We start from the raw sequence: 57,671 nt of genomic DNA, 5'->3' as shown, positions 1-57,671 counted from the left end.
GCTGCGCGATGACCCCCATCAGCGACGACGCGACGAGAAACGGCGCGATGCCCATGTCGGTCAGGCGGACGGCCGCACTCGGCGCGTCGTTCGTGTGGAGCGTCGACAGAACGAGGTGCCCCGTCAAAGCGGCGCGGATGGCAAGCTGCGCCGTTTCCCTGTCCCGGACTTCTCCGATCATGATCTTGTCGGGATCCTGCCGGAGGATCGAGCGGAGCGTCGATTCGAAGGTCAGGCCGGCCTTTTCGTTGACCTGGACCTGATTGATGCCGAGAATCGTGTATTCGACCGGATCTTCGACGGTGATGACGTTGACTTCCGGTTTGTTGATCTGTTCGAGCATGGAATAAAGCGTCGTCGACTTTCCGCTCCCGGTCGGGCCCGTCAGCAGGATAACGCCGTACGGAGACGCTATGAGCATCTCGATAAGCTCGCGGTCGTCTTCCTCGAAACCGAGCTTCTGCAGACCGACCATCGCGTTGCTCTGATCGAGAATCCGAAGGACGATCTTTTCCCCATAGATCGACGGCAGCGACGAAACGCGGAGATCGATGCGCCGCCCCAGAGCGTTGACGAGGATCCTGCCGTCCTGCGGCCTGCGTTTTTCGGAGATATCCATTCCGGACATGATCTTGACCCGCGACGAGACGGCAGGATGGAGCCCCGGCGGAAAATCAAAGGCGTTGAATAACTGTCCGTCGACGCGATAGCGAACATGCGATACCTTTTCGAATGGCTCGATGTGGATGTCGGACGCCTCTTCGCGAACGGCCTGTTCGATAACGCTGTTGACGAGCTGGATGACGGGTGCGTCATCGGGTGAAGCCTCCGAAACCGATCGGGCGAGGTCGAACTCTCTCGCTCTCTGCCCTCCCTCGACTACCTCGATCATCGCTTCCTTCAGCGAATCCTGGATCGTATACAGCCGGTCGATGTTTCGCTTGATGTCGGACGATGTCGCTATAGAGGGACGAATCTCCATTCCGGTGAGCATCCGGAGTTCGTCGAGCGCCATGATGTCGAGCGGATCGGATGTCGCGACGTGCAGGATCGTGCTATCCTCGATGCTGAGAGGAATGGCCTGGAGCCGTACCGCGACGTTCTGCGGTATTTTCCGGAGGGCCTCCGGCATCGGCCGGTACCGGGAGAGTGAAACAAGCGGGAGTTTCAATTGGCGGCTCAGGGTTTCCATGAGTCTGTTCTCGGTGATCAGCCCCTTGGAAACAAGAAACGTTCCGAGGCGTTCCCCCGATTTTTTCTGTTCGGCCAGCGCATGCGTCAGTTGCTCCGGAGTGATTGCCCCCGCTTCCACGAGGAGATCGCCAAGTCGTTGCAGTTGTGCCATCGTTGCGCCTCCCGATAGAGTTCTTGTCTTTCCCGAGTATGAATCATAACGAATAGTTCAGAGGAATACAACGCGACACTGCGGATTTTGCGGAGAGACGCTCTTGACCGCTACGGAGAGCAGTGGTATAAGCTGCGTAACTTTCAGAAAGGAAGTCGGACGAATGTGTCGATTTGATGTGTCGGTTTCCGGATCGCGCGGCAGTCTCTCATCGTCATCGCGTTCGCGCATGACGACGGAACTTTCTGTGCCCGGCCCGACACAGGACGCCCCCTGATTCCGGATGAAAAACGCCATCCGCAATAATGCAAAAAGAACCGGGCCGCACAGGGTCCGGTTCTTTTTTATGAGAAAGGAGAATATCGACATCATGCACACAATCCTCGTAACGGAACACATTCACGAAAGCGGAATGAATCTCCTCTCCCAGGCACGGGATGTCTCCGTCTCGTTGCGCATCGGTCTCGATCGCACAGCGCTTCTCGAAGCCGTTTCGAACGTCGACGCAATGCTTACGAGAAGCGGAACTCCGCTCGATCGCGAAATCTTCGATCGCGCCCCACGGCTCAGGGTCGTCGCACGCGCGGGGGTCGGAGTCGACAATATCGATATCGCGGAAGCAAGCAGACGCGGCATCGTCATCATCAACGCGCCGACAGGAAATACGCTCGCGGCGACGGAACACACGATGGCAATGATGCTCTCCGCCGTCAGACGACTCCCGCATGCTCACGCTTCCGTCATGAACGGGGAATGGCGCAGAAAAGACTTCATGGGAAATCAGCTTCACGGACGGAAACTCCTGATCGTTGGGCTCGGAAGAATCGGTTCCCAGGTTGCGATCAGGGCGAGAGGGTTCGGGATGGAAGTGTTCGCCTTCGATCCGTACGTCTCCGAAGCGCATGCCGAGCGAATCGGCGCAAAACTCCTCGAAAACCTCGACGGAGCTCTCGCCCTTGCCGATATCGTGACGCTCCACGTGCCTCTCACGTCCGAAACGCGCGGAATGATCGGTGAGAGGGAACTGAAGTCACTCAAGTGCGGAGCGTTTCTCGTGAACTGCGCCCGGGGGAATCTCGTCGATGAAGACGCGCTTGCGCGGGAGTTGCGGAATGGACGCATCGCGGGCGTCGCCTTCGATGTCTTCGGAGAGGAGCCGATCCGCAAGGATCATCCGCTGCTCGCCGAAGATGTACGCGACAAGGTCGTCGTGACACCGCATATCGGCGCGAATACGCACGAAGCGCAATCAGCGGTCGCGCGGATCGCGGTCGAGAACATGCTCTCCGCTCTCCGCGGCGAGGCGTACGAACACGCCGTCAATCTGCCGTTCATGGCGCACGGGCTTCCTGAGCATCAGCGACAATATCTCTCCCTCGCACGAAGGATGGGAATCATCGCCGCGCGGCTTCTTTCGGGAGCGCCGCAGCGATTGAACATCCGACTCTTCGGAAGGCTCTTCACCGAAGACGCGGGGCGTATACATTTCGAACTTCCGTATCGCCACTCTTCGTATGCCGTCAGCATCCTGAAAGGGTTTCTCGAAGTCCATCTCGGCCCGGAAGTGAATTACATGTCGGCCCCGCTTCTCGCGCAGGACAGGTCCCTTCGCGTGGAAGAAAGCCGCGGAACCGCAAGCACGTATAACAATATCGTCGAAGTTTCCGCGAAGAGCGACAGAGACGTCGTCACGATCTCGGCGACCGTGACCGAGGAAAACAAGCTTCGCATCGTAGGGATAAACGGCTACTGGATCGACTTCGTTCCGGAAGGGACGCTCCTTCTTTTCAGCAATCACGATCGTCCGGGAGTTATCGGAAGAATCGGCACGCTTCTCGGAAACGCCGGGGTGAATATCGCGAACTTCGCGCTCGGACGAAAAAACGGGAACGGACTCGCTCTCGGCGTTCTGCAGGTCGACTCCGCGATTCCGGATGATCTTCTCCAGAAACTCCGCTCGGACAGCGATTTCGTCTGGGCGACGACCGTCACTCTGACAAAGGATGCGATGTAGTCATGAAGACTCTCTTTCTCGTCCGTCACGGACAAACCGATTGGAACATACAGGGCCGTTTCCAAGGGCGCTGCGACGTTCCGCTGAACCCGACAGGGATCCGCCAGACCGAACGCGCCGCGCAGGCTTTGGCACGCATTCATATCGACGCGGTCTGGAGCAGCCCTCTTTCGAGGGCGACACAGACCGCACGGATCATCGCAGAACCGCACAGACTTTCCGTCGACGTTCTCGAAGATCTCACGGAAATCTGCCACGGGACGTGGGAGGGGCTCAAGAGCGACGCGGTAGCGTCACGATGGCCTGAGTTGCTCGACAGATGGCACAGGAAGCCGGAGGGGGTGAAAATGCCCGGACCTGGAGGAGAGTCACTCGGCGACGTGAAGGAGCGTTCCGTCAGAGCGCTCGCGCAAATTACGGATCAAACGTCCGAAGCGGCCATCGTCGTTGCGCACGATGCCGTTCTGAAAACGATGTTGTGCCATCTGCTCGACATGCCACTTTCGTCTTTCTGGCGGTTCCGGCTCGAGAACGGGAGCATTTCGGTTTTCGATTTTTCGGGTGGAGATCCCGTTCTTTGCGTCTGCGGGGACGGTTGTCATCTCGGGAACGGGTACGTGGGGAGCGTCCAGCTGGGGTTATAGAGTGTTACGGGTTACGGGGTATGAGTTTTGGTTTGGTTTTGGTTTGGTTTTGGTTTGGTTTGGTTTGGTTTGGTTTTGGTTTGGTTTGGGTTTGGTTTGGTTTGGTTTGGTTTGGTTTGGTTTGGGTTTGGTTTGGGTATGGGGTAAGGGTTATGGGGGAATGAGGAGTATTCGGAAACGCCGTACGGAGATCCGGGGGAAGGAGGGGGGGAGAGCAAAAAAAGGTATCAGGCGACGACCTACTCTCCCGCGGATACCCTCCGCAGTACCATCGGCGCTGGAGGGCTTAACTTCCGGGTTCGGCATGGAACCGGGTGTGTCCCCTCCGCCAGGGTCACCTGATACCTCTTTTCTTCTTTCCTCATGCACTTGCGACAGAAGACGATATCTCTCGATATCGGAAAAAGTCGGACTGTAACGAGGGCAAGGCCTCGGCGTATTAGTACCGGTCAGCTCCACGCCTCTCAGCGCTTCCACCTCCGGCCTATCTCCCCCGTGTTCTCCGGGACGCCTTACTTCCCTCTCGGGAATGGGGTATCTCATCTTGAAGGCGGCTTCCCGCTTAGATGCCTTCAGCGGTTATCCGTTCCGAACATAGCTACTCGGCGTATGCACTTGGCAGCACAACCGATACACCAGCGGTTCGTCCACTCCGGTCCTCTCGTACTAGGAGCAGCTCTCCTCAAATACCCTACGCCCGTGGTGGATAGGGACCGAACTGTCTCACGACGTTCTAAACCCAGCTCACGTACCGCTTTAATGGGCGAACAGACCAACCCTTGGGACCTGCTACAGCCCCAGGATGCGATGAGCCGACATCGAGGTGCCAAACCCTGCCGTCGATAGGAACTCTCGGGCAGGATCAGCCTGTTATCCCCAGGGTAGCTTTTATCCGTTGAGCGACGGCCCTTCCATTCGGAACCGCCGGATCACTAGTACCGACTTTCGTCCCTGCTCGACTTGTCAGTCTCACAGTCAGGCCACCTTATACACTTGCGCTCGCACGGGCGATTTCCATCCGCCCAGAGGTGACCTTTGCGCGCCTCCGTTACTCTTTAGGAGGCGACCGCCCCAGTCAAACTGCCCGCCTGACAGTGTCCCGCTCGTCGATTCAGACGCTGCGGTTAGAATTCCGGCATCTCAAGGGTGGTATCCCAACGTCGACTCCACCACAACCAAAGTCATGGCTTCAATGTCTCCCACCTATCCTGTGCATGACATGCCAAAATCCAGTATCAGGTTACAGTAAAGCTCCATGGGGTCTTTCCGTCCCACCACAGGTATCTGGTGTCTTTACCAGAACCACAAATTCACCGGGTCTCCCGTCGAGACAGCGCTCAGATCGTTACACCATTCGTGCAGGTCGGAACTTACCCGACAAGGAATTTCGCTACCTTAGGACCGTTATAGTTACGGCCGCCGTTTACTGGGGCTTCATTTCAGAGCTTCGCCTCTCCCTTGCGGTCGCGGCTAACCCCTCCATTTAACCTTCCAGCACCGGGCAGGTGTCAGACCCTATACTTCGGCTTGCGCCTTATGCAGAGTCCTGTGTTTTTAGTAAACAGTCGCCTGAGCCTGGTTTCTGCGACCACTCGCGGCTCCGCCAGCATTGACTTCACCGCAGTGGCACCCCTTCTCCCTAAGTTACGGGGTCAACTTGCAGAGTTCCTTAACGAGAGTTATCCCGCTCACCTTAGCCTTCTCAGCCAGCCCACCTGCGTCGGTCTCGGGTACGGGCAACACTGTTCCTCCCTAGAGGCTTTTCTCGGCAGCAGAGCGTCAGCGGCTTCGCCCCTTACGGAGCTCCCCATCAGGTCTCAGCATTTGGGCTCACGGCTTTTCCTGCGAACCCTGCCTACCCCCTTGAACCGGGTCTTCCATCCCCCGGCTCCGCCTAGCTTTCTGCGTCACCCCTTCGGTCCATGCGTCACAGTGTCGGGACAGGAATGTCTACCTGTTGTCCATCAGCTACGCCTTTCAGCCTCGCCTTAGGTCCCGCCTAACCCTGGGTGGATGAGCCTTCCCCAGGAACCCTTGGGCTTCCGGTGAGTATGTTTCTCACATACTTTGCGCTACTTATGCCGGCATTCTCACTTCCATGCAGTCCACCAAACCTTCCGGTTCGACTTCTCCCCGCATGGAACGCTCCCCTACCGATTTCCACTTACGTGCAAATCCCGCAGCTTCGGTGCAATGCTTAGCCCCCTACATTGTCGGCGCAGAGATCCTCGACCAGTGAGCTGTTACGCACTCTTTAAAGGATGGCTGCTTCTAAGCCAACCTCCTGGCTGTCCAGGCATCTCCACATCCTTGCCACACTCAGCATTGCTTTGGGACCTTAGCTGGCGGTCTGGGCTGTTTCCCTCACGACCACGAACCTTCTCACCCGTAGTCTCACTCCCATGCTAAAGTCATGGTATTCGCAGTTTGGTTGAAGTCAGCAGGACTCCTGTCCCCATCGTCCATCCAGCGCTCTACCCCCATGACTCATCGCATGAGGCTGCACCTCAATGCATATCGGGGAGAACCAGCTATTACCGTACTCGATTAGCTTTTCACTCCTAACCACAGGTCATCCGAGACTTTTTCAACAGGCACCGGTTCGGTCCTCCACCCCGTTTCACCGGGGCTTCAACCTGCCCATGGCTAGATCGTACGGCTTCGGGTTTATCGCATGAAACTTCCGCCCTTTTCAGACTCGGTTTCCCTTCGGCTCCAGTGCTCTCTCGCACCTTAACCTCGCTACATACGATAACTCGCCGGCTCATTTTACAAAAGGCATACCGTCACCCTCACCGTCTCGCGACGGCTCAGGCTCCGATTGCTTGTAGGCACACGGTTTCAGGTCTCTTTCACTCCCCGCCAGGGGTGCTTTTCACCTTTCCCTCTCGGTACTGCTTCACTATCGGTCGCTGGTAGTATTTAGCCTTGGACCATGGTCGGCCCTGATTCAACCGGAATTCCACGTGCTCCGGCCTACTCGGGTTCTATGCCCAGAGAGAGACGCGCCTTTCACCTACGGGACTTTCACCCTCTTCGGTCCGCTTTCCCAACACGGTTCGGTTAGATGCGCCCTTTATAACTCCCCGAGAAGTCTGCGGACTCCTCCGGCATAGACCCACAACCCCCACGCAACAACGACCGCAGTCTTGGCATTGCGTGAGTTTAGGCTCTTCCCCTTTCGCTCACCACTACTCAGGGAATCTCTTCGATTTCTCTTCCTCCGGCTACTGAGATGTTTCACTTCGCCGGGTTCCTTCGCCCTTACGGCGATTCCCGGATTTCTCCGGGCAGGTTCCCCCATTCGGATATCCGCGGATCAACGGATGCTTGCTCCTCCCCGCGGCTTCTCGCAGCTTGCTGCGTCCTTCCTCGGCTACCAGCGCCAAGGCATCCCCCGTGTGCCCTTACTACCTTTCCCTCGTTTCAGTCCAACTTCCTCTTTCTTCTGTCAAGGTGCATGAGGCAAGACACGCAAATGGTGGAGATGAACGGATTCGAACCGTCGACTTCCTGCGTGCAAGGCAGGCGCTCTCCCACTGAGCTACATCCCCAGAGCTTGCCAAAAAAATGGTGGGCCGAAGAGGATTCGAACCTCTGACCTCGCGGTTATCAGCCGCGTGCTCTAACCAACTGAGCTATCGGCCCTGAAGACAGTGCGCAAAACAAGCGTCAGATTCGTTGCTGAAGAGCTTTCGCTCTTCTCCTTAGAAAGGAGGTGATCCAGCCGCACCTTCCAGTACGGCTACCTTGTTACGACTTCACCCCCCTCACCAAGCACACCTTCGACGGCTCTGTCCCTTACGGGTTCAGCCACCGGCTTCGGGTGCACCCAACTCGGGTGGTGTGACGGGCGGTGTGTACAAGGCCCGGGAACGTATTCACCGCGGCTTGGCTGATCCGCGATTACTAGCGATTCCGGCTTCATGAAGTCGGGTTGCAGACTTCAATCTGAACTGGGGCCGGCTTTCTGGGATCCGCTTGCCTTCGCAGGCTCGCTTCCCTCTGTACCGACCATTGTAGCACGTGTGTCGCCCTGGACATAAGGGCCATGATGACTTGACGTCATCCCCACCTTCCTCCAGCTTGTCGCCGGCGGTCCCGCCAGAGTGCCCGGCTTTACCCGATGGCAACTGGCAGCAGGGGTTGCGCTCGTTGCGGGACTTAACCCAACATCTCACGACACGAGCTGACGACAGCCATGCAGCACCTGTGTACGCTCTCCGGACGAATCCTTCGTCGCTCGCCTTTCAGCTCACTACTACGTACATGTCAAACCCAGGTAAGGTTCTTCGGTTTGCATCGAATTAAACCACGTGCTCCACCGCTTGTGCGGGCCCCCGTCAATTCCTTTGAGTTTCAATCTTGCGATCGTACTCCCCAGGCGGAATGCTTATCGCGTTAGCTCCGGCACGGACACCTCTCGATGCCCACACCTAGCATTCATCGTTTACGGCCAGGACTACCGGGGTATCTAATCCCGTTTGCTCCCCTGGCTTTCGCGCCTCAGCGTCAGTTGCTGGCCAGCAAGTCGCCTTCGCCACCGGTGTTCTTCCCAATATCTACGCATTTCACCGCTACACTGGGAATTCCACTTGCCTCTCCAGCACTCCAGTCATCCAGTTTCAACCGCATGATCCGGTTGAGCCGGACCATTTCACAGCTGACTTAAATGACCGCCTACGCGCCCTTTACGCCCAGTAATTCCGGACAACGCTCGTCCCCTACGTATTACCGCGGCTGCTGGCACGTAGTTAGCCGGGACTTCCTCGTGTGGTACCGTCACTTCCTTCTTCCCACACAACAGAGGTTTACGACCCTAAGGCCTTCTTCCCTCACGCGGCGTCGCTGGGTCAGGGTTGCCCCCATTGCCCAATATTCCCCACTGCTGCCTCCCGTAGGAGTCTGGACCGTCTCTCAGTTCCAGTGTGGCCGGTCACCCTCTCAGGCCGGCTACCCGTCTTCGCCTTGGTGAGCCGTTACCTCACCAACTAGCTGATAGGACATGAGCCGCTCCTCAAGCGGATCGCTCCCTTTTACCTCTCGGCTTATGGGGTATTAGCATCGGTTTCCCAATGTTGTCCCCCTCTCGAGGATACGTCCTCATGTATTACTCACCCGTTCGCCACTAGCCATATATTCCGGTTACCCTTCACATATGACCCGTTCAACTTGCATGTGTTAAGCACGCCGCCAGCGTTCGTCCTGAGCCAGGATCAAACTCTCCATGAATTTCAGGTCCACGCTTGATATTACGCACTGTATTCGGCTTTCAAGGATCTGCCGCTCTGAGCGGCAACGGCGAGAAATATACCACGGGGTCGAACGCTTTGCAAGTCCCCCCGTCAAAGTCCGATTATTTTCGTTTTCTCTGCGGCACTGCGGTGCGTAGCAGTCTCCTGTTTCAAGCGACCTCTCGCGACATAATGCTATAATGATGTCCGCTTTTGTCCATGTCCTCTCAAGGAGGCTCGTCCATGCCCCAAAAACCCGGAAGTATTCCACCCTCGCCCGAGGGCAAACCACGAAAGAAGCAACGAAGCCTGTTCTCCCGGATTATCCGGGCGTTCGTCGCAACCGTTTGTCTCCTTCTTCTGACGATAACGGCTGTCGTGAGCGTTGGAGGCACGTTGCTGTTGCGGAATCTCTCCGCGGAACTCCCGCCTGTCGACGCGATACTCGCGTATAAGAACAGTATCGCGTCGGTTGTCTACGACAGAAACAAGGAGATTATCGCGAAGCTTTTTATGGAGAACAGGAATCCTCTCGAACTTCGCGACATTTCCCCCTGGATGGTCAAGGCTACCCTGGCCGCGGAAGATTCGTCGTTTTACCAGCACAGCGGGATTCAGATAAGCGGAATCATACGCGCGCTCTGGGTCGACATAATGCACCAGAGGGTACGCCAGGGCGGAAGCACGATTACCCAGCAGCTTGCGAGGAATCTTTTCCTGACGCATGAGCGGACTTTCAGGAGAAAGATCAAGGAACTCATGCTCGCCATTCGACTCGAAAAAATCTTCTCGAAGGATACGATCCTCGAAAAGTATCTCAATACGATTTATTTCGGCCACGGTGCCTGGGGAATCGATACCGCGGCCCACACTTACTTCGGCAAGGATGCGCGGGACCTGACACTTCCGGAAGCGGCGATGCTCGCCGGAATTCTGCCAGGACCCGGAAAGTACAGCCCTCTTCTTCATTTCAAGGCCGCAAAGCAGCGACAGGAATACGTCCTCGACCGGTTCGTGGCCCTCGGATGGATTACCGAGGAGGAGCGCGCCAAAGCCGTCGACGAGAAACTTATCATCAACCATACACCAAACAAGGTCGCCGAGTATAACAAGGCCCCTTATTTTCTTTCTCAAATCCTCTTCAACGATCTCCTTCCCAAATACGGGACGGAAACGGTCTATAACGGCGGCCTCGAGATTTATACCACTCTCGACCTCCGACTCCAGGAGGAGGCGGACAAAGCGGTTCAGACGCTGAAAACCCAGGGGGCCCTTGTCGCAATGGACCCCGCAACCGGAGAGATTCTGGCGCTGAGCGGTGGAAAGGACTTCAAGGAGAGCAAGTTCAACCGTGCGACACAGGCGCTTCGGCAGCCAGGATCAGGTTTCAAACCCATTATTTATGCGGCGGCACTCGAACAGGGAGTGTTGCCGACGGACCACTTTCTCGACGCTCCGCTCTCCTTCGACAAGAAAGGGCCGAATCAGACTGTGTGGTCTCCGGGAAACTACGATGGGAAGTACCGCGGAGAGGTCACCGTTCACGACGCGCTCATTCATTCCATCAACACCGTTGCCGTAAGGACGGCCGAATACATCGGCGTCGAACCGGTCGTGGCGATGGCACGCAGTCTCGGAATCACGAGTCCGCACGTTCCCGCCGACCTTTCTATCGCCCTTGGAAGCGCCAGTGTGACACCCCTCGAAATGTCGATCGCGTTTTCCTGTTTCGCAAACAATGGGAAAATCGTCGCGCCTCTCTTTATCCGAGAAATACGTTCCGCGGAAGGCGACATTCTCGAAACGCGCGATCCTGTGTCGACACAGAGCGTAGCGCCCGGCACCGCAGCTGTCATCCGCTCGATGATGATGGATGTGATCCGGGCGGGAACGGGAACCAGGGCTCAGATCCCGAAGACGGAGAGCTTCGGCAAGACGGGGACGACGAACGATTTCAGCGATGCGTGGTTTCTCGGAGGTGTGCCCGGACTTGTGGCGATCGTTTACGTAGGAAATGACGATCACAAACCGCTCGGGACGAAGAACGCGACTGGAGGCGTTCTCGCCGCCCCCGTCTGGAAGCAATTCATCGTCGGCGCAATGAAGTACATGAAGATTCCGTCGAAGTTCGAAGTCCCGCAGGACGCTCAGGTCGAGGAAGTGAGTATTTGCAGAAAAACGGGATATCGAGCTGCGCAGGGATGTCCCGCAGTAAAGATTCTTATGCCGGCGAATACGGCACCGACAACCGTTTGCCCCCTTCATGGGGGGGGGGTGACGCTGGCCGAGACGGATTCGCATACACCCCGCCTTCTTCTGATTCCACAGGACGAGGCGCTTCTCGCACAGTATTCTTCTGGATCAGGCCAGACAACCGCAGGATTGCCGGAGACACTCCCCGCAAAAGTACGACAGTCACTGGAAAAGGAGGCCGTAGTTCCCGACACTTCGTCGAAACCATATCAGAACGACCCGAGCCCTGCCCAGACGATCGAGGACAAATACCAGAAGCTCCTCAAGCAATACGGGATCAACAACTGATCTTCGCTTTACGCATAAAAACGGGGGAGATGCGCCTTCGGCGCGATCTCCCCCGTTTTTATGCGTATGACACTGGCACTTATTCTCCGCGAATTTTCCCGAGGATGATCTTTTGCTCCATCGAGGCGACGAGTCTTCTCGTATAGGCGACCGTATCGGGATTGACGCTCACGCTGTCGATTCCCTCCCGAATGAGGAATTCCGTGAAGTCCGGATAGAGCGATGGCCCCTGGCCGCAGATGGAGCATGTGATTCCGTGCCCGTGTGCCGCACGGATGAGCGTCGAAATAGCCCGCTTGACGGAAATATCGCGTTCGTCGAAATACCCCATGCTGTTCAGGACGCCGGAATCGCGGTCGACGCCCATAACGAGTTGCGTCAAGTCATTGCTTCCGATACTGAATCCATCGACCATCTGCGCGAATTCGTCCGCAGCGAATACGACGGATGGAACCTCCGCCATGATCCAGAGTTTGAACGAACCGCTGCGGACAAGCCCCTCCGAGGTGAGAATGGCCTTGACCCGCTCGAGCTCCCACACGGTTCTCACGAACGGCAGCATGACCCACACGTTGATGAGTCCGTACTCCTCGCGAACTTTCCGGATCGCCTGACATTCAAGCCGGAATCCGGCCTCGTATTCAGGCGAAATGTAGCGGGATACTCCCCGCCACCCGATCATCGGGTTGTTCTCTTCCGGCTCGACGTCTTCGCCGCCCTTGAGTCCGCGGAACTCGTTCGTACGGAAGTCGCTCATCCGGACGACGATCGGACGCGGATAGATCGCCTGCGCGACGGCAGTGATACCCTCGGACATCTTGTCGACAAGGAGTTTGCCCTGTCCTGTCTTGACGAGGTACATCGGGTGTATGCCGACCATGTTCGTGAATATGAATTCCGTGCGCATGAGGCCGATTCCATCGAACGGCAGAGCCTGATACTTGCCGATGATCGACGGTTCGCCGAGATTCATGTAGATCTTCGTTCCGGTGACCGGAGCGAGCTGATGGACGAGATTTTCGCTCAAAATCGTCGCCGCGCTCGCATCGGCATGTTCTGTCGTCTTCTTCTCCTCGACTATCAGGTTTCCTTCGAAGACAACTCCCCTGGTCGCATCCACCGTTACGATCATGCCGTCTTTCAGGACGCCCGTTGCCGTCTTCGAACCGACGACACAGGGAATGCCGAGTTCTCTCGACACGATGGCCGCGTGACACGTGCGACCGCCTTCGTCCGTCACAACGGCCGCCGCCTTCCGCATCGCCGGAACCATATCGGGGTTCGTCATTCCCGTGACCATAATGTCTCCGGTGTTTATACGTCCGATTTCGTTCAGGTCCTTGACAAGGACCACTTTCCCCGCCGCGAGGCCGGGTGAAGCCGCGAGCCCGCGGACGAGCATTTTCAATTCCTGCTTCGGCGCTTCATGTTCCTGAGTATTCACTGCCGGTTCACCGCCTTTGAGCGTGGTTACGGGACGGGACTGCAGGATATACAGTTCAGACGTATCCTTGTCGAACGCCCATTCGATGTCCTGAGGAACCCCGTACAGTTTTTCTATTTTCATTCCTGCGTCCGCAAGAGTCAGAACCTCGGATTCACAGATGCTCGGGACGGCGATCTTGTCGGCGCCGAGATAATCCATCACGGCGACCTCCATAGTCCCAAGGTCGTCCGGGCGTTCTATGATCATGAGGTTCTTGTCGGAAATATGACGATCAACAACCTCGCGGCTTGTCTTGTCGATGGTGAATTCATCTGGTGTGACAATCCCGGCGACGACGGCCTCCCCCAATCCCCAGCTCGAGTTGATCATGATCTGATTCCGGTCGTTCGTAATCGGGTTCGCCGTGAACATGACACCCGACTTTCCGCTGTTGACCATCTTTTGGACGACCGCTGACAGCGATACGTCGAAATGGTTGTAGCCCTGCTTTTGTCTGTAGTACGTCGCGCGTCCGGTCCAGAGGGAGCTCCAGCAGCGTCGGACATGATTCGTTACGTGCTCGGCGCCTCGTATGTGAAGGTACGTATCCTGCTGACCCGCGAAAGAAGCGTCCGGAAGATCCTCCGCGGTCGCGGAGCTTCTGACCGCAACGCGCATGTTGTCCACAGAGGCTCTGCGGCAAAGCTCACGGTACGCGGTTTCGATATCGCTCCGGATCGCTTCCGGAATAGGAGTTTCGAGAAAGAGGCGACGGATATCGCCGCATTTGCAGTTCAGATCATCCGCGTCATCGTAGTTGATCGAACCGATGATCTCCCTGATCCTGTCGCCGATTCCGGCGGAGCTGACGAACTCCCTGTACGCTTCGGCCGTGACGCAAAAGCCCGGCGGAACGGCGACGCCGTGTCGCGTCATTTCGCCGAGGTTGGCCCCCTTGCCGCCCACCAGGGGGATATCGCCCTTCCCTATTTCAGAAAACCAGCGCACAAAGTGGTACGTCGCCATAATACCTTCTGCCTCCTATCTCAGATTCGGTCATTTTATCCGTCCGAGCGCGGCATGAGCGGCCGCAAGCCGGGCGACAGGAACTCTGAAGGGGGAACAACTCACATAGTCGAGGCCGATCGAATGACAGAACGCGATGCTCTTCGGATTTCCTCCGTGTTCGCCGCAGATTCCGATGGAAAGGGCCGGATTCTTTGAGCGCCCCTTGTCGACCGCGATTCTCATAATCGCGCCCACTCCCTCGCGGTCCAGTTCGTGGAACGGATTTACGGGCAGGATTCCCCGCTCGACGTAGACGCCGAGAAATTTGCTTTCCGCGTCGTCCCGCGAGAATCCGAACACCATCTGCGTCATGTCGTTCGTTCCGAAGCTGAAGAAATCGGCCTTTTCCGCAAGGCTGTCCGCAATGAACGCAGCTCTGGGAACTTCGATCATCGTCCCGATCGGACAGTGGATCTTGTGCCCGAATCGTTCTTCGTAATCGACCGCGATCGCCTCGATGTCACGACGCAAGGACGCCATTTCCTCGATGGAACCGACAAGCGGGATCATGATTTCCGGGCGCGAATCGCATCCATCCTTGTGAACGAGCATCAGCGCATCGTATATGGCGCGAACCTGCATGAAATAGATTTCAGGGAAAACGATCCCGAGCCTGCATCCGCGGAAACCCATCATCGGGTTTGCCTCTTTCAGGGAATCCAGCTTGATGAGCATCTTCCGGAGAGCGTCCGCTTCTATTGTAATGCCTTTTCCATTCTTTTCCAACTCCAGCAGCTGCTCTTTAAGCTCCTCCTCCTTGGGAAGGAACTCGTGAAGCGGCGGATCGAGCAGTCTGATAATCACCGGAAGCCCCTTCATATTACGGAAGATTCCTTCAAAATCCGCCATTTGCATTCCGTGAAGCGTATCGAGCGCCGCCTTGCGTTCCCGTTCGGAATCCGCCACAATCATCCGGTGCATGATCGGGAGCCGCTCCTCGGCCATGAACATGTGCTCCGTTCTGCAAAGCCCGATTCCTCTGGCGCCGAATCCGCGCGCCCTCCTTGCGTCTTCGGGAGTATCGGCGTTCGCCCAGACCTGGAGTCTGGAAATCTCGTCGGCCCACCCGAGGATCCGCTCGAATCCTTCCGAGAATGACGGTTCAACGAGCGGAACTGCCCCTTTGAGGACCTTTCCGGATGTCCCGTCCACCGTGATCGTGTCACCCTCGTGGATCATCATTTCCTGCGCAAAAAGAATCTTCTGTTCAATGTCTATGGTAATGTCTTCGCATCCGCTGACGCACGGCTTCCCGAGCCCCCGGGCAACGACTGCCGCGTGGCTCGTCATTCCGCCGCGGCTCGTCACCACGCCCTCAGCCGCGAAGAGACCGTGAATGTCGTCCGGATTCGTTTCCGGGCGGACGAGAATGACCTTCTTTCCTTCTTTCTGCATTGCGACCGCATCGTCCGGATCGAACGCTACAACCCCGACGCCGGCGCCGGGAGAGGCGGGGAGCCCTCGGGCGATGACTTCGGCGGTCGTCCGAGGATCGACCTGTTTGTGAAGAAGGTTTTCAACCTGTTCCGGTGAGACGCGTGAAACAGCGGTCGTCCTGTCGATCATTCCGGAATCGAACAGATCGACCGCAATCTGTACGGCGGCCTGTGCGGATCGTTTCCCGCTCCTCGTCTGCAGAATGAAGAGCTTTTTCCGTTCGATCGTGAACTCTATGTCCTGCATGTCTCCGTAAAACCGCTCGAGCTGTTCGCAGACGTTCGAGAGTTCGGCATACATATCCGGCATGACGAAACGAAGCTCGTCGATCGGGAGCGGCGTCCGAATCCCCGCGACGACATCCTCTCCCTGCGCGTTTACGAGAAACTCACCATAGATCTTGTTTTCGCCGTTCGACGGACTTCGCGTGAAACAGACGCCGGTTCCGCAATCCTCACCGAGATTGCCGTAGACCATCGAGACGATATTGACGGCGGTACCGAGCGTATCCGAAATGCCGTGAAGCTTCCGGTACGTCTTCGCGCGCTGATTGTCCCAGCTTCCGAAAACGGCTTCGATCGAAAGACGGAGCTGTTTCCAGGGATCCGTAGGAAGCGTGTGCCCCGTCTCGTCCCGATAGAGCGTCATATACGACGCGATAAGCGATTCGAGCGCCTCGGCCGGAATCTCGAAGTCGAACCTGACACCGAGAGTGTTTTTCGTTCGTTCCAGAATCGCCTCGAAGCGCTCCGAAGGGATCCCGTCGACCACGTTGCCGTACATCTGGATGAAACGACGGTAACTGTCGAGCGCAAAACGGCGGTTTCCCGATGTCGCCGCCAGGAATTCCACTGTTTCGGCATTCAGGCCGAGGTTCAGGATCGTGTCCATCATTCCGGGCATGGAGATCGGAGCCCCGGAGCGAACGGAGACGAGAAGCGGTTCCGGTCCGGCGCCGAACTTCTTCCCCGTTTCTTCTTCGAGGAGGCGCACGTGCCGTTCGATGTCCTGCCAAATGGAATCGAGAAAGGTCCGGTCGGAATTATATGCGGAGCATGCCTCCGTAGTGATGATAAAGCCCGACGGAACGGGGAGGCCGTTTCGTGCCATCTGGGCGAGATTCGCGCCCTTGCCGCCGAGAAGAGAGACCATCTCCCGGCTCCCTTCCTGAAAACGGTACACATAGGTCTTTTCCACCACGATGAATTCACCTCCGAAAGTGTTATATCGCCGCTTCGTTTGGCTCGTTACCCTTCCTGGACGATGCTGAGGATTTCCTGTGCCGTCTCTTCGATTGCCCTCATGGTGACATCGACTATCCTTACGTGAAGGCGCTCCATGAGATTCCTCGCGTAATCGAGTTCCTTGCGGACACGTTGCTTTTCGGTGTACGCCGAATCCTTCGGAGAAAGTCCGAGCATCATCAGTCGCTTCGTTCGCAGTTCGACGAGCTTTTCCGGAGAGATGACGAGGCCGACAATCTTTTTCGGATCTGCTTCGTAAAGTTCTTCAGGGACTTCGAGCTCCGGTACGAGGGGGATGTTGGCGGTCATGATTCCCTTGTGCGCGAGGTACATCGAGAGCGGCGTCTTGCACGTTCTCGATACTCCGATCAGGATCAGTCCGGCCTTGTGAAGGAGTTGGGGATTGCTGCCGTCGTCGCAGTTGATCGTAAACTCGACGGCTTTCACCCTCCTGAAATATTCTTCGTCGAGCGTATGCGACAATCCCGGCTCCTCGCGCGGTTTCTTTTCCAGAAGATCCGAAAGCGCACCGAGCAGCGGACCGAACAGGTCGATGCAGGGGATTCCCTGACGCTGCGCTTCATTTACGACTCTGAGCCGGATTTTTTCGTTGACGAACGTACACACGAGCAGGGCTTTTTCTTCCACGGCCTTCGAGACCACGATGTCCGCCTCGTCGAGACTCGTAACATACCGAAAACGCCGGATCACCACCGAATCGGCGTTGAATTGCCGCGACGCCGCCTTCGCGACGCTTTCCGCCGTTTCTCCCGTGAAATCCGATACGACAAAAACGGGTACCGAAACATGGAGCCGATTCACGCCGTCGCCTCCCGGAACGGGAACATCATCCGCGCAGTACATCGAGGATCTCCTGCGCGGTCTCTTCGACCGCTTTACCCGTAACGTCGTATACCCGGCAATGAAGCTCCTTCAGCACTCGCTTCGCGTGATCGAGCTCACGAAGGACGCGTTCGGTGCTGGCGTATGTCGAAGCTTCCGGATTCAGCCCTATCATCCTGAGGCGTTCCTGGCGGATCCTGATCAGCGCATCGTCCCGGATGATGAGTCCCACGAGTCTGCCGGCCGGGATCGTCCGCACGATCTCCGGCAAATCGACTTCGGGAATCAGGGGAATGTTCGCGACCTTGTAGCCCTTGTTCGCAATATACATCGAGAGCGGCGTTTTCCCGGCGCGGGACACTCCGAGAACGACCAGATCGGCCAGAGGAATCGACTCCGGGCTTTTTCCGTCGTCACACTTGATTGCGAATTCGACAGCCTTGATCCTCCGGAAATACTCTTCGTCCAGACGCCGCAGAAGTCCGGGAGTCTCCGAGGGCGCGTATCCCGCGCGCTCTTCGAGCGTATCGAGAAGCTGCCCCATAAGATCGATGCAGGGTATTCCCCGGACTTCGGCCTCTTCCGCCATCTTGCGACGAAGCTCTTTCGCGACCAGCGTTCCGACGATGAGAACTTTCTTTCCCGCAACCTTTTCGAACACGTCAGACAGTTTCTCGTCGGAATCGATATACCGAAACCGCGAGACGTTCGCGAATGCCGCGTCAAACTGACTCATCGCCGCATGCGCGACATGCTCGGCAGTCTCTCCCGTAGAGTCGGAAACGATTATCAGGTCGACGGCGTTCATTTTTCCCCCTTCAGCACCCCGATGTCGCCCACTTTGATAAAGAGGCGGTGGCATCTGTCAAGGAGGAGGAGTCTGTTTTTCCGGACCTCCTCTTCCTTGTCCATCACAAGGACATCCTCGAAAAACCGCGCGATCGCCGGTGACAGTTCCGCAAGCAGACCGGTGAGTCCGGTCCAGTCAGACGCTTCGAGCGCTTTTCCCAGCCTCGGTTCCAGAGCTTCGATTTCCTGATTGAGTGCCTTCTCGGCATCCTTCCGGAGGAGATCCGCCGAGACATCCGCTCCCGAAGTGACGCCGGATCCCTCTTTTGCGAGAATGTTCCGGACTCGTACCGCAGACGTGACGAGGGAGGAGAACCACGGCTGCGCCTGTACTTCGGAAAGCGCGTTCAGGAAGCGTAGCGCCTGGAACGGACGATTGCCCGCCACCGATACCGCGAGGGACGCGATTTCGTGGGACGCCCCGCGCTCCTTCAGCTGGATAAGGAGGCGCTGCTGCAGGAATGACAGGACGGCATCGCGGATATCGTCACTGGTTCCGCAGATGCGCGCTGCCTCGCAGACGCACGAATGCACGTCGAAGTCGAGGTTCAGTCCGAAAAGGATTTCGTTGATGCATCGTGCCGCCCGCCGCAACGCATAGGGATCCTGCGATCCGGTCGGAGCGAGCCCTATTCCGTGGCAGGCAACGATAATGTAGATCCGTTCCGCCATTCCGAGAATCGCCCCCGCCAACTCCTTCGGGAGCGCGTCTCCCGCGAATTTCGGCAGGTACTGCTCGTACAGCGCCCTGGCGATCACGTCGGGTTCCCTGTCGCGCAAAGCGTATTCACGCCCCATGACTCCCTGGAGTTCCGGAAATTCGTAGACCATTTCGGACACGAGATCGGCTTTTGAAAGGAACGCCGCCCTTTCGACGGACGGAAGCAGTTCACCGTGTCCCAGAGTCGACGTGATCCACAACGCAAGCTGCTGCGTCTTTTTCACCTTTTCGTAAACGGATCCGAGTTTTTCATGGTAAATGACGTTTTTCAATTCTTCGACCCTTCCGGAAAGCGAGCGTTTCAGATCCTCCTTCCAGAAGAAGGCCGCGTCGGAAAGCCTGGCCCGGAGCACACGTTCGTTTCCCTCGCGGACGACGTCCATCGAAGATGCTCTGTTGTTGCTCACACCCACGAAAAACGGAAGAAGACGCCCGTTCGAGTCCCTGACCGGGAAGTATCTCTGATGCTTTTTCATCGTCGTCGTCAATACCTCATGGGGTATTTCGAGGAAGGATTCATCGAATGAGCCGAAAAACGGCACCGGATACTCCACAAGCGACAGATTCTCCTGGACGAGCTCCGGCTCCAGTTCCACGGTTCCCCCAAGATCCCGCTCGAGATTGGCGATCCCCGAAAGCATGCGTTGTTTTCTTTTTTCCTGATCGACGATGACGTAATTGTCATAGAGCCTGTCGAGGTAGTCTGACGTTTTTTCGATTTCGATCCTCGAAGCTCCCATGAATCGATGACCTCTCGTGACCCTGTCGCTCCTGAGTCCCGCGATTCCGAACGGAACGACGCTGTCGTCGAGGAGCGCGAGTATCCATCGGATGGGCCGCGCGAAACGGACGGTCGGGTCTTCCCAGTACATATTCTTCGGGAAGACGAGTCTTCTGATGATGACGGGAAGGATTTCCGGAAGAATCGTCTCCGAGGGACGTCCTTTCTCTGAACGGATCGCACCGGCATACCGGACTCCGTCGACGTCGATCGGACAAAGATCCTCATACGAAACGCCCTTGCTCTTCGCGAATCCGTGAGCCGCCTTCGTGGGAACGCCGTTGGAATCGAAAGCCGCCGACCAGAGAGGACCTTTCATCGAGGTCTCGACGTCTTCCTGCCTGTCCGCGACGCCGGAGGCGGACATGACGATCCGCCGCGGGGTCGACATGACGCCGATGCCGGAGTATTTGAGCCGCGCCTTTGCGAATTCCTCTGCCGCAACGGAGGCGAGCAGCGTCATTATGTCGGGGAGGAAGCGCGACGGGATTTCGTCGGTGCCGATTTCGAGCAGAAGATTTCTGAAGGTCATGATATCACCTCGTCAGTTCAGCGAACGAATTTGTTCGCAAAAGGATGCCCCATTTCGGCCCGCTGCCGGACATACGCCGCCGCACACGCGCTCGCCAGGGTGCGAATCCGGCCGATGTATCCGGTCCGTTCCGTGACACTGATCGCGTTTCTCGCGTCGAGCAGGTTGAACGTATGCGAACATTTGAGGACATAATCGTATGCCGGAAGCACAAGCCCGGACGCGACGAGACGTTTCGATTCGGCCTCGTACATCGAGAAGAGCGAGAGAAGCATCGCGGTGTCCGCTATCTCGAAGTTGTACGTCGAATGTTCGACCTCGCTCCTGTGGTGGATGTCTCCGTATTTCACGTTTCCTACCCACGTCAGGTCATAGACGTTTTCGACATTCTGGACAAACATCGCGATGCGCTCAAGACCGTACGTGATTTCGGCGGGAACCAGCTCCATATCGATTCCACCGACCTGCTGGAAATAGGTGAACTGCGTGACCTCCATGCCGTCGAGCCAGACTTCCCATCCGAGCCCCCACGCTCCGACGGTCGGAGATTCCCAATCGTCCTCCACAAACCGGATGTCATGGTCGGAGGGATCGATGCCGATCGCCTGAAGGCTCGCGATGTAGATCTCGAGGATGTCTCTCGGCGCGGGCTGGATGATGACCTGATACTGGTAATGTTGCTGCAGTCTGTTGGGATTTTCGCCGTATCTCCCGTCCGTCGGACGCCGGGAGGGCTCGACATACGCCACTCTCCACGGTTCGGGGCCCAACACCCGGAGACACGTCGCGGGATTCATGGTTCCCGCTCCCTTTTCCACATCGTACGGTTGCTGGATGACGCATCCCTGTTCCGACCAGAAACGTTCAAGTCGAAAAATGATATCCTGAAAGTTCACCTGTACTCCTCCCTGCCGTGAAAAAGCTATCCTGCTATTATACGCATCGTTGCATGTACGGTCACATAGAATTTTCAGAGAGCTTCGCGAAGGCACCGCAGCATCGTTCCGTTTTCGGAAAGAAAGGGAGCGATTCCCCCGCGTTCGACGGTATTCCGGGACAAATACCAGTCATCTCCACCGTCACCCGCCAGAAAAGACCCGGGATCGACTCCCCAGATGCGGCACCATCTCCGCAGGAAACGGTGCTCTGCCAGATCGGGATGACACCCTTTCTCGAGCAGCCTGAGCGACCAGAAGAGATTCTTGAGAAGTTCGCCTTCCGGCGTCAGCATCGGCAGTAATTCCGAAACGAGGAAAAGCCATCCGAAGGCCTTCCTGAGAGCCGAAGGAGTTTTCCTTATTTCCCAGAAATCCTCCTTGACGTCGATCGACTTCAGGAAGGTCCGTGCCGTGGACGTATAGATCTGGAAGTACCCGAAAACGAGCGGTTCGATCGATCCGCCGAAGCGCACTTTCCCTCGCATGCACCCGGGAGCGGAAACCCAAAACATCCCGTGTTCCCTTGAAAACAGAAGGATCGAACCGTCTCCCTCCGCCGTGACCGAACGTTTCAGGATCATTCCGGAAACGCAGCGGTTCCCCTGATCGAGCGTTTCCACACGCCATCACTCTTTCAAGCCCAACCGGCGAACAGCTTCTTCGGACTGTCTCCACTTCGGACGGACCTTGACCCAAAGCTCGAGATACACCTTGTGCCCCGTCATCGATTCGATATCCTTACGGGCCTGTCGCCCGATCTCGCGAATCCTGTTCCCCTTTTCTCCGAGAAGGATCCCCTTCTGCCCCGGACGCTCGACCAGAAGAGCCGCTCTTATGTAGAGTACGTCTCTTTCCGGATATTCATCGGGGCTCTTGTAGTCTTCGATATCCACAGCGACACTGTGAGGCACTTCGTCCTCCGTGAGTTTCAGGACTTTCTCACGAATCATCTCGGACGCGAGAAAACGTTCGGGTTTATCCGTGAGGACATCTTCGTCGTAGATCGGAGAGGATTCGCCAAGGCGGCAGGCGATCGCGTCAATAAGCGCGTCGAGTTTCGTCTTTCTCTTGGCCGAAACGGACACGACCCCTCCCGTTATCCCGGCGTCGCGATAGAGGGAGGCAAGACGGACCGCGGCGGTCTCGCCGTTCATGAGATCCGTCTTGTTGACGACGAGAAGAACGGGACGTCCCGCTTTCAGAACCTTTGCGACGACTTCACGGTCCTCGGGGCCGAGAGAAGTGTCTGTCGCATCCGTCACGAGACAGATCACATCGCACGCGGCAAGCGCGATCTCCGCGTTCGATACGATGGCGCGGCCGAGCGCGTGTTTCGGAAGATGCAATCCCGGGGTATCGCAGAATATAACCTGAAGTCCCCGTCTGTTGAGAACACCGCGGATGCTCGTCCGCGTGGTCTGCGGCTTCTCCGAGACAATCGCCAGTTTATAGTCCAGAAGCGCGTTGAGAAGCGAGGATTTCCCGACGTTGGGCTTCCCCGCGAGAGCGACGACACCGCTCCGGAAGATCCTAGAACGGCCCGTCGTCATGTCTTCTCCCGGGAAGATCGAAGGCGAACGGCAAAAGATCGGCGATTCGATGAATCTCCACTCCGTTCCAGGTCGAAACAACGACGCGCATATCCGGATTCCGCTCGAAGATCACCTGCCGGCAGGCTCCGCAGGGGAAACAGGGGCCGTCCGCGTCGCCCGCAACCGCGATCGCCAGGGTTTTCACATGTCCGAGGACACGAGAAGCCGCCAGAGCCGAACGTTCCGCACACATCGACAGACCGAACGATCCGTTTTCCACGTTGCACCCGAGCGCGATTTCGTTGTTTTCGGAAAGGCACGCGGCTCCGACGTGAAAGCCTGAATACGGTGCGTACGCCCTGCTCTTCGCTTCACGCGCAAGTTTGAAAAGAGCTTCGGGGGCGAGAGTGGCACAAGCGGGCCAGAGTTCGTCGATGGAACTTCGCACAGAGATCACTCCTCCCCGCTTCCGTCCCTGATGAGACGGAGGAGCATAATTCTGTGATCTTCCACTTCGAGAACCTCTATCGTCCAGTGGCCGTAACGGACTTTTTCCCCCTTCGCCGGGAAATCGCCCGAGATTGAAAGCACGAGACCGCCGATGCTTTCCGCATCCTCGGACTCAAAGGTATCGGACAGCATGTCGCTCAGATCCTCAAGTCCGACATGCCCTCGGACAAGGTATGTTCCGGTCGCTTCCCTGACGAGTGCGGGTTTCTCCGAATCGTATTCGTCCTGAATCTCTCCGACGATTTCCTCGAGAAGATCTTCAAGGGAAACGATGCCGGCGACACCACCGTATTCGTCGACAACGATCGCCATATGCGTATGTTTGCCCCGCATGATATTGAACAGTTCGACGATCTTCATCGTATCTGGGACGAAGAGCGCGTCCCTTATGATGCTTTCGATCGGCATATCGGTACGCCCCTCGTGCAGCGGCGGAATCATGTCCTTGAAGTAAAGGATGCCGGCTATATCGTCGAGATTGTCGCGGTACACGGGGACTCTGGAATGTCCGTGTTTTTCAAAAAGCGCCACGGCGTCGCTTACGGTCGCTTCCAACGCGATGGCATCCATGTCGGTCCTCGGAACCATGATTTCATATACACGCGTTTCCTCGAACGAGATGACCCCATGGATCATCTTTCTTTCGACTTCCTCGAAGACCCCTGACGCCTCTCCGATAGTGACCATCTGTTCGATCTCTTCGCGCGTGACGAATGTATGCTGATTTTTGAGGTCGATTCTCAGAATGAGGCCGATGAGACGGACAATGCGCAGCATGACCCAGATGAATGGAGCCAGGATATATCCCACGAGCCTGATGACGGGGAGCGTATAAAGCAGCGTCGATTCGGAACGGACGATGGCGAACGTCTTCGGGAGGATTTCGCCGAAGAGGACTATGACGAACGTCATGACCACGACCGCGATCCAGACGCCTTTTTCGCCCGCGATCACGATCGCGAGCGACGTCGCCACGGCACTCGCGGCGATATTGACGAGGTTGTTCGATATGAGCGTGATCGTGAGCGCCCGCTGGATGTCCGCAAGCAACCACGACAGAAAGAATCGCGAGAAGGGATGTCGTTCCTCCAACGCGAGGATTTTTCCCTTCCCAGAGGACGTTATGGCTGTTTCCGACGCGCTGAAAAGAGCCGAGAGGAGGAGAAGCGCAAAAAGAACTAAAATAGTTCTGAAGATATAAATGGTTTCCACGTCGTTCATTGTTTTCCGGTCTCGTCCGGGCATTCCTCACTGTTCCCGGAAATATCGCGGGAACAGGCGATCAGTCCGTCGCGCATCCTGTCCTGAAGCGCGAACATCGTCCGTGTTTCATCTTCGGTGGAATGATCGAATCCGACGAGATGCAACACCCCATGCGAAAAGATGAGACACATCGCTTCGAAAAACGGAATTCCCTGTTCTTCCGCGGCGTTCCGTACGATCTGTTCGCATATGACGACATCGCCCAACGGAATATCCGGTCCCGACCAGGAAGGCACAAACGCCCCCTCTTCTTCCCAGAGCGGAAAGGAAAGCACGTCGGTTGGTTCATCCAGTTCGCGGTACTCCAGATTGAGAGATTTCATGGAATCGGACGAGACGAAAGCGACCGATACATCCGCCGATTCGAATGTTTTCAGGGAGGGACAGACCTCTTCGAGAACGGAAGCGAAAAAACCACTTTCAACGGCGGCCGAAACCGCCCTGATACTTTCTCCCGACGGGTCGCCGTCGATTCCTTCCACACTGACCGTTACCTTCAAAAATGTACCCCTCCTTGCCGGTGAGTTTCATGCCGGCCTGATCTCGCGAACCTTTCTCGTATGATACATGGATTGCAACGTTGAAAGCAGCGCTTCTTTTATAGTTGACAAATCATGCAATGTAAAGTCCACATCGTCGAGCTGCCCGTCGGACATCTTCGTTGAGATAACCTCGGATACGATCTTATTGAGATCCTGTACGCCGGATATGTTCTTCACTTCGGCCCGAACCGCCGCTTCGACGGAATCCGCGAGCATCAGGAGGGCTGTTTCGCGGGATGTCGGACGGGGCCCGGGGTAACAGAACTGTTCTCTCGGCAGATTTTCGCCCTTGGCTTTCGACTTCCTGAAGAAATACGACAGGCACGTCGTCCCGTGATGCTCCGCTATGAAATGTCTGATCGTCGTCGGCAGGCGGTGAATCTTCGCCAGTTCGAGCCCCTCGCGGACATGGGCGATGATCACGAGGGCCGAAAGCGACGGCGCGAGGCCATCGTGGACATTTTCGTCGGAAAGCTGGTTCTCGACGAAAAACTGTGGGCGGCGGATCTTTCCGATGTCGTGGTAATACGCTCCAGCCTTGATGAGGTTCGCGTTCATTCCGAGACGGTCCGCGGCAATTTCCGCAAGCGTTCCGACCATGATGCTGTGGTGATACGTTCCGGGAGCCTCGATCTGTAGGCTCTTGAGAAGCGGGTTCGACGGATGACTCAGTTCGACAAGCCGAAGCGGGGAAAGCACGTCGAAAAGAACTTCGAGCAGAGGCAACAGGGCGATGATGAGCGTACTCCACACGGCACTCGCGGCCGCGTATGAAACCATGGTTTTGCCGGAAAGCGGCAGTCCGAATCCCCATCGGAGGAGAACCGCCGTCATCGCCTGCGATACGCCGAGCAGGAACAGCTGCCTCCAGAGATGGCTTCTCGACTGAATGTCCCGAAATGTGACGATCGCGGCCGAGGTGCTGACGCATCCCATGAAGACGAGCAGGACGATGTTCGGTGTCGAGAAGCCGTAAACGACTACGGCGCTGAGAAGCGAAGACGACAGGACGACCTGCGAAGCAAGCCCTCCACGAAGGACGGAAAACGCGAGCCCGGTCACGACGAGGAGTCCCATTCCCTCGACGAAAAAGAAACCGGAGATATATTCGATCACCCAGTTGAGCACATAAATACTCACGATGAAGGGAAGCAGCTGCTCCTCCTGTGCCGCGAACTCTCGTTTCTGCTGCTGGAGCGATACCCAGAACGGCCAGAAGAAGAGCAACAATACGACGATGACGATTTGCTTCCAGGGATATCGGCTTTCAGCGTACCCCTGCGCCCGAAGAATTCGTGCAATCTGCGGAGTAACCATCTGGCCGGAATCCACGATAATATCGCCCGTGTTCATATTCCGCTCGACGGGACGAAGAGTTTTCGTGACATCCCTCCGGAGAATACCCGTTAGTTCGTCGTCAACGGCGCTCGTGTCCTGGATCGTATTCTCGAGGAGCTGATACACGACGTTGCTGTCTTCGACAGGAAGGTCGAAATGGGAGATTTCCCTCCACGCCCTTTCCTGTATCGGGACGAAAACATCCGCCGAAACAGCCTCATTGTTGAGAACGTTCGTTCCGATCCGGACGGCGATGTTGATGAGCTGCTGGCGTTTTTGCGCCGGTATGCCGAGAAGGAGCTTCTGGAGCTGCTCGGGGACACCGGCGAGAACGACGTCACCTTCATGGAGCGCTTCCAGTCGAAGGCGGACCTGATCGGCCTTCGCGCCGTCACGAACGACAACGCCGGCTATTGTCTGCCCGACGCGCTGTCTGAGAAGATCCATGCCTTCCTCGTCCGTGAAACGCATCGGGAACAGCGCGAAATAGGTTCGTGTCGCACGCTGGTTTTCGACAAACCCCGAGACGCGGCCGTCGAGCATCCACTTGACGGTCACGATCATGACGGCGCAGAGAATCAGCACGAGAAGCGACGAGAGCGTACGCGACGCCGTCCCGCCTCTCAGGAAAGAGCCGGCGACGTCCCGCGTTCTATTTTTCTTCGGCGATTCTCTTTTCGTATCGCTCATATGCTTGCACAACCTTTTGGACAATTTCGTGTCGGACGATGTCGCTGTGCGAAAGATAGTTGAAGGAAATCCCCTCGATCCCCTCAAGAATCGGTCGTATCTGCCTGAGGCCTGAAACCTTCCCCGAAGGGAGGTCGACCTGCGTGATATCGCCCGTTACGACCGCTTTCGAGCCGAAGCCAAGTCGCGTCAGGAACATTTTCATCTGCTCCGGAGTCGTATTCTGCGCCTCATCGAGTATGATGAAACTGTCGTTAAGTGTTCTGCCGCGCATGTAGGCGAGCGGCGCGATCTCGATGACGTTCTTTTCCACGTATCGCAGGAAACGCTCCGGAGAAAAGAGATCGTAGAACGCGTCGTAAAGCGGTCTGAGGTATGGTTCGACCTTCTCCCGAAGGTCTCCCGGGAGGAAGCCGAGGCTCTCGCCAGCCTCGACCGCCGGACGAACGAGAACGATCCTGCTGATGGCCGAGGACTTCAGCAGGGATACCGCCTGACATACGGCGAGGTATGTCTTCCCGGTACCGGCGGGACCAATGCCGAAGACAATGTCGTTTTTTCTCATGGCGTCGACATATTCCTTCTGCCCCGTCGTCTTCGGGCGCACTGGTTTGCCCCGGGCGGTGGTACAGATGACGTCCGTGTAAATCGGGGCGAGATCCACCGTTCCGTTTTGTGCGAACATCTCAATGGCGTATCTGACATCGGCCGGATGAATCCTGTGCCCCTTGCGGGCAATCTTGTGCAATTGCTCGAGCAGGGCAGTCGTCATATCGATTCCAGCCTTGTCTTCGCCGCACACGCGAATCCTGTTTCCTCTCACGACGAGACGGATGGGGAAACGCTGTTCCACGAGCCGCAGATTTTCGTCGTTGTTTCCCGCCAACCGCGACATCGTCTCCTCATCGGAGAAGACGAGGGTCGCCGGGCAGGAGGATTCCGCAGCCGGAGCGGTGGAAGAAGGTTGCTGCTCGTTGTCCATTATCGTTTCTTCTCTCACCTAGACGGGATACGCCGTTTCATCGGACAACGGCTGAAGTCCGATATCTCTTTTCGTGGCCTGTGCGTACTTTTTCATGAGAAAGTCTTTCGCGATTGCAGGGAAAAGAACGTAGCTGAGGACATCTTCAGGTTGGACAATCCACGGCTCGATCGTCTTCTTCGCCTCCTCGAGTTCCGGTGCGATCTTCTCACCAGGGCGACACGTGATCTTTTCCTCGTTTCCGATGACTTTCTTCTCTATGGCCGGGTCGACATCTGCCGGAGGCTTCCCGTAGAATCCAAGGAAGTAGTTCCTGACTTCCTTCGGAATAATTTTCCAGCGTTCCCCGACGAGCACGTTGAGGGTCGCCTGCGTCCCGACGATCTGGCTTGTCGGCGTCACGAGCGGCGGATATCCCATCTCCTTTCGGACAATCGGGACTTCCTTGAGAACGGCGTCGAGCTTGCCGAGAGCATTCTGTTCCTTGAGTTGACTGACCAGGTTCGAGTACATTCCCCCGGGAATCTGGTAGACGAGGACATTGACATCGACCCCTGCAAGCTGGACGAAGATGTCCGCATGCTTTTCCCGCACCTTCCGAAAATGTTCCGCAATCGGGACCAGCTTCGCGAGCGGGAGCCCCGTGTCAAAAGGAGAGCGTTCGAGAGCGGCGACCATCGACTCTGTCGGCGGCTGGCTCGTTCCCATCGAGAACGGCGAAATTGCGCAGTCGACAACGTCGGCACCGGCCTCGATCGCCGCGAAGTAGGCCATGGACCCCATTCCGCTCGTATAATGAGTGTGCACCTGGACCGGAAGTCCCGTCTTTTCCTTGATCGCGCGGACGAGAGCGGCCGCGTCGATGGGGCTGATGAGGCCCGCCATATCCTTGATGCAAATGGAATCGGCGCCCATGGATTTCATATCCGCAGCGAGTTTCGCGAACTTTTCGAGCGTATGCACCGGCGACAGCGTGTATGAAATGGAAAGCTGGAGGTGTGCTCCTTCCTTTTTCACCTGATCCGCCGCGACTTCAAGGTTCCGAAGATCATTGAGCGCGTCGAAAATCCGGATTATGTCGAGACCGTTTCCGACAGCGCGTTTCACGAACTCGCGAACGGTATCGTCCGCGTAGTTCCTGTATCCGACGACATTCTGGCCGCGAAGGAGCATCTGGAGCTTCGTCTTCGGGAAGTACTTTCTGATCGTCCGGAGACGTTCCCACGGATCCTCGTCGAGAAAACGCATGCACGTGTCGAAGGTGGCCCCTCCCCAGACCTCAAGAGAATGATACCCGATATCGTCCATCATTTCCGCAACGGGGAGCATCTCCTCAAGTCGCATCCGCGTCGCCATCCGGGACTGGTGCGCATCACGAAGCACAGTCTCGGTGATTCCGATCTTTCTCTCCGCCACGGGATTCACGCTATTTCCTGCTTCCTGCATTTCCTCACCCTCCGTTTCTTTTTTTCCGACCGGTTTTTTCATGCCTTTCGTTCCTCTCTTTCCTTTTTCGCTCGCTCCCAGAGAGAATCCAGACTTTCGAGACTATGTCCTTCCCATGGTTCCCCGGATTCGGCGACGAACCCCTCGACCATGCGGAAACGCTCGGAGAATTTGGTGTTCGCGCGCTGCAATGCCGATTCCGGATTGATGTCGAGATGGCGTGCGAGATTGACGACAGCGAAGAGGAGGTCTCCGACCTCATCCTCAATCAGCGCTCCATTGTTTTCCGAGATCGCGTCTCCGATTTCGTCGAGCTCCTCCCGCACTTTTCCGAAAACGGGAGAGAGTTCTCCCCGCGGCCAGTCGAAACCGACATGAGCCGCCTTTGATTGTATCCGAAAAGCCTTCGCCAGTGGGGGGAGGCTTGAGGGAACGCCGGCGAGCACGGACGTGTCCGTGTCGCGTTCCTTCTTTTCCTCCGCTTTGATCTGCTCCCATGCGATCAGAACGTCTTCGCTCGTTTCAATCTTTCTGCCGTCGCTTCCGTCATTAGCGGCAAACACGTGAGGGTGACGACGTATCAGTTTCGAACTGAGCGCATCGAGGATGTCCTCCATCCTGAACGCTCCGGTCTCCTCCGCAATACAGGCGATAAAAACAACCTGAAGGAGAAGATCCCCCGCTTCTTCGCAGATCTTCCTTCCGTCCTCCGTTCCGATCGCCTCGATCAGTTCGTAGGCCTCTTCAGCGATATACGCCCGCAGGCTTTCAAGGGTCTGCTTCCTGTCCCAGGGACACCCGCCCGGCGCACGAAGCCGCCGCATGATCTGAAATACCCTGTCGAACGATTCTCCATACAGTTCGCTGTTCACGACATCATTCTCCAATCGCATGACTCTCCGGGTCTTTCGATTCGAAGGCTTCACAAGAACGCATTATGGCATCCGCAACATCGTCGACCGCGATGGCTCCCCCTGGCCCGACCGCCTTTCCATCGAGAACGATCCAGCGTCGCTTTTTCCGGAGAACCGAAAAAAGCGATTCGGCTTTCCCGGTCAGAAGAGTTTCTTTTTTCGTCGTCCGGAGAGTATCGATTCCTGCCAGGGCTCCGGAGTTCCGAACCAGTGTAATGCCCCATAAGGTCTTCAATTCTTCGGGGATCGGACCGAATCGATCGAGAACTTCCGCGAGAAGATCCGTGAACTCCTGCGGCGTACCTCCCCGGAGAAACCTTCGGTACAGCGTAATCCTGACACTTTCCTGCGGAATGTAGGAAACTGGGATGCTCGCCGGGATATCGGTTTCGACCCGTACGAACGTCCGGTCCTCTCCGCGGAGGCGCGCAATCTCACTCTCCAGCGTCTTGAGATAGAACTGGAAGCCCGACCGATCGCTCTTCCCGTGCTGCGACGAGCCGAGAAGATCCCCACCCCCCCGTATCTCAAGGTCCTGTCGTGCCAGCCCGTATCCCGCGCCGACCTCCGAAAAGCTGGCGATCGCTTCGAGTCGTTCGGCGGTTTCCCGTCGGAGCAACGCCTCCTCCGGATAGAAAAAGTACGCGTATGCTTCCTGCTCCCGTCTGCCCACTCTTCCTCGGAGCTGATACATCTGAGCCAGTCCGAGTTCCTGTGCGTCATCGATGATGAGCGTATTCGCGCGCGGGATATCGAGCCCGCTTTCGATGATCGTCGTACATAAAAGAATGTCGTAAACGCCGTTGCCGAAGTCGGACATGATCCGCTCCAGTTCCCGTTCGGGAAGCTGCCCGTGCGCGACGGCGAGTTTCACTTCCGGGAAGATGCCTTCGAGGTACCGCCGCTTCTCTTCGATTCGGGATATCCTGTTCACGACGTAAAAGATTTGCCCGCCCCTGTTCAGTTCCCGCCGCACCGCCCGGACCATCGTATCACTTTTCCACGGAGCCGCGACGGTCAGAACGGGACGTCTTCTGTACGGAGGCGTGCTGATCGTCGATATGTCGCGGATTCCGCGAAGCGACATCGAGAGCGTCCTCGGTATCGGCGTCGCGCTCAACGTCAGAACGTTGATGTCCTTTCGCGCGTGTTTGAGACGTTCCTTATGCATGACGCCGAAACGGTGTTCCTCGTCGATGACGAGAAGACCGAGATTCCGGAAAGAAACGTCTTTCTGAAGCAGGCGCTGTGTCCCGATGAGGATGTCGACTTCTCCCCGTCCGACGGCTTCGATAATGGTTCTCTGCCGCGAAATCGGGACAAACCTCGACAGCGACGCGATTCTGACAGGGAATCCGGCCATCCGTGTCTGGAACGAGGCGTGATGCTGTTGCGCCAGTATCGTCGTCGGAACGAGCACGGCAACCTGCATTCCAGCTTCGACCGCGCGGAATGCGGCGCGCATGGCGACCTCCGTTTTTCCGAAGCCGACATCGCCGACGACGAGACGGTCCATCGGAATCGACCTCTCGAGATCCGCCAGAACGTCTTCTATGGCACGGAGCTGATCCTTTGTCTCGATGTACGGAAACGCATCGACAAAGGTCCGGTAGAGTTCCGTAGGGGCTGGAAACGACTCTCCCCGGCAGAGTTCCCGCTGGGCATAAAGCGTCAGCAGTTCCCTCGCTTCCCGTTGTGCGCGCTCTTTCGTCTTCTGGAGGTTTCTTTTCCATCGTACTCCGCGCAATGAATCGAGCGCGATCTCCTCGTCCTCGTGAATCTGCATCGGCGTAACGGAAAACATCTGCATGAACGGAACGAGAAGGCGTTCTCCGCCGGCGAATTCGAGAACGATCGCATCCATACTTTCTCCCGATGTCGAAATCGTCTCGGTTCCCCGGAATACGGCGACTCCGTAATCTTCGTGGACAACGAGCTGTCCCGGTGAAAGGGAGTCCTTCCATTCCTCGGGCTGCTTTGTCCACGTTCCGCTTCCTCTCGTCTCGGAATGTCCCGTAAGTTCCTTGTCGGAAAGCCGGACATGCAACGCGGCAGGATCGAGAAATCCATCCGTAAGCGTTCCCCGGCTCACGACGAACGGGGCATCGTGAGATTCGCCGGTCCGAAAGAGCGAAGGCGAGGACGTAACGAGAGTTATGTCGTACCCCTGATCCTTCCACGCCCTGATCGTCCACATTGCTTTTCTGAGATCCCCGCGGAAGACGGGAACACGTTCCGCCGTGAAGCGACCGTCAGCGATTTCGACCTTTTGCGTCACACGAACGCGGGGAAGCTCGGCAAGACGGATCAGAACCGAATTCCAATCCGGGAGAGACGGCATCCGTCCCGGATCGCGGATATCCTCCCACAGCCAGCGATAGCGCTCGGCCTGATTTTCGATCATGCCTGCCTCGAAGAGCACGACACGACACTCCTGCGGCAGAATGCTCGCGACCTGAACCTGACGCTCGGCATCAAGACCATGTATGACGACGGACTCGAGCGTCGCGACACTCTTTTGTGAATCGGGATGAAAGGAGCGGATGGATTCTATGGCTTCGTCGAAAAATTCAAAACGCAGGGGCATAGCATACCCCGGATCGAAAAGGTCGACGATCGCACCCCTGGGAGCGTATTGCCCCGGCGCCCACACGAGGTCGACTCTCTCGAATCCCCGTTCTTCAAGCCAGTTGAGAAGAGTCGTCCTGCCGGACGCCATCTTCCCGGACAATTCCAGTTCGCCGCCGCCGAAGAGGAGCGGCGCGAGAAGCGCACCCGGAGTCGCTGCCAGAATACCTCCGGAATCGAGCCATTTCCGGAATTCTTCCCCCCTGAAGACGCTGAGGGCTTTGTTCTGCATCGACTGGACGTCAAGCGGAAGTTCCGAAAGAACGTATGGCGTTTTGCCGAAAATACCCGCCAGGTTCGTCGAAAACTCATCGACCTGCCGCGTATCGGGCAATAGAACGAGTGTATGTCCCTCAAGACCTCGGAAAATCCACGCCCGCGCACTTCCGTCGGAGGTAATGTAGTACGTGGCCCCCCGCTCCCATTCTCCGGGACGCACGTCGCGCAACGAGGAACAGTCGACAGATCCGGTCATTCGCTTCTCCTCGGGCAATCCTTATCTTAAGTCAAAAGTGGCGGTCGCAGAGACCGCCACTTTGATGCATCGAGCCATCCCGATATTCGTCGGAGGTATTGGTATCATGAGGTCGGAGCGTTCACGACGGACATAGCTTTCTGTATGTCCATTCGCATCCAGGAGAGGCATCCGTCCGCGGCCCGCCGGATGACATCCGGCAATATCTCGCGCTCGTTACGGCCGAACACGCCGAGAACCCATGCGGCTCTGTCTCTTCCTTCCGGTTGAGCCCCCACTCCGACTCGCAGACGCGGGATATCGAGCGTCCGAAAGGCTCCCAGAACCGACTCGAGTCCCTTCTGCCCTCCGGAAGAACCCTTCCTGCGAAGCCGCAACGCCCCGAACGGAAGCGCTATGTCATCGCATATAATCAGAATATCCTCCGGTGGGACCGCATAATACCGCGCCGCTTCGGCAACCGCTTTTCCGCTGAGATTCATGAATGTCAGCGGTTTGAGAAGCAGCGTCCGTATTCCTTCGGAGATCAACGGTCCCCACGAGAGAGAAGAAAACGACTCTCTCGGAGTTCCGGCGCGAAGATCGTCGACGATCTGGTCGATCACCATCCATCCGACATTGTGACGGGTCAGGGCATATTCATATCCGGGATTGCCAAGCCCGGCAAGGATTCTCACTCCGTATTACTCGGATTCCTCTTCGGACTCCGACTTCGCTTTGCCCTTGGCCAGAACTTCGACTTCCTTCTGTTCCTCTCCGAGTGCCTCAGCCGCCTCTTCCTCGACCGCCGCCCTCGGCGTGATGACCGTAACGACGATTTCGTCCGAATGCATCTTCAGCTCCGCACTGGGCGGGAACGAAAGATCCCGCACGTGGACGCTCTTTTCAAGTTCGAGGTTCGAAACGTCGATGACGATCGAATCGGGGATTTCGGCCGGGAAGACATCCATCTCGATGTCATGAAGAAGCTGGTCTATAACTCCACCCTGCTTCAGTCCGACGCAGTTCTCTCTTCCAACGATTTCCACGGGAACGTTGACCATGATCTTCCGGTCGCTCATGAGCTGCATAAAGTCGACATGCAGGAGTTTTCCGTTCAGGCAGTCCCGCTGAACTTCCCGCATAAGGCACAGTTCCTTCCGCCCCCCGGGGAGTTCGACATTGAGGCGCATCGTCTCCCGATGCGCGGAATTCGCGTACGGAGCGATCGTTGCACTTTTGATCTTGACCGGAATAGTCTCGCCGATCCCAGGGCCATAGACGACTCCTGGAACGTACCCGGCTGCCCTCATTGCTATTCGTGCACTTTTCCCCTTTTCTTTGCGTTCTTCCACACAGATAGTTGAGATATTCGACATGTATTTTTTCCTCCTTGCGATTCATTGAATGCAATCTCAATCGAAGAGACTGCTTACGGACCTGTCGCTGTGAACTCTAAGAATAGCTTCCGCGAAAAGAGGTGCGATAGACAATTGGACTATTTTATCTAATTTTTTCGTCTCAGACAAGGGAATCGTATCGGTTACGATCAATTCGTCTATCTCGGAGGCTTTCAGTCTTTCGACCGCGGGTCCCGAAAGCACCGGATGGGTCGAACACGCGTACACGCTCTTCGCACCGCGATCCTTCAGTCCTTCCGCGGCGTTGCACAGCGTCCCCGCGGTATCGACGATATCGTCGACCAGAACTGCCACCTTTCCCCGGACATCTCCGATGATATCCATCACTTCACACAAGTTCGCGACCTCATGCGATCGTCTCTTGTCGACGATGGCGAGGTCCGCGTTCAGGAACACGGCAAACCGCCGTGCGCGAACGACGCCGCCGACGTCCGGCGCGACGACGACGACACCGTTCTCCTTGAGATCGTCGTACAGATTCTCCTTGAAGTATGTCGCAAGAAGAGGAACTCCCGTCAGATGGTCAACGGGAATGTCGAAAAAGCCCTGTATCTGTCCTGCATGAAGATCCGCCGATATGACCCTGTTGGCCCCGCTCCATGAAATGAGATTCGCTATAAGCTTCGCGGAGATTGGATCGCGCGCTTTCGTCTTCCGGTCCTGCCTCGCATATCCGAAATACGGGATGACGACATTGATCCGGTATGCAGATGCTCTCTGAAGCGCGTCGAGCATGATGAGAAGCTCAACAATGTTCTCGTTGACCGGATTACAGAGCGGCTGCACGACAAATACATCTGCTCCCCGCACGCTCTCCTCTATGGAAAGTCCGATTTCGCCATCAGAGAATCGGAAATGCTTCGCAGAGGCCAACCCCGTTCCGAGTTCGCCGCAAATTCTTTTCGCAAACTCGGGATGAGCTGTCCCCGAAAAGATTTTTAACTCTCTGGAACCGGACCCCATATCAGTCTCCTCCTTCAATTGTGCGCGAATTCTTTTTTTTGCCCCACCCGGATATGTTTCTCTGTCTCGCGCGCGCGACCGCAAGATCTCCCTCCGGGACATTCTGCGTTATCACGGACCCCGCGCCCGTAAACGCATCGTCTCCAAGCTCGACGGGAGCAACGAGCATCGTGTCGCTTCCGATAAAACAACGATTTCCGATCTTCGTCGGGTTCTTCCTCACCCCGTCGTAATTGCACGTAATGGTGCCGGCGCCGACATTCGTGTCCTCACCGATCTGAGCATCCCCGATGTACGACAGATGAGGCACTTTCGAGCGCTCGCCCACGAAGCTCTTCTTCATCTCGACGAATTTGCCGACATACGCGTCACTCGCGACGCGTGTGCCGTCGCGGAGATATGCGAAGGGCCCTATCTTCGCCCGCGACGAGATATGGCACTTTTCAAGAACGACATGATCGAAAATCGTCGCCCCATTTTCAAGGACGGAACCGCGAATGACCGTTCCGCTTCCGACGTGAACCCCGTCAGCGAGAACCGAGTCGCCGTAAATCTGGACGAACGGGGAAATTTCCACATCGGTGCCCATAGTGACCTTCGGGCCGATAAACGCCGTTTCGGGAGAATGGAAGCGGACTCCATTCTCAAGCCATCTTTCGACAATATTCCTTCTGAGATACGATGCCACTTCAGAAAGCTGCCTCGCTGAGTTGATACCGGCAAACTCGGTTTCGGATTCCGTCAAAATGGCCTCCACTCGCAGTTCCCGGTCCGAAAGGAGTTTCATGATGTCAGGCAGATAGTACTCTCCCTGGGCATTTTCGTTTGAGAGAAGGCCGATAACCGAATCAAGTGCGGACACGTTGAAAATATATACGCCGCTGTTGACTTCGGTGATCCGTTTCTGGTTCTCGTCAGCGTCCTTCTCCTCGACAATCCGGCAAGAGGTTCCGTCGCGAACGACACGGCCGTATCCGAAAGGATTCCCGGTTGAAAAGCTGATGAACGTACACGCTGCGTTCCGCGAAAGGTGGCGATCGACCAAAAGGGAAAGGGAATGGGACGAAATCATCGGGACATCGCCTGGAAGCACAAGAACATGAGAGAACGAAATCCACCATTCCCGGGCTATCCGGAGCGCGTGTCCCGTTCCGAGCTGTTCATGCTGCCAGATGATCGCGGAATCGGGAAATGCGTCGTTTACATACGAGGAGATGTGCGCTCCCTTGTGCCCCACGACGACGGCCGAAGCGCCGATACCGGCCGAGGCGACGGCTGAAAGGCTATAGAAAAGAAGAGGTTCGCCGAGGATCTCCTGCATCGTCTTGGGCCGTTCGCTTCGCATCCGGACGCCTTTTCCGGCCGCAAGGACGACGGCTCCTATGGCAATACTACCTTCCATGCAGTATCATCCGCCTTTCGGGGATCCGAAAACACGAAAAAGGGGGGAGCCTGTTCCCGGTCCCCCGCTACGCTTCGGTAGTGGCTGGGGTGGCTGGACTCGAACCAGCGAATGACGGAGCCAAAGTCCGTTGCCTTGCCAACTTGGCGACACCCCAACATCAAAGACGATGAATATACTAGCAAAGCGAATTCTCCACATCAAGTGGAAAAGTCCCGTTTTCGGGAAAACACGATTTCCTCCGTCTCTTTCGGGAAACGGTGTAAAATGCTTGGCGGTGATGATGATCGTGAATATCTTCGACTCGATTCGCAGCGACGTGATCTGTTTTTTTGCCATAGCATCAATTTTTCTTGTATCGTTCGCCTTCTCGTTACGCGTACGACGCGGAGCGGCGGATTCTTTAAAGACACACGCCGCTCTGGGGCTATTCGCCGTTGCGTTGCTGGCAAGCGGCGTCTTTCTCGCTCTGCGCGTCCGATGGTGGATGGGGCTTGTTCCGCTGATCCCCCTTCCCCTTTTCATATCCGTTATCGCAATCGGCAAAAGATGTACGATTTCCGGCAAAACGGACGAGGAGCATGAGTAGTGCTCCCTATCCTGGTCGCAGCGTTCCTTTTGTATTTTCCGTACGCGTGGTGTTATTTCCGGAAAGAGCCCCTTTCAGACTACGGCCTTCTCTGGATCGCTTCCCCGCGCGCGCTTCGCGAGTCAGTTCTCCTTATCGTCCTGACGCTGATTCCATTGACTCCGGTCGCGATCCACTGGCCAGGAGCGCATGTTCCGCATTTTTTCCCGCCAAGGGAGACTGTATCACTTCTGGCTTCAGGAATCGCAGCGGCTATTATCGAGGAGACCTTTTTTCGCGGGTGGCTCCAGACACTCGTTTCCCGCTTTCTCAATCCGGTTTTGAGCATCGTGCTCGTTTCCTTCGTGTTCGCCGCCTCGCACATGTTCGTCACCCCGGGACCACTTCGTCTCGCGACGTTTTTCCCGGGGCTCGTGATGGGATATCTCCGATTCCGTCATGGAACGGTCCTTCCGGGAGTCGTATATCACGCACTCGGAAACGTATGGTCGGTCTGGTTTTTCCCCTTACCCTGAAGAGGTGATGTGACATGAGATTTTCTCAGTTTTTCGCGCTCGCGCTTGCGATCCTGGGCCTTTCCCCGTGCTTCGCCGAACCGTTGCCCGAGCGTGCGATCATACCATGTACCCCGGGAGCGCACGCTTTCGTCGAACTGTCGGACGGCGCCCCTCACTTCGATGCGGGGCTCGTCGCCGCCGTTCCGACATCCAGCAGATGGCCATCGTTTACGGCGACGAAGTGGGGGATTCCGGGCACGGTCTGCGCGTCGGCGGTGAACGCAATCCATCTGCTCGTCTCGAAAGAGCAGGGGAAAGGAAGGACGATCAGCATTCTCCCTGAACATACCGTAGCCCCCGCAGCGGGGGAAAGCAGCTTCGTAAGCATACGTTCTCCTGCGGGAACCGGCCTTTTCGGCGGATATGCCCCTCCGACAGGATCGCGGGTATCGATCCGCAGCGCTTCCGGACGGGTCGCGCCGCTTGGTCCGGAAACCGTCCCCGCAAAGGGTGACATCATCGTCATCGAATACGTTGAGGCTGAACATCCGTATCTTGTGGACATAGAGAACCGCCCCGGCGGACGCATCATCGCATGGGACTCGAAAGGCCCTTCTATCATCGCGCGCGTCCTGCGTCCTCTTGCAGGCGTCGGGCGATTCGGCGGGACGCAATTCCAGGGAATAGGTCGAATCCGTGCGAACCACCCCGGAGTCATCGACGTATGTACCTCTTTACGGGGCGACATCGGAGGATTCCAGATCCTGCCGTTCACGCACTCGAAATCAAGCGAAATGGTGTCGGCGTGGGATATGACTCAATGGCTCATCGTGGCACCCGAGTCTCGAACGTCACTCGAAGGCCACGCGCCACTTTTCCTCGGTTCCCTCATTCCGGGCGCTCAACTTTCGGACAGACTCCCTACCCTGCTCGGGACGTACGGACGCCGTCCGCTCGTCCTCTGCCGCATCGACGGCGGAAGCTGGCGGAAACTCCCGAATTCGACAGGCAGAAACGACTCCGCGCTGAATCGCGTGACTCACCTCAGAATCTATTTCCCCGAACCGGCCCCCGAATAAAACAACGGGGGAAAGGGTGAAACCCCTTTCCCCCGTCACATCATTCCGGAGCGGTCGTCTCCCAGGCTGCTCCTACTCCACTGTAACGCTCTTCGCGAGATTTCTGGGCTGATCGATATCGCATCCGCGTTCCCGCGCGACCGCATACGCGAACAGCTGCAAAGGAACAACCGAGAGAAACCCACTGAGAGGCTCCATCGTTTCTGGAACGGTGACGACATCGTCAGCGATTCTGGACATCTCGTCATTCCCTTCGGTGGTGAGGGCAATGACCGGCGACCTCCGGGCCTTCGCCTCGAGAATGTTCGAAACCGTCTTCTCGTACAGCGAATCCCTGGGCACGATTGCGAAAACCGGAACGGCAGGATCGAGAAGGGCTATGGGACCGTGCTTCATCTCGCCGGCGGCGTACGCTTCCGCGTGGACATACGATATTTCCTTGAGTTTGAGGGCTCCTTCGAGCGCGATCGGAAACGAGACACCGCGTCCGAGGAAAAGGAAGTCCTTTGCCGTCGCGTATTTTTTCGCGAGAGACTGAATCGTGGGATACGACTGAAGAACGGACTCGAGTTTGTACGGCAGAAGCCTGAACGCATCCGCGAATCGTTTTTGTTCGCTTTCATCCGACGTCCCACGAAGTCTCGCAAGATAGAGCGAAAGGATGGAGAGCGTGCCCATCTGCGCCATGAATGTCTTCGTCGCCGCAACCCCTATCTCCGGTCCCGCCCTGAGCTGCAGAACATCGGCAACGTCCCGGGTGATCGTGGATCCCGGGACGTTGGTGATCGCACACGTTCTGGCGCCTTCGGAACGCGCGCGCCGGACCGCCGCGAGAGTATCCGCCGTTTCTCCTGACTGCGAAACGAAAACCGCGAGCGTTTTCTCGTCGATGGGAAATTTCCTGTACCGGTATTCCGAGGAAACATCGACCCTGATATCGCAATCGGCCATTCTTTCGAAGAGTCGCTCTGCGGAAAGAGCCGCATAGTATGACGAACCGCAGGCGACGAAATGCACGCGGTTTATTTCCCGCGCTTCCGAAGGGGAAAGTTTCATTTCCGCCGAGAGGTCGAAGAGGTCGTCCTTCAGGCGCCCTTCGAGAGCGTTTCGGAGAACCCCGCTCTGTTCATTCATCTCCTTCAGCATAAAATGCGGGAACCCGCATTTGTCGACCATGGTCACATCCCAGTCGATGTGCGTTTCCTTCGGGTGCCGCCTCTTTCCGTTCATGTCGAAGACGCGGACTCCCCCGGTACCGAGTTCCGCGATGTCGCCGTCTTCGAGGTAGCAGACATCCTGCGTATACGGCAACAGTGCCGGAACGTCCGAAGCACAGAACGCCTCGCCCTTCGCGCTGCCGAGAACGAGCGGCGATCCCCTGCGGATGCAATAGATTTTGTCCGGCACGTCGTTCATGATGACGACGAGAGCGAATGATCCCGTGAGACGGCGATTCAGCCGGACGAGCGCCTCGATCGGATCGCCATCGAACATCCTGGAAAGAAGCTGCGCAGCGACCTCCGTATCCGTTTGGGAAAGAAAAGCGACGCCCTCGTCGGAGAGTTCGTCCTTGATCTTCTGATAGTTTTCGATGATCCCGTTGTGAACGAGAACGATCTTCCGGCATTCGTCACAGTGCGGATGAGCATTGACGACAGACACGCCTCCATGCGTCGCCCATCGCGTATGACCGATTCCGCGCGTTCCCGGAAGTTTTTCGTTCACCAGGATCCTTTCGAGATCCGATACTTTTCCGACTTCCTTGACGATCTTCAATAATCCGTCATTGGAAACCGCAACCCCCGCGGAGTCGTATCCGCGGTATTCTAGCCGTTTCATTCCATCGAGGAGGACGTCCACAGCCGTCCTGTAGCCCACGTAGCCAACGATTCCGCACATGAGTCTTCTGCACCGCCTTTTCGAACACACGGAACTGCCGTCCCTTGTCCCGGGAATCGCTCCCCGTCTTTCGGGGTTTCAGGCTTTGCGGGCGCGTTCCACACCCCGAGGGCATCCGCCGAACGTTCGATTCTCCCCCGTCCTCGTCAACTGGCATAGACCAGTCCTGGCGCTTCGGTAAAAGATCAGCGCGTTTTTTTCTCTTTTCTCTCCCCCTTCCTTTCAGGAAAGCGCGCTCTCGACGACACGGCGCAACACGGGATCGCGCATCGCCATCGCTACGTTCGCGTACAGCCACCCCGTTTGGGTTCCGCAATCCAGCCGCTTTCCCGAATACACGACTCCCCAGAGGGACTCAACGTCCTTCAGGAGCCGGATCGCATCCGTGAGCTGAATCTCCCCCCCCGCCCCCGGGCGAACGTCGCGAATCAGAGGAAAGATTGTCGGGGAGAGAACGTATCTTCCCATGATCGCAAGCCTGCTCGGAGCCTTTTCAGGTCCCGGTTTTTCGACCAGATCGAGAATCCGGTACACGTTATCCTCGACGCGCTCCGCCGCAACCACCCCGTAGCGGGCGGTATCCTCCTCGGAAACCTCCTCGAGCGCGATTACGCTGCCGCCAAGCCTGTCGTGTACGGAAACCAGCTGGGAGAGCACCGGCGGCTCGCCGATCATGACGTCGTCGGGCAGTATGACTCCAAAGAACCCGTCGCGGCAAAATGGTTCTCCGCAAGAGACGGCATGTCCCAACCCCAACGGCTCCGGCTGGCGCGCATAGACGATGTTTTTCCCCTCGGACACGCTCCGGACCCTTTCGAGAAGTTCCTTCTTTCCCCTCTGCTCGAGCAACGCTTCGAGCTCCCAGGAACGATCGAAATAATCCTCCATCGATCGTTTCGTTCTTCCAGTGATGATGACGATATCGCTGCATCCCGAGGCGACGGCCTCTTCGACTCCGTAGGAGATGATCGGACGGTCGACAAGTGGTAGCATTTCCTTCGGCGTTTCTTTCGTTGCGGGAAGAAAACGCGTTCCAAGTCCGGCTGCAGGGAACAGGCACTTTGAAACGGGCGCTTTCATATCGGTCATGCGATGATTCACCGCGAAACAGCCTCCTTAGAATGTGGAGAGACTTCTTTTCCGTTGATGGAACGGATGCGTTCGAGAATGATTTCCGACACTTCGCGCATTTTGTCCGGATCCTTCGCTTCGACCAGAACGCGGAGAAGAGGTTCGGTCCCCGACGGCCGTATCAACACGCGTCCTTCGTCTCCGAGCATATCCGCCGCAGACTGCGATATTTCGCGGATCCTGTCGAAGCTCAATCTCGATTCGCGTGACATCTCGACGTTCCGAAGCAGTTGCGGATATCGGCCGAAACGATCGACGAGCGTGGAAATATCTTCTCCCAGTTCAGCGCATGCACGCAGAAAGAGGAATCCCGTGCAAAGCCCGTCACCGGTCATGACGAACTGCGACAGGATGATATGTCCCGATTGTTCACCGCCGAGAGCGGCTCCGTGATGCCTCATCGTCTCCATGACGTACCTGTCGCCGACGGGACAACGAAAGACCTCGATCCCTTCCGCTACGAGATGTTCCTCGAGCGCCATGTTGCTCATGACAGTCGCTACAACCCCGCTGCCGAGCGACCCGGAACGCGACAACCAGCGTCCGAGAACCCACAGCATGATATCGCCGTCGATGATTCTCCCGCAGCCGTCGACGCAGAGCACTCGATCGGCGTCCCCATCGTAGGCTATACCGAACGAGGCGCGTTTCGCTAGGACGGAATCAGCGAGCGACGCCATATGCATGACGCCGAAGCCTTCGTTTATGTTCAGACCTGTCGGCTCCATCCCGATGAAGCTCCATCCGTGAAGCCGCTGCGACAATCGCCCGAAAACAGGAACCGCCGCGCCATTCGCACAGTCGACGACGACCGGACAGTCGGCGAGTTTCGGTTCATGAAGAAGCGTCAGGATCCACTGCGAATATTCGTCCCCGCCGGAAGACACGTCCTCCGAAATCCCGACTGAGGCGCCCGTCGGTCGCCAGTCGTCAATAAGATTATCCCCGAGATACTCCTCGATTGTCGCTTCGGATTCGTCCGCAAGTTTGCGTCCTTCGCAGTCGAGGAATTTGATCCCGTTATATTCGGCAGGATTGTGGGACGCGCTGATGATGCACCCGCCGTTCGCGTGACGATGCCGGACGAGAAAGCTCACTCCCGGCGTCGGAATGACTCCGGCATCGAGGACATGCGCTCCCGCGGACATCATCCCGGCGACGACGGCTGATTCGATCATGATTCCCGAACGTCTCGTATCACGGCCGACGACGACGCGCGGCCGCGGAACTCCGCGTTCCGTGAGGTAAAGCACGAAGGAACGTCCGAGCCGAAGCGCCAGTTCCGGTGTCATCAATCCCTTGTTTGCAACGTCCCGGACACCGTCCGTACCGAACAGACAGCGAACCTTCTTTTCACCTTCCATAATGTGCCTCACCTTCCTGCAGAAGCCTCATCAATCCACAATCGCCGTAACCGTTACGTTCTGCGGCTCGACGCGGAGCACACGGACATTTTTCGATGCGATGTTCCGGATCAGCACAGGCACGAGGAGTTTCCTGGAAATTACGTTCGTGACATTCACGACGGCACGGAAGGGCAGATCGGCGCTTTCGAGAGTCGCCAGGTCCGACGGGGTGCCCTCCAGTGTCACATTGACGAAAGAGGGATCGACGCTCCACGCCGGATATACGCTCTTGCCTTCGATTCCGACCGCGATTCGCGAGAGCGTTTTCGCCTTCACCTTTTTTTTCAGCGAAACCGAAACCCGCACCTGTTCCGGGCTGACGACCCGAACTGTCTCGTCAGCCGGTTTGAGGATCCGAACCCGGTACTCCCTGTCCCCCGAGATTCCCTCGATATCGAGCGATTCGGTTTCGACCGCCTGCATACCATTCAGAAGCGGCTGCGGCCCCTGAATCATCGCTTCAGCGGGTTCGCTCATAATCGTCCTGACATCGAAGTCATCCGCAGGTTTTCCGACGAGATTGACGTGAATCGGAAACGCTTTCTGGGGAATCCCCTTCACAAGCACACCGCGCAAGCGGATTTTTTTAGGCTCGACGGTGACGTCCTTCTCGAATTCCTCCGATTTCGCGATATCTACCGGAAGAAGAAGCTCCCCTCCGCGCTGAAGCTCTTCGAGCGTCGGACGAACCCTGGCTCCGCCGACTTTCGCAAGATCTTTTTCGACCCCGCGAACCGTGACGTCCTTTGGGATAATCTCGACCGATTCCAGGTAAACTCCGGACGGCAGTCCCTCGCGAACTTCGATCTCAACCGGTATGAGTCGGTCGATGAACCGTATCATCTCGATATCGATCTGTGATGGAGAAATATCGATCAGTTTTACGTCCTTCGGAAGGACCGTACGGACGGCAAGCCGGTATTTTCCCACGGAAAGCCCTCTCGTGTCTACCTCGCACGCGATCGCGTCCGAACCGAGCGTCGCGAGAATCGTCCGCATCCCGGAAACGTGGACGTCTACCTCGGTGACGTCCGTCTTCAGAACCGTCTGCGGCGGGACATTCAGATACTCGACCTTGCAACGCAGGGTTTTCATAGAATCACCCATGCGATCCGCACCAACGTAGAACCAGAGGAAAAAGGCGATGAGAACGGAAATTCCCCTCAGAAACATGGGAGACGTCAAAAGATCGTCGAGTCGTTTCATTTTCTCTCCCATCGGCTCTACTCCTTCGTCCAGAATGCGGCCAGACTGTCGAGAATGCGCTTCCGCAGGGAGGTCTTCATGGGTTCCTCCGCACCGAAATAGTGCAGCAACAGTTTGTAGACCTGCGCGTCTTTCAGATTTCGCGACAGGTGTCCGTTGATCGTAAGTGCGATTTCTCCCCGTTCTTCCGAAACGACAAGGGCAAGCGCATCGGAGACTTCAGTCACGCCGAGCGCGGCTCTGTGACGCGTTCCGATCCATCGTGCGAGATCTGTGTTCTCGGTCAGTGGAAGGTAGCAGGCTGCCGCCACCAGAACGTCTCTGTCGATGATAACCGCCCCGTCATGAAGCGGCGTTCCGGGGTAGAAAATAGTCGACAGAAGTTCCTGCGTAATCTCGGAGTTCAAAACAACGGCGGTCCTCCAGAAATCCTTGAGCCCGGTATTTCTCTGGAGCACGACAAGAGCCCCGACCTTTTGCGTCTTCATCGATACGAGGGCACGCAGGATCTCCTGGCTCAGAAATTCGGCGCGTATCTGTGAACGCCCCCGACGCCAGATGTTCCCTCTCCCGAGTTCCTCGAGCATTTTTCTGAGTTCGGGCTGGAATACGATCGGAATTGCGATGAGCAATACTCCGAGGGCCTTTCCGACGAACCAGGAGAGAGTTCTCATATCCAGGATCCTCGCACCCACCGTGAGGAACGCGATGATGATAAGCCCTTTGACGAGCTGCATTGCCCGTGTTCCGACAAGGAGCAGGAGAAGTTTGTAGATGATAAAGGAAACGATCGCTATGTCGAGGAAATCATGCCACCTGAAGAGATCGAACATATTCCGGTCCTTTCGTCACAGAATATCGAGAGGGACGTACGGAGACGTCGCCAGATCGAGCATAGCCGAATACCTCAGGGCGAAGCGGACCGTTTCTCCTATGCTCGGGGGGACGGTCATATCATCGACATCGAGTATGAGATGATCGCTCGATGCGCCGAGAATCGCGACTCCGTGGTCGATCGGATCCAGTCCTTCTATGTCGACGTCCTGTTTGCCGACGGCGGCGATGGCACGGAGCCTCGAGCCCCGATCCTCGAAACACGGGATATGGCCGAAGGCATCGTATGCGATCTCTCCTAACGGAACGGAAGGTTTTCTGCGGACTTCCACTATTTCCGCCTCCAGGATCATCGTCGTCCCGGATAAATACGGGATACGCCGCATCCTCGTGACGTCGCTTCCGAGAAGAATGCCTTCTCCGATCCGAAGATCGGTGATTCCTTCCGGGAGTATGCCGCGTTCGAGGAGCTCGAGCGACGATGTCGAACCGCCGGAAACAATTTCGACGGGAGAATTCACTAATGCCTGCAGACGGTCGCGTATATCGAGCAGTTGTCGGAGTGCTTCCGCCGAAGGCACCGTTCCCCCGAAACAACCGAAATTCGTGCCGACGGCCGTCGGTCGGACGCGCGGACATTCGAGCAGCGTGTGAGCGACCGATTCTGTCTCGTCCGGCCAGAATCCCTCCCGAAGGTCGCCGAGATCGAACATGAGCATAACCGGGAAATCCCGCCGCATCCGCTCGCACTCTCTCTGAATCAGATAAATCGTTTCGTTCATCGAAACCACGCAGCAATCGGCACCTGCAACAACGAGGGGAATCTCGCTCGGCATGGGGATTCTGAGGAGAAGCAGCGGAACGGCGGGAGCGCAATCTCTGAGTCTCGCGATATTCTCGATCCGGCTGTCGGCAAGTCGCGAGCAGCCGCCCTCGAGCATAGCGCTGACTACACGGGGATGAGCGCAGATTCCCTTCGTCACCCCCGTGACCGAGACATTGAACCGGCGACAGAGACCGACGATTCGTCTCGTGTTTTCGAGGATCCGCTCCCTGAAGATAACCATACGCGGGTACGCCGTATTCTTCATTCGTCTCCTCCCTGCAGCTTCCGGAGAAGGGCCAGATCTCCGCCGTGACCGATTCCATCGAGCGGAGTTTCCAGTATACAGGGAACGCAGGAAAAACGTTCATCGGTTATGAAGTATCCGAACGGAGACAAACCGATTTCTCCTTCTCCGATATGGCTGTGGCGATCCAAACGCCTTCCTCTGGCGTGCGCGCTGTCGTTGATATGGATGCATCCGACGCGTTCGAGACCGAAGAGGCGATCCATGGCGTCCGTCAGCCGGGCGTACGATTCGGGTGTCCGGAACTCGTACCCCGACGCAAAGAGATGGCACGTATCGAGACATACTCCGATTCTCTGGTCCCATCCGGTTCCCTCGAGAAGGGTTTCCAGTTCCTCGAGTCTGGCTCCGAGAAAGGTTCCCTGCCCGGCCATCGTTTCGAGCAGGATTCTGACCCTTCTCCCTTCCGCTCGTTCCAGAACCGTCCCGAGTCGGTTCGAGACGATCGAAAGAGCGTCTTCGGCAGACCGGTCCTTCGCCGAACCAGGGTGAAGGACGATATCCGGGATTCCGAGCGAATCGCATCGTTCGACCTCGTCCTGGAGCGACAACGCGCTTCGCTCGCCGAGAGAGCCGGGATCCGCGAGATTGATGAGATACGACGCATGGGCAACGACCTTTTGAATCGGGCTTTCGCGCCATCTCCTGAGAAACCGTTCGCATACGGCCACGGGCAATGGTGCGCTTCTCCATTGCAACTGATTTTTCGTAAAAATCTGCATCGCGTTGCAACCGATCGATTCTCCGCGTTCGAAAGCTTTCTCAAGTCCCCCCGCGACGGAAACGTGTGCCCCAAGAAGCGTCATCGAAACCATCCCTCCCGATGAAATCCGAAGAGAACATTCGAGAGAATCGTCCCAGTGACACCCCATACGACACTCCCGTCTTCAAGGACATATTCCGGAGATTGCACGAGCCGCCCCCGGCACTCGAATGTCCGGAGACGCGCCCCTCCGTCGAGGCGTGAGATATCCGCGAGGCAGTACGACACGATCTCCCCCTCGTTCGGTTTGAGTTCTGCACCCCCGTTTGTGCAGTCGACAAACCCGAGCACCGGAAAGACATCGAATCCGCTGACGAACGCATGCGCTTTGGGTAATGGACACACCGGTTCGACGCGGCGCGGGTCGAGCAGTATCTCCTCCCGGGCTTCGCGAAGAGCCGTTTCCCACGGGGATGCGTCTTCGCACTCACGTTCCCCTCCGGGGAAACACATTTCTCCCGCATGGTGGCTCAGATCCTGAGAACGGCGCAGAAAGAGGATCCGCGAATCGCGCCCTCCGAAATGGAAAATCGCGACGAGAACGGCCCCGATCCTCGGAGCCTCGCTTCGGAGTTCACTCCACAATGGAATAACCGTTCTTCGAAGAGGCAAACGAAGATAAAACGTCATTCCTCCGAGCCGAGACGAACATTTCCGTGATAGACGAGACCTCTCGTTCCGTCCACGGTGACGAACATTCCGTCGCGAAGAATCGACGTCGCCCGTTCCACGCTCACGATACATGGAATCCCCAATTCCAGAGAGACGACCGCCGCATGGGACGTGAGCCCTCCCGTCTCCGTTATGACAGCGGAGGCCTTCCGCATCGCACCGACAAAATCGATATCCGTCGCATTCGCCACAAGGATTGCCCCCTGCGACATTTTCTCCATGGCTTCCTGACCGTTCCTCGCGATCACGATGCGCCCATAGGCTTCCCTTTTGAGGAGCGAAAGTCCCCGGGCGAGAATTCTCCCGACCGTATGCACCTGAAGCATGTTCGTGGACCCCGGAGTTCCGAGCGGCATTCCCGCCGTCACGACGACGATATCCCCTTCGCTGATGCAACCCTCCGCCAGCGCCGTCTTGATTGCCTCCGCGACGGCGTCGCATTCGCCGAAAATTCTGCCGCACATGACCGGGGAGACCCCCCAGTGAAGGGCGAGTTCCCTCCAGGTTTTCCGCGACGGAGTCATGCCGACGATCGAGCATGGCGGCCTGTACCTGCTCACCATCTTTGCGGTGCTTCCGCTGCTCGTCATCGAAATGATCGTCGTCGCCTTCATGTCCCTTGCGACGGATACTGAAGCGCCGCTCACGGCATCGGGAATTCCGGTAACCTTCGCGATGCTGTGAAGCGGACGCTGCCATGCGTCGAACTCGACTTCGGCGCGCTGAACGATTCGCCGCATCGTTTCGACGGATTTGACGGGGTACGCTCCGTTCGCCGTTTCGCCGGAAAGCATGACGGCATCGGCACCGTCCAGAACCGCATTCGCGACATCGCTTGCCTCGGCCCGAGTCGGTCGCGGGTTCCGGATCATCGAGTCGAGCATCTGCGTCGCTACGATAACCGCCTTTCCCTTGGCACGGCACATGTCGACGATGCGCTTCTGCACGAGGGGGACTTCCTCCGTCGGTATTTCGACTCCCAGATCTCCGCGGGCGATCATCATCCCGTCGACGACTTCGATGATGTCATCGAGCCGGTCGACCGCCTGTCTCGTCTCGATCTTGGCGATGATCTTCATCGAACCGCCGCGTTCTTCAAGGACACGGCGGACATTGACGATATCCTCCCGGTTCTTCACGAACGAGACCGCGAGATAATCGAGCTCATTCGCAATCCCCCATCCGATGTCGTCGATATCTTTCTCCGAAAGTGCGGGAAGCGAGATGTCAGCTCCCGGGATGTTGACCCCCTTCCTGTTGCCGAGAATTCCGCCGACAACGATCGAACAGCTGACATCGTCGCCGACGATATCCTCGACACGAAGCTGCATCGTTCCGTCGTCGATAAAGACATCCTGTCCCGGCTTCAACTCCTGCGGAAAGAGACTGTACGAAACGGAAACCTCATTCGCGTTCCCGATGACGGGACGCGTCGTCAGGACGATTCTCTTCCCTTGCTCGAGACGAACGGGGCCGTTCTCAAGCTCTCCGGTCCGTATCTCGGGGCCTTTCGTATCGAGCAGAGTCGCTATCGGACGGGAGATCGCGCGCTCGACATCGCGGACGAGTTCCAGACGGGAAAGATGCTCTTCGTGCTTCCCGTGACTGAAATTGAATCGGGCGACGCTCATTCCCTCGTCGGCCATCGCCTTCAGGATTCCGAACGTCGAACAGGCGGGACCGACTGTACAGACTATCTTGACTTTATTCATGACGATTCAGCTCTCCTTCTGTACCGATCAGACATGAATCTCGAATGCCCCCTCGGAAAGCAGGGACGCGAGAGAAATACGAAGTTCCGGGTCGGGATTGACGCATATATCCTGCTGGTACAACCAGACCGTTTCCTCCGGTCGTATGAATTCCATCATGATGGGAGATCTCCCGGGATGACTCCTCAGAACCCGATACAGTTGTTTCATCGAAACGGAGCCCAGAAGAGTGGCATCGATCGTAATTTTCGTCATCGGAGCGGTATTCTGCTCCTTTTCGTCGAGCAACGCGACATCCCTTACGATGATGGTTCCGGTCCCCCGATCGTCCGGAGATCCGCGAACGAGACAGACGTCGCCTTCGTGGATCGACGCCTTTATTCCGGGCCAGACTTTCGGGAAACACACCGCTTCTATCTTGTTCGAGTCATCCTCGAGTTCAAGTATCCCCATCGGGTCGCCGTTTCTGGTGAATTTTTCCCTCAACCCGATGACGATTCCTCCGATGCAGGGAGCCGTCTTTTTCCCGCTCCATCGGCCGACCTCTCCGATGCGACACGTCGCGAAGCGCGCGATCCTGGAGGCGACCTGCTCGAAGGGATGGCCGGAGATATAGAGTCCCATGACCTGTTTTTCCATGGCCAGACGTTCGTAGAACGAGCAATCTTCCGTTTCCGGGAGATCCGGCTCGGGGGATGCCGAGTCGTCCTGATCTCCTCCGAAAAGCGAACACTGGTTCTCGTCTTCCGCACACCGTTGCGCCATCGAAACGAAGTCCGGAAGGGCGTCGAGCAGAGATTGTCTGTTGTCGTGCAGCGATTCGAAAGCCCCTGCGCGAACGAGATTTTCCGCTACCGCCCTGTTGACGACGCGCAGATCGACCCGCGAGATGAAATCCCAAAAGGATCGAAACGGTCCTCCGTTCCTGCGCGTTTCTATGATCGCCTCGACGGCGGTCGTGCCGACCTTATCGACACCGCCCAGTCCGAACCGGACGACATCGTCGACGGCGGTAAAACGGGAGAGCGACGAATTGATATCGGGCGGAAGGACCGGAATTCCCGACTCGCGCACTTCACGAACGTAATTCGCCATGACTTCCTTTTTCGATCCGATCTGGCTCGAAAGATATGCCGCCATAAACTCCGACGGATAGTTCGCCTTCAGGTATCCCGTATGGTAACTGATCAGCGCGTACGCGGCACTGTGAGATTTGTTGAATCCATATCCGGCAAACTCCTGGACGATGTCGAAGATTTCTTCCGCCTTTTTCCTGTCGACACCCCGCTCCACAGCTCCGGTCACGAATTTGGCGCGCTGCTGTTCCATGACTTCGACCTTTTTCTTGCCCATTGCACGCCGGAGAAGATCGGCCTCTCCGAGGGAATACCCGGCCATACGGGCGGCGCACTGCATGACCTGCTCCTGATAAAGAACGACACCGTAGGTTTCCTTGAGCACCGGTTCGAGAAGCGGATGCAGATATTCTACCTTCGCCTTCCCGTGTTTCCGCTCGACATACTGATCCACCATGCCGCTTCCGAGGGGACCCGGCCGGTAAAGCGCGAGGACGGCAACGAGATCCCCGAAGCAGTCGGGACGCAATTTTTTCAGAAGGCGTCGCATTCCGTCGGATTCCAGCTGGAACACCCCCAGCGTGTCACCGTTCTGAAGCATTTCGTACGTCTTCAGATCGTCGAGCGGAATGTCTTCCAGCGAAGGACAATTCTTTCCGTTTTCCCTGATGTTTTCGAGAGCTTCCTCGAGAACGGACAACGTTTTGAGCCCGAGGAAATCCATCTTGACGAGACCAAGCTTCTCGACAGGCTCCATGGAATACTGCGTGACGACCTGGTCTTCGCTCTCCCTGATTCTCTGTATCGGGACGAGATCCGTCAGCGGAACGGGGGTGATGACGACACCCGCCGCATGCTGCGAGCAGTGGCGCGCAAGTCCTTCGATATGCGACGCGCTGTCGAGGAGGCGGGCGATCTGGGGATCGGCTTTCCGCATTTCCTGCAGATCCTTCGAAGCCGCAATGGAATCTCCGATGCTTTCCGCGGTCGGCGGAATGCAGTTCGAGACCTTTCTGACATCCGCAAGCGGAATTCCGAGGGCGCGCCCGACATCGAGAATCGCGTTTTTGCTTTTCATCCGCCCGAATGTAATGATCTGCGAGACGCGATCCTTGCCGTACTTCCGGACGATGGAACGGAGAAGTTCGTCTCGCCCCCTGTCCGAGACGTCCGTATCGATATCCGGCATGCTGATGCGTTCCGGATTGAGAAACCGCTCGAAAAGAAGGTCGTAGCGGATCGGGTCGAGTTCCGTGATCCGAAGACTGTACGCGACAAGCGATCCCGCAGCCGATCCGCGTCCCGGGCCGATGGGGATTCCATGCTCCTTCGCGTCCCGGATGATTCCCGACACGATCAGGAAATACCCCGCGAACCCCATGGAGTTGATGACGTTCAGTTCGTACGCGAGGCGTTCCGAGTATCCCTGCGGGATCTCACGTCCCGCGAAACGCGCCTCGAGTCCGAGCTTCGCGTCTTTCTCGAGCTTCGTTTCGAGAGTTTCGCCGTCGGGCAACTCGAACGTTGGCAACCGGTACTCGCGCGCCCCGACCGGCAAGCTCACCGAGCATCGTTCGGCTATCAGAAGCGTATTATCGAGAGCTTCCGGCAATTCGTTCCCGAAAAGCGCGTCCATCTCCTCTGGGGAACGGAAGTAGAAGTCGTTCGTCGAAAAGGACATCCTGTTCGGTGCGTCGATCGTATTCTTGGTCTGAACGCAGAGAAGGATCTCGTGCCAGTCGTAATCGTCCTTCGTCAGATAGTGGACGTCGTTTGTCGCGACGATAGGGAAATTTCCCCTGCGGGCGATCTCGACGATTTTTCTGTTGACCGTCGCCTGTTCCGGAATTCCGTTGTACATGACCTCGAGGAAGAAATTGCCGTCGCCAAAAAGATCGCGATAGAAGGCCGCGCGGGAACAGGCATCTTCATCTCTTCCTTCGAGAATGAGGGAGGGGATCTCACCGGCGAGACATGCGGAAGAGGCGATCAGCCCCTTTCCGTATCGTGAAAGAAGATCGTGGTCGATTCTTGGTTTGTAATAGAATCCTTCGGTGTTCGCGATCGAAACGAGGCGAATGAGATTGTCGTACCCCTCCTGATTTTCCGCAAGCAAAAGAAGATGATGATTCTTCCCCTTCTTCTCGCGCGAGCGGTGTCCTTCCGGATCGACGTACACCTCGCATCCGAGAATGGGCTTCACGCCTGCCTTGACGCAGCATTCGTAGAATTCGACCGCTCCGTACATGACACCGTGATCCGTCATCGCAACGGCGGGCATTCCCATTGCGGCCGCAGTGCGTGCGGCCTCTTCGCACCGCACCGCACCGTCGAGAAGACTGTATTCCGTATGAGTATGCAAATGAACGAAGGAACGCGTCATTCTTCGATCAAACCATCCTGTTCCGTATCTTCTCGATCCGTCCTCTTGACGAGGACGACCTCGCCGCCCCCCCAGCGGAGGGCTTCCGAGACGAGTCCGTCAAACAAAGGTCCGTCTGGAACATCTGTCTTTTCCGGTTGCTCGCCATCTGTTCCGCGCTCCTTCTCCCGAACCGTCCTCGCGTACGCGGAGAAGAGATTCGGCGGTTCCGGGTTTTCTTCCGTGAAGGAGGTCGGGTCCCGGACGTCACTGTTATCGGTCCGCGATCCTGTTCTGGAGATTTCGGAGGAAACGACGTCGTTCCCGCAAAATACGGAAAACGCATCGCCTTCGTTCCCGAAGAAGTCCGCAAGAACGCCGCCAAGCGAATAGAGATTTCTCTCACTCGCGCACACCGCAAAGGATGCCCTCCGGTTTTCGGGAATCCGTATCCGGAGCCCCTCTTCCGGAGAGAGCTCGACGGACGCGCTCAGAAGTGCGCAAAAGAGATGCAACTCGCGTTCTCTGAGGATATCGAGAAACGCGTTCCAGTCCGCTTTGCCGGATGTCGTATCCTGAACGCCGAGTGGGCGCGAGGACTCGGGGGCCTCTACGGCCCGGATCGGGACATCTTTCTCCGCCGCCAGGGAAGAAACATTCCGGGGCTCGTCGTCATCGCACGAAACGCAGGCGTCACGATGCGTTTCCCTCTGCTCCTCCGGAAAGAGCTCTTCGACACGGGCGCAGAAAAGACCGCTCAGGACATCGGTACGCATGCCGGACCGCGCAGACGAAATAAGCTTTACGCAGTACTCCATCAGAGCCGAGGCCTGCTTCCGGGAAATGACCCTGCCCGCCGCCTCGAGTGCGGCGCGTTCTTCTTCAGAACACTCGAGAGAATCGAACGCGTCGCTTCCCCAGGAATGGAAGCTCCATAAGTCTCTGAAGATAAGGAAAAGCGTCTCGAAAACCTGCACCGGAGAAGCGCCTCTGCGAAAAAGCTCTTCCATGCGAGAAAAGACCCCCCGGTGTCCCGCGGATATCTCCTCGAGGATGCGTTCGAGTTCCCGCCTGCTTCCGCCTCCTGTCAGGCGTTCGACCGAGTCGAGCGTCACCTCCCCGTGCGAAAGGAGTATCGCCTGCTCGAGAATCGAAAGTGCGTCGCGCAAAGCTCCGTCAGAGAGTCGCGCAATCTCCCGCAGCGCCTCTCGTTCGGCCGGAATGCTCTCGGCGGAACACACGATCCCGAGCTGCGCGACGATGTCCGGAACGGAAATCCGATGAAAAGGAATATGATGACAGCGGGAACGGATCGTAACGGGGACCTTCTGCGGTTCCGTTGTGGCAAGGATGAACACGACGCGATCCGGAGGTTCCTCGAGCGTCTTCAGGAGAGCGTTGAACGCCGGCAGAGAAAGCATGTGAACTTCGTCGATGATGTATACCTTGTACCGGGATCCGAAGGGAGAGAGAGAGACATGCGACCGCAGCTCCCGGACTTCGTCCACGCCGTTGTTCGACGCGCCGTCGATTTCTATGACGTCGAGATTGCTTCCTTCCGTGATGCTCACGCAGCTCGCACATTCGCCGCAGGGTTCGATCGAATCTCCGCGTCTTTCGCAGTTCAGCGCCTTTGCGAGCAATCGCGCAAGTGTCGTCTTCCCGCATCCTCTCGGTCCGGAAAAGAGATACGCGTGAGAAACCGTCCGGTGCGTCAGTGCGCTCGACAGGACGAACATGGCTGTATCCTGCCCCTGGACCTGCGAGAACAACTGCGGACGATACCGGCGGTAAAATGACGCTTCCAAGAACAGACCCCCCATTGCTGCATTTCGGACGAGCCTATTCTAGCATGATGAATCGCGGTCGAATCGCCTAGTAGAGATAGCGGGCCATCGGGTGGCGGGTTTGCGCCCTGAGGAGAACTCCGTTCAGATTCGAGCGGATCGCATCGAGCGACGTCGCATTTCCGGGAAGAGGATCCCCGATGACAACACTGGGGCCGACGCGGAGTACCCTTCGCGCCCCGAAGCGATTCGTTTTCTCTCCGTTCCCGTCCGAACCGTTGCCCCCGATCGGAACGACCTGTATTTCGGAAGGTGACAATTCGAGCTGGAACGATCGGTCGAGTGCTTCCTCCATGGATGCGATGATTCTTTGCGAGCTTTCCGAATCTGGGATTCGGACAACTTCCGCTCCATCTATCGACAGTACACGATACCCGTTTTCAGAAGATATTGACGGAACGAGTGCGTTCAACGCCTTTTTCCGCTCGAGCGGCAGGCCTTTTTCGCGAATCTGTTTCGTGAGATACGCAATTCTCTCCTTCGTCTCTGGGTGATCCATCATGACACCGGGATCGACGTACGGGTGTTTGAGCTGTTCTTCGGAAAGCCCCTCCATTACTGTAACCATCGCAGCAGGAGGGTACCCCGCGGCGGCAACGACATCAAGCGCGACGGAATCGGCCTCGCGTTCAAGATCGATACTGTACGAATTCGTAATCGCCGTCTGCAAGAGACTCGCAAGAACGATCGGAGCGACGCTTCCTCCAGAGAGGACGATCGCTCCCAGCGTCAGGACATTCAGTCTCTGGGAACGCGCCGTCTGTATCATCGCATGTCGTCTGTCCGCATGGACGAGTTCGTGCGCGATGACAGCGGCGATTTCCGCGTCGCTGTGCAGAAACTCGAGCATTCCAGATGTCACGTAAATGATTCCACCGGGAAGACTGAACGCATTTGGGGATTTTTCGCGAATGCAGCGTATCTCGTACGGAAGCTCGCGGTTCATGAAAGGGACAAGGCGCGAGGAAATCATTGAGAGACGTGCGATCACCGATGGATCCACTATTCGCTCCCAACGTCCCTCCACCTGTTCGGCGACCTTCGCGCCGATCCGGATCTCCTTTTGCGGGTTCGGTTCCGCAGCGTCGGAAGAGACGGGTAGAAATGCCAAAAAGACACAGACAAGCAACGGCAGGAAACTGAATCTACGGCTTGACGGTCCCAGCGGATCGGGAATAGCCCTGCACCGCCTTTCGGCCTTTTTGCATAGCCATCATCTGTTTTCGGAGATCGGAAACGACGTTTTCCAGTTTCGACTGGACATCTTTTTCCTTTTGCAACAATTCGAGCGCAAGAGACTTCATATCGGATACCGAACAGCGGATCCTCGAATACTTTTCGACCCCGACTGCGGACTCTACCGCGTTCCAGAACGCATCGCTCTCCCTGCCGGACTCGACCGAGAGGATTTTCGAAATGCTCTCCCATTCATCAAAGATTTTTTCCTGGGCGGCTATAATGGATTGCTTCTCCTGCAGGATGAGGAGCAACGATTCCATGTCGATCGCATCGACGGCGGTCTCTTCTCTCGAAATGGAGTCACCGAGAGAACGATACAGCTCCGTTTCTTTCTCAAGAAGCCGGGTCAGATTTTCACCGAGATCAACCGGCAATAGTGAACCCTCCTGCCGCAACCGCAGGTCTTTCCTGGGCATCCTGAACTGGCGCCGGATTTTGTTCCCGTGCGAGTTTCTCTATGGCCTGTTCCCACGTGGCGCGTAATTCCTCAAGCATCGATCGGACGCTGCGAATTTTATCCGAGTTTT

At 56.9% G+C, this 57,671-nt stretch carries 40 protein-coding genes, 3 tRNA genes and 3 rRNA genes (2 of these 46 cut by a window edge); 5 read left to right on the top strand and 41 right to left on the bottom strand.

Translation table 11 applies throughout. From position 1 onward, the window contains the following. On the bottom strand, positions 1–1,345 hold the 5' portion of the coding sequence (locus ACZ5IU_RS15115) for a GspE/PulE family protein (RefSeq protein ID WP_464418779.1). The gene continues 332 nt to the left of window position 1, outside the view; 1,345 of the gene's 1,677 nt are visible here — the first part of the coding sequence; it begins with the start codon at positions 1,343–1,345; its stop codon lies off the left edge, out of view. Positions 1,346–1,715: 370 nt separating this feature from the next. Between ACZ5IU_RS15115 and serA the strand changes: the two genes are divergently transcribed. Next, on the top strand, positions 1,716–3,359 hold the full coding sequence (gene serA, locus ACZ5IU_RS15110) for a phosphoglycerate dehydrogenase (protein ID WP_464418777.1): 1,644 nt from the start codon (positions 1,716–1,718) through the stop codon (positions 3,357–3,359). A 2-nt stretch (positions 3,360–3,361) separates the two neighbouring features. Continuing rightward, positions 3,362–4,003, top strand: a complete 642-nt coding sequence (locus ACZ5IU_RS15105) for a histidine phosphatase family protein (protein ID WP_464418775.1) — start codon at positions 3,362–3,364, stop codon at positions 4,001–4,003. A gap of 226 nt (positions 4,004–4,229) precedes the next feature. Here the strand turns inward: ACZ5IU_RS15105 and rrf are convergent. The 5 genes from rrf to ACZ5IU_RS15080 all read right to left on the bottom strand — a co-directional run bounded on the left by rrf (position 4,230) and on the right by ACZ5IU_RS15080 (position 9,235). Continuing rightward, positions 4,230–4,345, bottom strand: a 5S ribosomal RNA gene (rrf, locus tag ACZ5IU_RS15100). A 77-nt stretch (positions 4,346–4,422) separates the two neighbouring features. Then, positions 4,423–7,424: ribosomal RNA gene (locus tag ACZ5IU_RS15095) — 23S ribosomal RNA — on the bottom strand. 58 nt (positions 7,425–7,482) lie between these two features. After that, positions 7,483–7,557: transfer RNA gene (locus tag ACZ5IU_RS15090), tRNA-Ala, on the bottom strand. Positions 7,558–7,574: 17 nt separating this feature from the next. Then, positions 7,575–7,651 (bottom strand) — tRNA-Ile (locus ACZ5IU_RS15085). 63 nt (positions 7,652–7,714) lie between these two features. Next, a 16S ribosomal RNA gene (locus ACZ5IU_RS15080) occupies positions 7,715–9,235 on the bottom strand. Together the 16S, 23S and 5S rRNA genes with 2 tRNA genes alongside form the textbook arrangement of a ribosomal RNA operon. A 245-nt stretch (positions 9,236–9,480) precedes the next feature. Between ACZ5IU_RS15080 and ACZ5IU_RS15075 the strand changes: the two genes are divergently transcribed. After that, positions 9,481–11,778, top strand: coding sequence for a transglycosylase domain-containing protein (locus ACZ5IU_RS15075; RefSeq protein WP_464418773.1), 2,298 nt, complete (start codon positions 9,481–9,483; stop codon positions 11,776–11,778). A gap of 79 nt (positions 11,779–11,857) precedes the next feature. On the opposite strand, the gene ppsA is transcribed toward ACZ5IU_RS15075, so the two are convergent. The 21 genes from ppsA to ACZ5IU_RS14970 form a co-directional block, all read right to left on the bottom strand. Further along, entirely contained in the window at positions 11,858–14,230 is a 2,373-nt protein-coding gene (ppsA, locus tag ACZ5IU_RS15070) for a phosphoenolpyruvate synthase (RefSeq protein WP_464418771.1), read from the bottom strand. Positions 14,231–14,260: 30 nt separating this feature from the next. Beyond that, a complete protein-coding gene (gene ppdK, locus ACZ5IU_RS15065; protein WP_464421956.1) occupies positions 14,261–16,861 on the bottom strand; it encodes a pyruvate, phosphate dikinase in 2,601 nt (866 codons plus the stop codon). Between the two features lie 95 nt (positions 16,862–16,956). Then, positions 16,957–17,775 (bottom strand): pyruvate, water dikinase regulatory protein, encoded by an 819-nt coding sequence (locus ACZ5IU_RS15060; protein ID WP_464418769.1) that lies wholly within the window; start codon positions 17,773–17,775, stop codon positions 16,957–16,959. A 25-nt stretch (positions 17,776–17,800) separates the two neighbouring features. Continuing rightward, complete coding sequence (locus ACZ5IU_RS15055) at positions 17,801–18,604, bottom strand: pyruvate, water dikinase regulatory protein (RefSeq protein WP_464418767.1); 804 nt, start codon at positions 18,602–18,604, stop codon at positions 17,801–17,803. Further along, on the bottom strand, positions 18,601–20,679 hold the full coding sequence (gene glyS / locus ACZ5IU_RS15050) for a glycine--tRNA ligase subunit beta (RefSeq protein ID WP_464418765.1): 2,079 nt from the start codon (positions 20,677–20,679) through the stop codon (positions 18,601–18,603). Before glyS ends, ACZ5IU_RS15055 begins: the two co-directional genes overlap by 4 nt. Before the next feature lie 17 nt (positions 20,680–20,696). Further along, a complete protein-coding gene (locus tag ACZ5IU_RS15045) occupies positions 20,697–21,575 on the bottom strand; it encodes a glycine--tRNA ligase subunit alpha (protein WP_464418763.1) in 879 nt (292 codons plus the stop codon). A 74-nt stretch (positions 21,576–21,649) separates the two neighbouring features. Beyond that, positions 21,650–22,237: a hypothetical protein gene (locus ACZ5IU_RS15040; protein WP_464418761.1), complete on the bottom strand. Its 588-nt coding sequence runs from the start codon at positions 22,235–22,237 to the stop codon at positions 21,650–21,652. Between the two features lie 6 nt (positions 22,238–22,243). Then, a complete protein-coding gene (gene era, locus ACZ5IU_RS15035) occupies positions 22,244–23,167 on the bottom strand; it encodes a GTPase Era (RefSeq protein ID WP_464418759.1) in 924 nt (307 codons plus the stop codon). After that, entirely contained in the window at positions 23,148–23,597 is a 450-nt protein-coding gene (locus ACZ5IU_RS15030) for a cytidine deaminase (protein ID WP_464418757.1), read from the bottom strand. Before ACZ5IU_RS15030 ends, era begins: the two co-directional genes overlap by 20 nt. Positions 23,598–23,602: 5 nt before the next feature. Next, positions 23,603–24,880, bottom strand: a complete 1,278-nt coding sequence (locus ACZ5IU_RS15025; RefSeq protein ID WP_464418755.1) for a hemolysin family protein — start codon at positions 24,878–24,880, stop codon at positions 23,603–23,605. Next, the gene (ybeY, locus tag ACZ5IU_RS15020) at positions 24,877–25,422 is read right to left on the bottom strand and encodes an rRNA maturation RNase YbeY (RefSeq protein WP_464418753.1); all 546 of its coding nucleotides are present in this window, start codon (positions 25,420–25,422) and stop codon (positions 24,877–24,879) included. The genes ACZ5IU_RS15025 and ybeY overlap by 4 nt, the downstream gene beginning before the upstream one ends. A gap of 27 nt (positions 25,423–25,449) precedes the next feature. Further along, positions 25,450–27,492, bottom strand: coding sequence for an HD family phosphohydrolase (locus ACZ5IU_RS15015; protein ID WP_464418751.1), 2,043 nt, complete (start codon positions 27,490–27,492; stop codon positions 25,450–25,452). Further along, the gene (locus ACZ5IU_RS15010) at positions 27,455–28,474 is read right to left on the bottom strand and encodes a PhoH family protein (protein ID WP_464418749.1); all 1,020 of its coding nucleotides are present in this window, start codon (positions 28,472–28,474) and stop codon (positions 27,455–27,457) included. The genes ACZ5IU_RS15015 and ACZ5IU_RS15010 overlap by 38 nt, the downstream gene beginning before the upstream one ends. Before the next feature lie 18 nt (positions 28,475–28,492). Next, positions 28,493–29,920 carry a pyruvate carboxylase subunit B gene (locus tag ACZ5IU_RS15005; protein ID WP_464418747.1) on the bottom strand — a complete coding sequence of 476 codons (1,428 nt, stop codon included), beginning with the start codon at positions 29,918–29,920 and terminating at the stop codon, positions 28,493–28,495. Positions 29,921–29,958: 38 nt separating this feature from the next. Beyond that, positions 29,959–30,792: a nucleoside triphosphate pyrophosphohydrolase gene (gene mazG / locus ACZ5IU_RS15000; protein WP_464418745.1), complete on the bottom strand. Its 834-nt coding sequence runs from the start codon at positions 30,790–30,792 to the stop codon at positions 29,959–29,961. A gap of 4 nt (positions 30,793–30,796) precedes the next feature. Then, positions 30,797–33,937 carry a DEAD/DEAH box helicase gene (locus ACZ5IU_RS14995; RefSeq protein WP_464418743.1) on the bottom strand — a complete coding sequence of 1,047 codons (3,141 nt, stop codon included), beginning with the start codon at positions 33,935–33,937 and terminating at the stop codon, positions 30,797–30,799. Positions 33,938–34,041: 104 nt separating this feature from the next. Beyond that, positions 34,042–34,614 carry an aminoacyl-tRNA hydrolase gene (gene pth, locus ACZ5IU_RS14990; protein ID WP_464418741.1) on the bottom strand — a complete coding sequence of 191 codons (573 nt, stop codon included), beginning with the start codon at positions 34,612–34,614 and terminating at the stop codon, positions 34,042–34,044. A gap of 6 nt (positions 34,615–34,620) precedes the next feature. Then, entirely contained in the window at positions 34,621–35,295 is a 675-nt protein-coding gene (locus tag ACZ5IU_RS14985; RefSeq protein WP_464418739.1) for a 50S ribosomal protein L25, read from the bottom strand. Positions 35,296–35,331: 36 nt separating this feature from the next. Continuing rightward, positions 35,332–36,300: a ribose-phosphate diphosphokinase gene (locus ACZ5IU_RS14980; protein ID WP_464418737.1), complete on the bottom strand. Its 969-nt coding sequence runs from the start codon at positions 36,298–36,300 to the stop codon at positions 35,332–35,334. A gap of 1 nt (position 36,301) precedes the next feature. Then, positions 36,302–37,702 (bottom strand): bifunctional UDP-N-acetylglucosamine diphosphorylase/glucosamine-1-phosphate N-acetyltransferase GlmU, encoded by a 1,401-nt coding sequence (gene glmU, locus ACZ5IU_RS14975; protein WP_464418735.1) that lies wholly within the window; start codon positions 37,700–37,702, stop codon positions 36,302–36,304. A gap of 81 nt (positions 37,703–37,783) precedes the next feature. Further along, positions 37,784–37,859: transfer RNA gene (locus ACZ5IU_RS14970), tRNA-Gln, on the bottom strand. 431 nt (positions 37,860–38,290) lie between these two features. Here ACZ5IU_RS14970 and mrtS point away from each other — a divergent pair. Both mrtS and ACZ5IU_RS14960 read left to right on the top strand, forming a co-directional pair. Continuing rightward, complete coding sequence (mrtS, locus tag ACZ5IU_RS14965; RefSeq protein ID WP_464418733.1) at positions 38,291–38,806, top strand: Synerg-CTERM system glutamic-type intramembrane protease MrtS; 516 nt, start codon at positions 38,291–38,293, stop codon at positions 38,804–38,806. Positions 38,807–38,820: 14 nt separating this feature from the next. Continuing rightward, on the top strand, positions 38,821–39,867 hold the full coding sequence (locus ACZ5IU_RS14960; protein ID WP_464418731.1) for a hypothetical protein: 1,047 nt from the start codon (positions 38,821–38,823) through the stop codon (positions 39,865–39,867). Between the two features lie 72 nt (positions 39,868–39,939). Here the strand turns inward: ACZ5IU_RS14960 and glmS are convergent, their stop codons facing one another. From glmS to fliS, 14 genes are all read right to left on the bottom strand, one after another. Then, positions 39,940–41,766 (bottom strand): glutamine--fructose-6-phosphate transaminase (isomerizing), encoded by a 1,827-nt coding sequence (glmS, locus tag ACZ5IU_RS14955; RefSeq protein ID WP_464418729.1) that lies wholly within the window; start codon positions 41,764–41,766, stop codon positions 39,940–39,942. A gap of 222 nt (positions 41,767–41,988) precedes the next feature. Then, positions 41,989–42,867 (bottom strand): UTP--glucose-1-phosphate uridylyltransferase GalU, encoded by an 879-nt coding sequence (gene galU, locus ACZ5IU_RS14950; protein ID WP_464418727.1) that lies wholly within the window; start codon positions 42,865–42,867, stop codon positions 41,989–41,991. Next, entirely contained in the window at positions 42,864–44,261 is a 1,398-nt protein-coding gene (glmM, locus tag ACZ5IU_RS14945; RefSeq protein WP_464418725.1) for a phosphoglucosamine mutase, read from the bottom strand. Before glmM ends, galU begins: the two co-directional genes overlap by 4 nt. Positions 44,262–44,291: 30 nt before the next feature. Continuing rightward, on the bottom strand, positions 44,292–45,521 hold the full coding sequence (locus tag ACZ5IU_RS14940) for a CdaR family protein (RefSeq protein ID WP_464418723.1): 1,230 nt from the start codon (positions 45,519–45,521) through the stop codon (positions 44,292–44,294). A 5-nt stretch (positions 45,522–45,526) separates the two neighbouring features. Beyond that, positions 45,527–46,342 (bottom strand): diadenylate cyclase CdaA, encoded by an 816-nt coding sequence (gene cdaA, locus ACZ5IU_RS14935; protein WP_464418721.1) that lies wholly within the window; start codon positions 46,340–46,342, stop codon positions 45,527–45,529. Between the two features lie 15 nt (positions 46,343–46,357). Beyond that, complete coding sequence (locus tag ACZ5IU_RS14930; protein ID WP_464418719.1) at positions 46,358–47,434, bottom strand: alanine racemase; 1,077 nt, start codon at positions 47,432–47,434, stop codon at positions 46,358–46,360. Next, positions 47,431–48,279 carry a deoxyribonuclease IV gene (locus tag ACZ5IU_RS14925; RefSeq protein ID WP_464418717.1) on the bottom strand — a complete coding sequence of 283 codons (849 nt, stop codon included), beginning with the start codon at positions 48,277–48,279 and terminating at the stop codon, positions 47,431–47,433. The genes ACZ5IU_RS14930 and ACZ5IU_RS14925 overlap by 4 nt, the downstream gene beginning before the upstream one ends. Then, positions 48,276–48,821, bottom strand: coding sequence for an NUDIX hydrolase (locus ACZ5IU_RS14920; RefSeq protein WP_464418715.1), 546 nt, complete (start codon positions 48,819–48,821; stop codon positions 48,276–48,278). Before ACZ5IU_RS14920 ends, ACZ5IU_RS14925 begins: the two co-directional genes overlap by 4 nt. Positions 48,822–48,862: 41 nt before the next feature. Further along, positions 48,863–50,620 (bottom strand): pyruvate kinase, encoded by a 1,758-nt coding sequence (gene pyk / locus ACZ5IU_RS14915; protein ID WP_464418713.1) that lies wholly within the window; start codon positions 50,618–50,620, stop codon positions 48,863–48,865. Between the two features lie 27 nt (positions 50,621–50,647). Then, positions 50,648–54,079 carry a DNA polymerase III subunit alpha gene (gene dnaE / locus ACZ5IU_RS14910; RefSeq protein ID WP_464418711.1) on the bottom strand — a complete coding sequence of 1,144 codons (3,432 nt, stop codon included), beginning with the start codon at positions 54,077–54,079 and terminating at the stop codon, positions 50,648–50,650. Beyond that, on the bottom strand, positions 54,076–55,866 hold the full coding sequence (dnaX, locus tag ACZ5IU_RS14905; protein WP_464418709.1) for a DNA polymerase III subunit gamma/tau: 1,791 nt from the start codon (positions 55,864–55,866) through the stop codon (positions 54,076–54,078). Before dnaX ends, dnaE begins: the two co-directional genes overlap by 4 nt. A 67-nt stretch (positions 55,867–55,933) precedes the next feature. Beyond that, complete coding sequence (locus ACZ5IU_RS14900; RefSeq protein ID WP_464421953.1) at positions 55,934–56,851, bottom strand: M48 family metallopeptidase; 918 nt, start codon at positions 56,849–56,851, stop codon at positions 55,934–55,936. 199 nt (positions 56,852–57,050) lie between these two features. Next, positions 57,051–57,518, bottom strand: coding sequence for a flagellar export chaperone FlgN (gene flgN, locus ACZ5IU_RS14895; protein ID WP_464418707.1), 468 nt, complete (start codon positions 57,516–57,518; stop codon positions 57,051–57,053). Continuing rightward, positions 57,508–57,671: the 3' end of a flagellar export chaperone FliS gene (fliS, locus tag ACZ5IU_RS14890; RefSeq protein ID WP_464418705.1), read on the bottom strand. 301 nt of this gene lie beyond the right edge of the window; 164 of the gene's 465 nt are visible here — the last part of the coding sequence; its start codon lies beyond the right edge, outside the window; it ends in the stop codon at positions 57,508–57,510. Before fliS ends, flgN begins: the two co-directional genes overlap by 11 nt.

The sequence above is a fragment of the Lactivibrio alcoholicus genome, from assembly GCF_055390895.1.
This window is presented reverse-complemented; position numbering and strand designations above follow the sequence as displayed.

Coding starts and splice junctions, on each gene's coding strand:
- ACZ5IU_RS14985 (WP_464418739.1), bottom strand. CDS start 35,295: ATGTCGAATATCTCAACTATCTGTGTGGAAGAACGCAAAGAAAAGGGG.
- ACZ5IU_RS15075 (WP_464418773.1), top strand. CDS start 9,481: ATGCCCCAAAAACCCGGAAGTATTCCACCCTCGCCCGAGGGCAAACCA.
- ACZ5IU_RS15055 (WP_464418767.1), bottom strand. CDS start 18,604: ATGAACGCCGTCGACCTGATAATCGTTTCCGACTCTACGGGAGAGACT.
- ACZ5IU_RS14995 (WP_464418743.1), bottom strand. CDS start 33,937: ATGACCGGATCTGTCGACTGTTCCTCGTTGCGCGACGTGCGTCCCGGA.
- ACZ5IU_RS15015 (WP_464418751.1), bottom strand. CDS start 27,492: ATGAGCGATACGAAAAGAGAATCGCCGAAGAAAAATAGAACGCGGGAC.
- ppsA (WP_464418771.1), bottom strand. CDS start 14,230: ATGGCGACGTACCACTTTGTGCGCTGGTTTTCTGAAATAGGGAAGGGC.
- ppdK (WP_464421956.1), bottom strand. CDS start 16,861: ATGGTCTCTCTTCTCGGCGGCAAGGGCGCGAATCTCGCCCAGATGGCA.
- ACZ5IU_RS14980 (WP_464418737.1), bottom strand. CDS start 36,300: ATGGGGTCCGGTTCCAGAGAGTTAAAAATCTTTTCGGGGACAGCTCAT.
- pyk (WP_464418713.1), bottom strand. CDS start 50,620: ATGAATAAAGTCAAGATAGTCTGTACAGTCGGTCCCGCCTGTTCGACG.
- glyS (WP_464418765.1), bottom strand. CDS start 20,679: ATGACCTTCAGAAATCTTCTGCTCGAAATCGGCACCGACGAAATCCCG.
- ACZ5IU_RS14960 (WP_464418731.1), top strand. CDS start 38,821: ATGAGATTTTCTCAGTTTTTCGCGCTCGCGCTTGCGATCCTGGGCCTT.
- cdaA (WP_464418721.1), bottom strand. CDS start 46,342: ATGTTCGATCTCTTCAGGTGGCATGATTTCCTCGACATAGCGATCGTT.
- ACZ5IU_RS15010 (WP_464418749.1), bottom strand. CDS start 28,474: ATGGACAACGAGCAGCAACCTTCTTCCACCGCTCCGGCTGCGGAATCC.
- ACZ5IU_RS15105 (WP_464418775.1), top strand. CDS start 3,362: ATGAAGACTCTCTTTCTCGTCCGTCACGGACAAACCGATTGGAACATA.
- ACZ5IU_RS14925 (WP_464418717.1), bottom strand. CDS start 48,279: ATGACGCTTCTTGGGGCACACGTTTCCGTCGCGGGGGGACTTGAGAAA.
- era (WP_464418759.1), bottom strand. CDS start 23,167: ATGACGACGGGCCGTTCTAGGATCTTCCGGAGCGGTGTCGTCGCTCTC.
- glmM (WP_464418725.1), bottom strand. CDS start 44,261: ATGGAAGGTGAAAAGAAGGTTCGCTGTCTGTTCGGTACGGACGGTGTC.
- glmS (WP_464418729.1), bottom strand. CDS start 41,766: ATGTGCGGAATCGTTGGCTACGTGGGCTACAGGACGGCTGTGGACGTC.
- glmU (WP_464418735.1), bottom strand. CDS start 37,702: ATGGAAGGTAGTATTGCCATAGGAGCCGTCGTCCTTGCGGCCGGAAAA.
- ACZ5IU_RS14930 (WP_464418719.1), bottom strand. CDS start 47,434: ATGAAGAATACGGCGTACCCGCGTATGGTTATCTTCAGGGAGCGGATC.
- ACZ5IU_RS14900 (WP_464421953.1), bottom strand. CDS start 56,851: ATGAACCGCGAGCTTCCGTACGAGATACGCTGCATTCGCGAAAAATCC.
- ACZ5IU_RS15005 (WP_464418747.1), bottom strand. CDS start 29,920: ATGCAGGAAGCAGGAAATAGCGTGAATCCCGTGGCGGAGAGAAAGATC.
- serA (WP_464418777.1), top strand. CDS start 1,716: ATGCACACAATCCTCGTAACGGAACACATTCACGAAAGCGGAATGAAT.
- ACZ5IU_RS14940 (WP_464418723.1), bottom strand. CDS start 45,521: ATGGGAGAGAAAATGAAACGACTCGACGATCTTTTGACGTCTCCCATG.
- ACZ5IU_RS15025 (WP_464418755.1), bottom strand. CDS start 24,880: ATGAACGACGTGGAAACCATTTATATCTTCAGAACTATTTTAGTTCTT.
- dnaE (WP_464418711.1), bottom strand. CDS start 54,079: ATGACGCGTTCCTTCGTTCATTTGCATACTCATACGGAATACAGTCTT.